The sequence below is a fragment of the Pseudomonas sp. GD04158 genome, from assembly GCF_029834875.1.
Classification (GTDB): Bacteria; Pseudomonadota; Gammaproteobacteria; order Pseudomonadales; family Pseudomonadaceae; genus Aquipseudomonas; species Aquipseudomonas hydrolytica.
Genome location: NZ_JAODYT010000038.1, coordinates 1 through 45,199 on the forward strand (window position 1 = coordinate 1; position 45,199 = coordinate 45,199).

Sequence of the window (45,199 nt, forward strand, 5' to 3'; positions counted from 1 at the left end):
GGTTAGATGAATGTGCGATCAACGCACTTGCAGAGAAAGCGCATAACAAAGCAATGCACCCGACAAGCGGGTGATTGCGGCGTTAGGTTATCCGAGCAAAAGTGACCCGCCCCTCATTCCTCAGTCACTGTGAATGTCCGCTTCTGGCCGGTTGTTGCCTACCACGACCGATAGCCGTGGTTCGACTTCAGTCTGTCGCGACCGGCAGCAGCTGACTTAATGGTAGTGGATCTTTCACACCCCCCTTTATCTTTGGAGCGCCTGGTAGGTCGCTGTCAGCAACGGCAGCTCTCTCACCTGTTCATGATCTAACGTACCCTTGGCAGCTCGTCCCAGCGGCAGGTGTACCCCGGAGAACGCAGCTCCTGCTTCATCGACCAGCCGCCCAGGGCCGGCACGCGCGCCAGGCGCACGGTGCCGCGGCCCATGTTGGTGTTGATCCTGTCCACGGTTGCCATCAGCGCCGCGCTGCGCGGCCGCGGCGCCGGGGTGAACAGGTCGGCCTGTACCTGCCCGGGGCTGGCCAGGTTCATCAGCATCACCCCGGCTTTCTGGTACCGGTAGCCGGGCCGGTAGATACCCTCCAGCCCGGCCAGCGCCGCCTGCACCAGGTCGCGCGAGTCGTTGCTCGGCGTGTGCAGCGGCACGCTGGCGGTGCGCGCGTAGCGCGGCTCGTCCGGGTTGAACACCCCGGTGCGGATATACACCTGCAGCAGCTGGCACACATCGCCTTGCGCGCGCAGCTTCTCCGCTGCGCGGCAGGCGTAGCTGGCCACCGCCTCGCGCAGCGGCGCCAGCTCCGTCACCCGGCGCGAGAAGCTGCGGCTGCAGGTGATCATCTGCTTCGGCTCCGGTCCCTCGTCCAGGGCGAAGCACGGCTCGCCACGTAGCTCACGAATGGTCTTCTCCAGCACCACCGAGAACTGCTTGCGCATCGTCCAGGCGTCCTGCTGCGCCAGATCCCAGGCGGTTTTAACACCCAGCGCGCCCAGGTGCGCCTGCAGCTTGCGCCCCACGCCCCACACCTCGCCCAGCGGCGCGTCCTTGAGCAACGCCGCCTGCTGCTCGGGCCGGGTGGCCACCACCACCCCGCTCTGGCTACGCCGCTTGGCGGCCCAGTTGGCCAACTTGGCCAGGGTCTTCGTGGTGCTGATGCCCACCCCCACCGGCATGCCCGTCAGCCGTTGCACTTCCGCGCGAATGTGCCGACCGTAACCAGCCAGCGGCCGGCCCAGCCCGGCCAGGTCAAGGAAGCTCTCGTCGATCGAATACACCTCCAGCCGCGGCGCCAGCTCGCGCAGCACCCGCACCACCCGGGCGGAAACGTCACCGTACAGCGCATAGTTGCTGCTGAACGCCAGCACGCCGTGCGCCTGCACCAAGTCGCGGATCTTGAAGAACGGCTCGCCCATGCCAATGCCCAGCGCCTTGGCCTCGTTGCTGCGGCTCACCACACAGCCGTCGTTGTTGCTCAGCACCACCATCGGCAACGCGCGCAGATCGGGGCGGAACAGCCGCTCGCAACTCACGTAGAAGTTGTTGCAGTCCACCAGGGCATAGGTCGGCATCAGATCCCCGGCAGCTTGTGAATGCAGCGCGTCACCACGCCGAACACCTCCAGGTCCTCGCCGTCGCGCAGGCGAATGTCCGGGTAGGCCTTGTTCGCCGCGCGCAGCACCGGCGCGCCGTGCTCATAGGCCAACTGCTTGCAGGTGAACTCCCCGTTCACCACCGCCACCACCACCATGCCCGCGCGCGGCGTGATCGAGCGGTCTACCACCAGGATGTCGCCGTCGAAAATCCCCAGGCCAGTCATACTGTCCCCCACCACCCGCAGAAAGAAGGTGGCCGCCGGGTGCAGTACGCACAGCTCGTCCAGCGAGAGGCTGGCCTCGATATGGTCCTCAGCGGGGGAAGGAAAGCCGGCGGCAACGCGGCTCAGGAACAACGGTAGCCGCAGACCTGGCCGCAACGGGCGGCCGATCACTGTCAGGGCCATGGATAACCTCACTAATACTGTATATGAATACAGTATTATCAAACCCCAACCTTGGCAACGACAATAGACGGGAGGCACCTCATGTGCGGCGGCGTCGAAGTGGCTGGGCGCTACACCCAAACCGGCCAGCAACTGCGAATCTACTTCCCTAACCCACGCGCCGCCCTGCCCGTGCGTCAGGCCGATGGCGCCGTGGCCTGGGTCCCCTGGGGCCGCCGCAAAGAGCAACCCGGCCACCTGCCCGCCACCGGTTGGGCCCGAACCGACTCCATCACCGCCGGCAAATGGGCGCGCTACCACCCGCAGCCAGTGCAGGTGCTGGCCGAACGCTTTATGGAGAAGAATGCAGCCGGTGCCTCGCACTGGTTTGACCTGGAGCCAGGCCAAACCATTGAGGCGCTGCTCATTGAGCACGGGGAAGAACGGCGGGTCTACGTGGTCACCACCACACCGCCGCAGGGTGGGCCAACGGTGCACGACCGCTGGCCGAGCCTGGTAACGGCCTAGAGCGGGTCACCCTCCAGCATCGCAGCGCTGACCTCGAACTCGCAGTCATCGCCCTGCGGCACCAGCTCCAGCGAGGCGGAGCCGGCCGGCAGTGCGACCACCAGGCTGCGTGTCACGCACTCGGCCTCGGGCATGGTCGCCGTGGCATGCAGCATCTGCTCCGTCCACTCCACCACTTCGTAGTCGAACACCTGGGCTTCCAGGTCTTCGCCCTCGTCGTGATGGTGGATCGAGGCAAAAGCCTCCTGGCAGGTGCCGCGGCCGCGGTTGCAGCGAATCTCCACTGCATTCACCCCGGGCGGCTCGTAACCGGCCACCGTATTCCAGCCACCCCACAACAACAGATCGTCCCCCTGCTGCTGAATGATCAGCGGCGGGCGAACAACCGCATGGGGCTGTTCCAGGGGCGCGGGGTAGGCCAACCACAGGGCCGTATAAGCGGCCACCAGGGCGGAAGCAAGGGAGACGGAAAGGTAGCGGAGGATCGTAGGCATAGTCGAATTCCTTTCGAGGGGGGCTGCTGTCCTAGCCGGTTATATATCTTGAATGCGACATCTGACTTTAGGCTAGGCTCAGCATGATTTCACGCAGGTAATTCATATCGTGATCATGGCCGTCAGGGCCCGCCACGGAACGGGCAGCAGGAACCGGTAATAAACGTCCAGATACACTTTTGTGTAGTGAGTTCAGTCAGAACAGAGTGCTGGTTTGAGAAAGCTACGAGCGGCGACAGTCGCCCCAAACCAGCCAAGCGTGACAGGCAACAAGCGGCCCAGGCTGTGTAAAAACTTCAGCTGAAATTCAACGTGCGCGTTACTAGGCGAAATCCCTGACGCTTGGCCGGGCTGGAGTGCTCAGAATTCGTTAGGAAACGCCGATGTTGATCATCAAATGATCAGTGCTCGGTGCTCGGTGCTCGGTGCTCGGTGCTCAAAATATCTGTCGCCAGCCGCTTATGATCATTGGTTCTTACAGCCCCTACCCTGCAGTTCGCAATGCAGCGATTTCGCTATTGCGCTTCCAATGCCGTTCGCATCCATTTCGGCAGTTTGCAGGCCAGCAATTTGACTAAGTCTTCAGGTCGGAGCCCTTTCTTGATCGCCGCAATACATTCAGGAGTTGAGCCGCCTTTACCGAGATAAAACAATGCACTGATAGCGGCACCCATCTCAGTCCCTGCATGCTGCATGACCATAGGGGCCGCATGTATCAGCCTGATTTCAGCGTTCCCAATGAATACTGAACGGCTGGCTCCGTTGGTGTAATAGATTGGAATGAGTGGCATCTGGGTGCTGAGCCCAAACCTTCTGACGGCATTGGCGCCGTGGATCTGCAGAGACAAGCGTTTCTGCTTGGTAATCAGGCTAATCAATTTCCAGGGATTGGGGCGAGCCCTTGCAACGTAGCGTCCGGGTTTCGGGCGCATATAAATTCCGCGATACACCCGTTCGAGCTCGCCTCGGTTGACCAGTCGAGCTATTGCTTTGGATACGGCGTTTTTCGTTCCAACCCCTGTAAAACGGCTAATGCTGAACGGCTGCCCTTTAGGTAGGCGCTTGACTCGTTGCGCAATCCGGGCGGATACCGACTGGGCTTGATCAGTGCTGAGCATCGTGGCGTTCACGCCTATAGCGTGAAGTTTAACGACGAACTGAAAAGCGGCTGATGGAACGCAATCACCCTTCGCCGATATTCATCATCTTGAGCGTCGTTTACCAGGCACTCTTCGAGGCGCCCCAACGAGAAAACTTGATCGGCGGACGGGTAGTGTCTGAGCAGGCTTTTCGCATAGCTGCGAATGTCATCAGGTAGTTCGGTGTTACGAGAGAGGTCGCGGAGAAAAGCTTCGGTCTTGACGACACTCCGGGTTCTTTCATGCGGAAGGGTCAAAGTGGCTACCTCCTTATTCAGTTATTCCAATCTACGAGGCCAGAACGGGCAAGCCGCGCGCTTACCCCTCATTTGCACGCGATTCGACGTGGTGCGGCTGATGGATTTTCAATCCTACGATCAGCTCTTTCCCCAGTAGTTGTCTTTGCTGACCAGACCAAAATCTTCGGAAGCAAATGGCTGATCATCATCGAACATACCATTGACCATGCGCTCCCGACGCAACCCACTCAGCACCCTGAAAAAGCAGGGCTCACAGAGATCCACCCGGTAGTGCTCCCCATCATGCTGGGAGCCATATCCCCATTGGGCTTCAAGCTTGCCGTATTGGGGATCATAGCCGGGAATACGCGTGCCAGAGCGGCACACGTCGCAGATCACATCTTCAACGACATCGACCAATGCCTGCGACTTAATCTCCATGCACACCTCACGATTACGTTCCACACGACGCCGGCCAGTTATGGATTCATGAACACCAACATCATTGGATCAGCCTCGACTGGCTGAGCATTAAAAACAAGCCAGTAGCTGCTGCCGATAATGCTGGGAAAAGCTGACCTGGTAAACGGGCTCAATTGCATAGCCACCCAGCGAAATGATGTTCGTAGGCTGCGATCCAATACCCGGTTCTGCACCACCTAACCCCGCACCGTCGAAACCTTCGACATGACCCAAAGTGCCCATCGGCTCAGGCCTGGAGCCTGGAGTAAAACCAGGCATCTGCACATCGCTCAAAACTGCCAGGTCATCAGGCAAGTCATCCGAAATTCGCTCCGCAAAGCCCTGAAGCGTTGGCTCCGCCAACATGAATAGCCATGCCTGGTCGTCGGACTCACCTGTGCGCCGCAGCACTCGCCCCAGCACTTGCCGGTAATGCAGTTCGGTGCGGATACGGCTGAGGTAGCAGCACACTTGTAGGCGCGGGATGTCGGTACCTTCGCTGATCATTCCGACGGCCACAATCCAGCGGCAGGCGCTGCTCCGGAATGCATTGATCACCTGCTGCGCATCCGGGGTTTTGTTCGTCACGATGCGGCACTCTTCACCCATGGCTTCCAGTGCGAGTGCAACTTGCTGGGCGTGTTCGATGTCTGTGGCCACCACCAAACCAGCAGCATCAGGTTTGATCTGGCGTAGCTCGCTCAGTTTGCTGCAGCCAAGGTCTAGGATTGGATTGATCACCTCATCATGGCGCAGCAGTTCCTCATAGGTGACAGGTGACTCCCCTAAAAGCTTGGCGATGCTGGGAAACAGCCTAACGGAGCTATCCGCACCCAATTCTTCCGTGAGTTTCACCTTCTGATTGTCGAGCAGAACAATGCGAGGGGATCGGCACACGCCGTCGGCAATGGCGTCTTTCAAGCCATAACGGTAGTCACAGATCAAATGCCCCTCGGGCGAAGAGTAACGAGCCAATGCGATGGCCTTATCGTCCGAACGCCAGGGCGTGCCAGACAGGGCCAACGTGAAGGCAGCCCGATCCTGTATCCGATGCAGTATCTGCTGCCCCCAGGCATTGCTGAGCAGCGGATCGTGGCCGGCGCAATGATGGATCTCGTCGAAAACCACCAGCACACGGTAGTCATCAAGAAGCTGCCAGAATCCCTCATCACGGTATTCCATAGCCTGATAGGTATAAGCCGCGCCCACGGCACCTATCTGGCCGTCGAGACGCCTGCCTAGCACAGCCGCAAAGGTCGAACGAAAACCCTCCACGACCTGGCAGGACGGCGCAAAGCACAGCACCAAATCGATTCTGTCCTGCTCAAGCAGTCGGCTGGCCAGTTCTGCAGCCATGCGCGTCTTTCCGGCTCCCGGCGTTGCCTGGCAGAAGAAGTGCGGCGTGACGGTAAAGTGCTCCAACGCCCGAGTGATGCAGCTGTTCTGCCAGCTCCGTAGCGAGCGGCTCATCGTGGCGCAGCTAGCGTTTTGAGGGTCTTTTCGATGGCGCGCAGATGCCCCAAGAGGCGAGAACTGCGATCCCTGGCTTCCAGGTAATCGCCTTCAAGCTTGTCCCGTAAATGCGGCATTTCTTCCAGAAGCAGTTTGAATCGCTCTGCCTCGCCCATTGAAGTGAGAAAGTCCAAGCGGATTTCCTTGTGGAGCGCTTCCAACTGCAAATCCGTATTGGCTGACGACTCAAGCGGCAAAGCTTCCGCATCGCGTACCGCTGTGCCTGGCTCGGGCATTCCGGCGGCCATCAGGCTGTTCTCAAAACCGTTGTCTATCAGTTCGAGTTGCAGATGTGTCGGAATCGGCTGCAGGTGGTAAACCTGCCCTCGAACACGGCGGTCCTCGTCCGGTGAAACCCAGCCCGCGCGCACTAATCGGCGAATCTGCTCATACACATAGCGGCGCACATCGGCGATACGGAATTGTGTGCCACTCAAGCGAGCGGCATAGGCATCGCGCAGTTCGCGGGTCGTAAACGATGTACGCCCTGGCTCCTGAAGCAGCTCATACAGACGCCTGTCGAAGATAAACGAGGCCGATTTCATTGAGGGCACCAGAAGAAATAGCGCGAAAATGCGGATTATAATCCGTGGCCTATACGTCCGCAAACGCACGATATTGCCGCCTCAAGTTGAATTGAGACGGTCATGGATAAGTTGGCGAAGGCGTTAGGGGAACGCATCCGAATGCAGAGGAAGACCTGCCGGATTTCCCAGGATGCACTGGCGCTGGCGTGCAGTCTCGACCGCAGCTATGTAGGTCGCATCGAGCGTGGCGAGGTCAACATCACCGTCGAGAAGCTCTACCGCATCGCAGGCGAACTCGCCTGCGAACCTTCAAGCCTTCTGCCAAAGCCATCTGAAATCTAACTAGAGCAAGTAATACCAGGCTCAAGAAGGTCAGACAGCAGCGCCGCTGTTACCTTGCCCCAAACCTCCAGCCCCCGTCAGCATCTTCAAGATCACCAACGCAAATGCCCGGCTCTTGGTGTCGTTATCCAGCACTTCCAGCGACATTTTTTCGTTATCGGTCATGGCGTCCAGCACGGTGTCCAGCACCCTCTTGGGGAACAGGCCATGCATCACCTGTTCGACCGAGTGGTTGTTGACCTGGGCCATCACATCCTCCTGACGACTGATGCGATTGGCGATGCCGGTGAGGAACTGCAGCTGATCCTCATCGCTTACTTCAGCACCGAAGATATCGTTGAGCGCCTCGATGATTTCCGATAGCCGTTTCTTCTCCGGGTCGAGGGGCTTGCCGCTGCCCAGTCCCGTGGCCGGTTCGAGGCCATAGTCGCCTTGCTCCTCGCTCAGGCGCAGCTGGTGCTCGGCGCGCTTGGTCAGGCGGTAGTGGGTCAGTTGCAGCTCGCCCACGTCCACGTCTTCCTGATCGAGGCGATCCACGCGCAGCAGCGGGTGCAGATGCTTGGCGTACACGCACAGCTGCTCCAGCTCGCGATCCTCATAGGGGATGATCTGCGAAAGGAACTCGTACAGGCGCACAAAGCTCTGCAGGTTCTTCTTGAACAGGTCGAGCTGATCTACCTGTTCGCCCGCTTCCTTGAGCGCCGCCTCGGCCTTTTTCAGGCCGGCGCTGTCGCCGTTCTTCTCAGCGGTACGTTTGAAGTCCAGCGCGTGCTGGCGTGATTCCTGGGCCAGCTTGTAGCGCTTGGAGAAGCGCTCCTTGGCCGGCGCGCAGTAGTAACTGAGCTTGCTGGCGGCCGCCTTGGGGTCGAAGAAGGCCAGCGCGAACGCCGCCACTTCCTCCCAGTGGTAAATGCCCTCGGCATCCAGCTTTTTCTGCAGGTCATAGATGAGCTGCGGGTCGGTCACGTCAGTCAGCTCGGCCTTGGTGTAGTACGGCAGAAAGGCGTCGAGAATGTCCTGGGCGTCGTTAAAGAAGTCGAGGATGAAGGTCGGCTTGCTGTCGCCGAAGGTGCGGTTCAGGCGTGACAGGGTTTGCACGCAGTCCACGCCCTGCAGCTTCTTGTCCACGTACATCGCGCACAGCTTGGGCTGATCGAAGCCGGTCTGGTACTTGTTGGCGGCGATCATCACGTTGAAGTCCTGGGTATCGAAGGCTTCCGCCAGGTCGCGCCCGTTCAGGCCGGGGTTGAGCAGGCTGCTGCTTTCCGTCACCTCTTCGGGGATCACCCCATCCGGCAGCACGCTGCCGGAAAAGGCCACCAGCGGGTGCACATCGCCGTAGCCCATCTGCTGCACATAGGCCTGCACCGCCAGCTGGTAGCGCACCGCCTCCTGCCGGCTGCTGGTGACCACCATGGCCTTGGCCTGGCCGCCCAGCAGGTGGCGGATATTCGCGCGGAAGTGCTCGACGATCACCTCCACCTTCTGGCTGATGTTGTACGGGTGCAGGCGCACCCAGCGCGCCAGCTTCATGCGCGCCTTCTTCGAGTCCACTTCCTCGTCGTCGCCGTCCGGGTGGGCGATCTTCCAGGCGGTGCTGTAGGTGGTGTAGTTCTGCAGCACGTCGAGGATGAAGCCCTCCTCGATGGCCTGGCGCATGGAGTACAGGTGGAACGCCTCGGGCTTGTTGTCGGCGCTCGCCGGCAATGCCGGATTGGCCGGCCGACCGAACAGCTCCAGGGTCTTGGCCTTGGGCGTGGCGGTAAAGGCGTAGTAGCTGATGCGCTCGTTGGGCGCGCGGGCGGCCACGGCGGCGTCCAGCAGCTCTTCGGCGCTGATCTCTTCAGCATCCGGAGCATCGCTGCCGAGAATCTGCTTGAGCTTGCTGGCCGAGGAGCCGGTCTGCGAGGAATGCGCTTCGTCGGCGATCACCGCATAGCGGCCGCTAGCCAGCTTTGGGTACTTGTCCAGGGCATCGAACAGCGCCGGGAAGGTCTGGATGGTGACGATGATGATGCGCGTCTGCTCGGCCAGCGCCTCGGCCAGTTGCTCGGACTTACTCTGGCTGCCGATATCGCGAGTGATGCACTTGACCACGCCCTGAGCGTGCTCGAACTGGTAGATGGTGTCCTGCAGCTGCTTGTCCAGCACGGTGCGGTCGGTAATCACGATCACCGAGTTGAACAGGCGCTGGCCCTCGGCATCGTAGAGCGAGGCCAGCTGATGCGCCGTCCAGGCAATCGAGTTGGACTTGCCGGAGCCGGCGCTGTGCTGGATCAGGTAACGCTTGCCCGGCCCTTCGGCGCGGGTGGTGTCGATCAGTTTGTTCACGACTTCCCACTGGTGGTAGCGCGGGAAGATCAGGGTTTCTTTGGTCACGCGCTTGCCGTCGGCATCCTCTTTCACGCTCTTCTGCAGGTGCAGGAAGCGGCCCAGCACCTTGAGCCAGGCATCCGGCTGGAACAGGCGCTGCCACAGGTAGCCGGTGGCGTATTGGCTGTCGTCCGGCGCGGGCGGGTTGCCGGCACCGCCATCGAGGCTGCCGAGGTTGAACGGCAAGAAGAAGGTCTCCTTGCCAGCCAGTTTGGTGGTCATCGCCACTTCATCCTGGCTCACGGCAAAGTGCACCAGCGCACCACGCTTGAAGGTCAGCAGCGGCTCGGGCTTGCGCGTCAGCGGGTCTTTAACCGGGCGATCAACGCGGTACTGGCGCTTGGCGTTTTCCACGCTCTGCTTGAACTCGCTTTTCAGCTCCAGCGTGGCGACGGGAATGCCGTTCACGAACAGCACCAGGTCCAGCCGTGGGTTGTATTCGCCTTCACGGTAGTGGGGCGAATAGGACACCTCCGGCACCACGCGCAGGCGGTTGCACTGGTAGCGCTTGAGGGTGTCTGGGTTCATGCCGTGGTCGGGCTTGAAGCTGCACAGCTCAATCTTCACCCCCGGCAGCTTGAAGCCGTGGCGCAGCACATCCAGGGTGCCGTCCTGCTCCAGCTCGCGCACCAGCTTCTGCACCAGCACGGCTTCCGGGTTGTTGGGGTTGGCCTTGGCGAACTTGTCCCAGCGCTCCGGCCAGGCCGCCTTGAAGTAACCGAGAAAGTCCTCGGTATACAAAGCCGTGCGCCGGTCATAGCCGCTGGCCGGGCCGGTGAGCCAGCCCTGCGCGATCATGGCGGTGATGATGTCCTGCTGGAATTGAGCTTCCTTGCTGTCCGCCATTTAGTGGGCCTCTGCTACGGCTGATTCGGGGGTTTGGGTGCTGACCGGGGGCCGCCAGTCGCGCACGTCGATTTTGCCGGTGACGGCGGCGGAGATTAGGGCGGAGCGGCGTTCTTGAAGGAGGGTTATCGTGCGCTCAGCGTAGGAGATAGTCTCATTTGAGCGTTCGAGTATTTCTCCCATCACCGCAGCAATTTTTTGCTGCTCTTCGAGAGGCGGAAAAGCAAATCTGTACTGCCTAAATTTTTCGGCAGGCAAATGCGATATTGTTGCTTTCGTATCGGACTCTTCAAAGACCCCCAACGACTTTGCCGCCATCAAAGTATAAAAAAAGAACTCGGCAGTATCGCTCTTCGGCGACTCCGGGCGCAGTCGATGCAACGCTTTCTGGTAGCCGATAATGCTATCAATATGCCTCCAAATTGCAGCTCGTCCCACATCCCCACCTTCACAAACAAGGAGATCGCCGAGCCTAACCGTATAACGTCTATACTCAGCAGGCTCAATATCCATTAACGGTAATTCATCGATATTGACTGCGCCCCATTGAACATCCTGATTTCTCAGATAGGGCACAGGATTGGCCCCTGTATTTCTCTTCTCATCGAGCATTTTTCCAAGCTCGACCGAGTAGCGAAAACTGAGCTTGCACACCTGCCAATGCGCCGGCACCTCGCCCAGCCACTCCACGCCGGAGTCTTTCATCGGCACCGTAGGGTCGAGGCCTTTGGTGACGGCGTGGGAGATCACGGCCTGGCGCTTTTCCTTGAGCAGTTCGATCAGGCGCTGCTGCTCTTCGATCAGCGCGTCGATTCGGGCGGTTTCGTGATCGAGGAAGCGGGCGATTTGGGTTTGTTCTGCCAAGGTTGGAAAGCAGAATCGCTCTTGCAGGTAGGACTCAGAGTCAAGGTTCTGAATGCCGGTGGTCTGTTTAATCGCCGGAAAATTAACTTTCCCCTGATAAAGGCTATCGAACGAGTAGCAGAGAAATCCGCTATCGAACCCATGCAAAGGGCGCATTCGGGCAACAAAGTTCGAGGTTATGGCCTCGAATTCATGCTCGAACAGAACAACGCATCCGACCAATGTCTTCTCACCACCACCAGACTTCTCGATCAGCAAGTCTCCAGACTGAAGAAGACGTGAAGCACGCTCCTTCTGCGTAATGCTTCGATACGTAAGCTTGTCGAGCCCGACACTGCAGGTGGCGCGATCAAAGTCCGCCACACGAATCACTGCCAGGTCATTTTCCCCATCTGGCTCGTCACCCCATAGACCGTTGGTACAGCCATCAACCGAGCGCTTCAGGGAAAAGATTGCCCAATGCTCGGGGACCTCGCCCAACCACTCAACCCCGGAATCCTTGTACACCGGATACGTCGGAAAACTCATGCCGACAGCCCCTCAATCATCTGCTTGATGCGGTCGGTGCAGGCTTTCAGGTCGCGGTCGATCTCGGCCAGCGGACGCGGTGGCTGGAACACGTAGAAGTGGCGGTTGAAGGGAATCTCGAAGCCGACCACACCGACTTCGCCATCCTGCGCGTCCGTCTTGCTTTCGTCGATCCAGGCATCCGGCACATGGGGTTTTACTTCGCGTTCGAAGTAGTCGTACACCGACTCGCCCAGCGGCACGTTCTCGTTGTCGCGCAGGCCGACATCGGCTTCCGGCTGGCCTTTGACCATGCAGATATCCGCTTCGGAGTCGCGCTCGCTTAAGCCGCTGAGGATTGCCTTCAGCTCGGGCGTGCTGGGCGATACATCGCGGGCAGCGAGAGACTTCTTCAGCAGCTTGCTGAACTGCTCGCGGTTGCGGTGCAGCTGGCTTTCGTCCATTGCCTGCAGGGCTTCGATCAGGCGCTGGCGGGCTGGGGCTTCCAGCTTCTCGATGGCTTTTTCTTCCAGCACCTTGGCGATGCGCTCGGCACTGGTCTGGAAGTTCAGGCGCAGCGGGCGCTCGACGGTGATGCGTCGGTAGCCGAAGGCTTCGACGGGGAAGATCTTGCTCTGCGCGGTTTCCTCGAAACGACCATACAGGCGCACCAACTCGTCGATCTGTTCCTCGGTGAGGTACTGGCGCTTGCTGCCCAGGGATTTGCGCATCTTGGCGAAGTGCTGGCTGCCATCGATCAGCTGCACCTTGCCCTGGCGCACGGCGGCCTTGTGGTTGCTCAGCACCCACACATAGGTGGCGATGCCGGTGTTGTAGAACATGTCGGTGGGCAGGGCGACGATGGCTTCGACCAGATCGTTCTGCAGTAGGTAGCGGCGAATCTCCGACTCGCCCGAACCGGCGCCGCCGGTAAACAGCGGCGAGCCATTGAGGATGATGCCGATGCGCGAACCGCCTTCACGCGGGTCACGCATCTTGCTGACCAAGTGCAGCAGGAACAGCAGCGAGCCATCGGACACGCGCGGCAGGCCGGGGCCGAAGCGGCCGTTGAAGCCCTTGTCGGTGTGCTCGTCGGTGATCTGCTTCTGTACCTTCTTCCACTCCACGCCGAATGGCGGGTTGCTGAGCATGAAGTCGAAGCGGCTGTCGGCCAGTTGGTCGTCGGACAGGGTGTTGCCCAGCTTGATGCTGGTGACGTCCTGACCTTTGATCAGCATGTCCGCCTTGCAGATGGCGTAGGACTCGGGGTTGAGCTCCTGGCCGTGCAACGACACGGTGACCTGCTGGCTGATGGATTGGATGTACTCGTCTCCCTCGGAGAGGAAGCCGCCGGTGCCGGCAGTCGGGTCATAGATGGTGACGATGCTGTTGGGCTTGAGCTTGTCGTCCTGCCCGGTGATCACCAGCGAGGTGGTCAGGTGCACGATATCGCGCGGGGTGAAGTGCTCCCCGGCGGTTTCGTTGGAGCTTTCCGCGAACTTGCGGATCAGCTCTTCGAAGATGATGCCCATGCCGAAGTTGCTGATGCGCTCGGGGCTCAGGTCGGTGGCGGCGAAGCGCTGCACTACCTGATACAGCAGGTTGGCGGCGGCGAGTTGCTGCACGAAGTCTTCGAAGTGGAAGTGCTCGAAAATCTCGCGGGCATCCTTGCTGAAGGACTGTACATAGCTCATCAGATCGGCAGCGGTCTGGGTGTCGGACAGCGTGCCCAGGGTCAACTTGGAAGCATTGAAGAACTGCTGCCCGGCGGCGCGCAGCAACAGCCGCTCGCGCACCAGATCAGGCCGACCTTCCTGGGCGTAGGATTCACGAATCACCGCTTCCTTGGTCGGCTCCAGCACACATTCCATACGCCGCAGCAGGGTGAACGGCAGGATGATGCGGCCGTACTGAGATTGCTTGAAGTCACCGCGCAACAGATCGGCAATGGACCAAAGAAACGCGGCCGTCTGGGAATGGTTTTGCGTGTTCACGCTACTACTCCTTGGAATACGCGTAAAAACGCGAGTCTAACCTAGACGCCCGTCATCACCTCACCCGCACTGTTTGAGTTTTCTCGACAGCATCGCGGAAGCCCGACTTGTGGATGCCCTGAGAAGTAATGAGCCTTTTATATAAGAGGAACTTTATCTGCTGTTCTCACGAGAGGAAATCTGCTGGCGAAACCTGGCCGGAGCGATCACAGGAGCACTTCGAAAAAAGTTAGGTTTTGGAGCCTAAATTTGACCCAGAATCAGCGAAAGCTAACTAAAAGCTCTGCCACAACACAAGATCGAGAGGAAAAACCGTGCTGAATAGGCTGGAAAGCCAACGATCGCAAGGGATCGACTGAAGATCGCAAAACGTGACTAAAAGCTAATAGCGCAGATAGGAGAACTGAGCCATGGAGAACCTGACTGATGGGGATGGAAACTGAAAGTGGCGCGCCTTGCAGAGCACGTGAAAACGCGGCGCAGCGTGGGCCATGCATGACGCTACCAGCGAAGTGCGCAGTCTACCGCGTGCAGATCAGCAACTTGCGCCGGTTTTCGCTGCCGCATGGCCGCATGCAGCGGTTTTTCACCCAGCCTGCCCGGAGGCGATGTGCAGAGACCTTAGCCCCTGCCGCAGCGAACGCCAAGTACCGCGCGGGCAGATCACGCGCGGGGCAAAGCTACCGGAATGCGCGAAGCAGGGCAAACCTACGCTCGTCGGACAAGCTGGCACTTGGCCATTTTTGCAGGCATGCTACCCGGCTGGCGCGAGCGCAGGCCTGCTTGCGCGCCAATGCCCACCTAGCTCCGTGGTAGCTGCAGGTTTTGAACGTGTCGACTCCCTCCTCCCAGCCGTCGAGCCCCTCGGGCGAGTCGCGCGCGCCACGGCGCGAAGCGCTGCGGCGCGTGCTGATGGCACTGGTGCTGGCGATGCTGGGACTGCTGGCCTGGCAGCTGACGCAGGAATACCGCCAGCTGCTGGACAGCCAGAAGCAACTGAGCCGCGGCTACAGCGAACAGCTGGCCAAACACCTGAGCCTGAACATGCGCCTCAAGGCCCAGGCCGGCCAGGCCATGCTACAAGCGGCCGAAACGCGCGGTGATGTGACCGCGCCGATCGCCCCCCTGCGCAGCATCTTCCCGACACTGCAGAGCATCGTCTGGCTGGATGCTCAAGGTCAGCGGTTGGCCGACAGCGCCGGCGAATCGCCGGACCTGCCTTTCATCCGCGCGCTGCAGCAGCGCATTGGCGCAGCGGACTATCACTTCGCCTTCAGCCCCCAGGACGAGGGTGCCCTCTATCTCCTTCTGCGCCAGGACGACGAGAGCCAGCGTGTGTTGCGCCTGCGCATGACCGCCCTGCGCGACTGGCTTCGCGAGCAGCACCACAGCGAGCACGACTGGCTGCTCGAAGACCTGCAGAGCCGGCGGGTGATGGCCCGCGCCGACGATCTGCGCCAGCCCGGCCAGGTCATCGCACCGGTTACCGCGGCCGAACAGGCGCAGAGCCTGGAACTGATTGCCCTGCCCGGCAGCGACTGGCAGTTGCGTGCGCTGTTCGACGCCGATCGCGCCGGCAACGAACTGATGCCGACCCTGGCCGGCAAGTTCCTGCTGTTCACCCTGTGCAGCCTGCTGACCCTGCTTGCCCTCTACGGTCTGCAGCGGGAACAGCGCCGCCTGCAGCGGCTCAATACCGAGTCGCGACGCTCGCTGCGCCAGGCCGCCAGTGCGCTGGCCGCGGTCGAGGAGCGCATCCTGGTGACCCAGGCCGACGGCAAGCTGCGCTACCTCAACCCTCAGGCCGAGGCCCTGTTCGGCCTGAGCAGCGAAGCGGCCTGGGACCGCCATCTGCTGGATCTCCTGCCCGACCTCGACCCGCTGCTGCTCAACAGTCCGCAAGCGCCCAGCGACCTGGGCCCGGAGCTGGTACGAGTCGAGCAGCAAGGCCGCGGCCGCCTGTTCGCGGTGACCCGCAGCGACATCAGCGAACTCGGTCGGCAGGCCGGCTACGTCTGGGTGCTGCGAGATGTGACCGACGAGCAGCAGGCGATGCGCGTGCTGCAGGAGACGCGCCGGCGCTATCAGGACATTTTCGAGGGCACCGGGGTCGCCCTGTGCGTGCTCGACCTGGCGGGACTGCGCAGCTTCCTGCTGCAGCAGAAACTGCGCGACGCCGCCGGTCTGAACCGCTGGCTGCAGGCCGATGCCCGCCATCACCAGGCGCTTCTGGACCAGCTGCACATCACCGAAGCCAACCAGGTGGCGCTCAATCTGCTGGGCGTGAAATCCACCGAACAGGCCTGGCAGCAACTGTTCGACAACGGCCCGCTGCAGCCGGATGACCTGCGCTACCGGCTCGCCGTGGCGGTGCTGGAAGGCCCCAACCTGGTCGAGCTGGAAACCCAGCTGGTCACCGCCCAGGGCCTGCAGCGCCACGTCTGGCTGGTGCTGCGCCTGCCGGAGATGATCCAGGACTACCAGGCGGTGACCCTCAGCATCAGCGACATCACCAGCCGCAAGCGCATCGAGCTGTCGCTGATCGAGCGCGAGCGCTTCTGGTCCGAGGTGGTGCGCTCGGTGCCCGATCTGCTCTACGTGCACGACATGCAGAACAAGCGGGTGCTGTTCAGCAACCACAGCCTCGGCCTGCAGCTGGGTTACAGCAAGACCGAACTCAAGGCCATGGAGGGGGACTTCTGGGAGCGCGTGCTGCACCCGGACGACAGCGACTACTACTGGCGCATCCGCAACCTGCAGAAGGTGGTCGGCGACGGCCTGCTGCTCGAATCGGTCCTGCGCTGGCGCCATCGCGACGGCCAGTGGCGCTGGTTCAGCATCCGCGAGCAGGCCCTGGCGCGGGACGAGCGAGGCCGGGTCAGCCGCCTGATCGGCGTGGCCAAGGACATCACCGAGCAGATCGAACGCAACCAGTCGCTGCGCGACAGCGAGCAGCGCTACCGCCTGCTGGCCGAGAGCATCAGCGACGTGATCTTCTCCACCGACAGCGCGCTTCATCTCAACTACGTCAGCCCCTCGGTGGAACCGGTGCTGGGCTACTCCGTGGACTGGGTCATGGCCAACAGCTTCTACAGCCTGGCGGCCAATCCGCAGCAACTGAACGGCCTCAACCTGCTGCTCGAACGCATTCGCGACTCGCTCGGCGAACGTGACCGCCTCGAGCGTCTGCGCGAGGAGCTGCCGGATCAGCTGTTCGTCTTCGATTGCCTGCGCGCCGACGGCCACAAGATTCCGGTGGAGCTGCGCCTGGTGCTGATGTGGGACGAGAACGGACGCTTCGAGGGCATCCTCGGTGTCGGCCGCGACATCAGCCAGCAGCGCCGCGCGGAGAAGGACCTGCGCATGGCCGCGACGGTGTTCGAACACTCCACCGCGGCCATTCTGGTCACCGACCCGGCCGGCTACATCGTCCAGGTCAACAAGGCCTTCAGCCGGGTCAGCGGCTACTCGGCCGGCCAGGTGCTCGACCAGTTGCCCGGCATGCTCACCGCCGACCGTCAGCAGGCGGCGCATCTGCAGTACATCCTCAGCCAGCTCAACCAGCGCGGCAGCTGGGAGGGCGAGGTGTGGCTCAAGCGCAAGGGCGGCGAGAACTTCCCGGCCTGGGTCGGCATCACCGCGGTGCACGACGAGGAAGGCGACCTGGTCAGCTACGTGTGCTTCTTCAGCGACATCAGCGAACGCAAGGCCAGCGAGCAGCGCATCCATCGCCTGGCCTACTACGACGCCCTGACCCACCTGCCCAACCGCACCCTGTTCCAGGACCGTCTGCACAGCGCCCTGCAGCACGCCGAGCGGCACAACGAGTGGGTGGTGCTGATGTTCCTCGATCTCGACCGCTTCAAGCCGATCAACGATTCGCTCGGCCATGCCGCCGGCGATCGCATGCTCAAGGACGTGGCCGTGCGCCTGTCGGCCTGCGTCGATGGCGACGATACCGTGGCGCGCATGGGCGGCGATGAATTCACCCTGCTGCTGCAGCCGCGCGCCACCCGCGAGGGTGCGCTGAACCGGGCGATCCACGTCGCCGAGCAGATTCTCGACAGCCTGGCCCGGCCCTTCGTGCTCGAAGGGCGCGAGTTCTTCGTCACCGCCAGCATCGGCATCGCCCTCGCCCCGCAGGACGGCGACGAGCTCAGCCAGCTGATGAAGAACGCCGATACCGCCATGTATCACGCCAAGGAACGCGGCAAGAACAACTTCCAGTTCTACCAGGCTGACATGAACGCCAGCGCGCTGGAGCGCCTGGAGCTGGAAAGCGACCTGCGCCACGCCCAGGAACAGGGCCAGTTCGTACTGCATTACCAGCCGCAGTTCTCCGGCGATGGACGCCGCCTCACCGGGGTCGAGGCGCTGCTGCGCTGGAATCACCCGGGCCGCGGCCTGGTACCGCCCACCGATTTCATCCCGGTGCTGGAAGAGCTCGGACTGGTGGTACAGGTCGGCGAGTGGGTGCTGGAGGAAGCCTGCCGCCAGCTCAAGACCTGGCACGACGAGAAGATTCGCATTCCCAAGATCTCGGTCAACCTGTCCGCCCGCCAGTTCGCCGAAGGCGACCTGAGCGCGCGCATCGCGGCCATTCTGGAGCGAACCGGGGTGGCCCCGGCCTGCCTCGAGGTGGAACTGACCGAGAGCATTCTGATGCGCGATGTGGCCAGCGCCATGCAGACCCTGGGCGAGCTCAAACGCCTGGGCCTGTGCATCGCGGTGGACGATTTCGGCACCGGTTACTCCTCGCTGAACTACCTCAAGCAATTCCCCATCGACGTGTTGAAGATCGACCGCAGCTTCGTCGACGGCCTGCCGGACGGCGAGCAGGACGCGCAGATCGCCCGCGCCATCATCGCCATGGCGCACAGCCTGAACATGATGGTGATCGCCGAAGGCGTGGAGAGCCATGCCCAGCTGGAGTTCCTGCGCGAGCACGGCTGCGACGAGGTGCAGGGCTACCTACTCGGCCGGCCGATGCAGCCGCGCCAGTTCAGCGCCCAGTTCGGCGGCGCGGCGCTGTTCATGTTCAGCTGAAGCTCCCGGCGAATCAGGTGACGAGCCGACAGCGCAACGGGAGCACCTGGCACCTCTCTTTGCAGCCTGCGGCTTGCAACGGTTCTTGAAGGCCACTTGTCTGCCTCATGACCGACCTTCATATGCCTGAATGCGACCTTTGCGGTAGAATCCGCCCCCTCTTTCTACCGCCCAGCTGATTCCCAGGGGACCGCCATGTTCAGCCGTGATTTGAACCTCGCTCGTTTTGACGCCGAACTCTTTGCCGCAATGGAGCAGGAAGCCCAGCGCCAGGAAGAACACATCGAGCTGATCGCCTCGGAAAACTACACCAGCCCGGCGGTGATGGAAGCCCAGGGCAGCGTACTGACCAACAAGTACGCCGAAGGCTACCCGGGCAAGCGCTACTACGGCGGCTGCGAATACGTCGACGTGGTCGAACAGCTGGCCATCGATCGCGCCAAGGAGCTGTTCGGCGCCGACTACGCCAACGTCCAGCCGCACTCCGGCTCGCAGGCCAACAGCGCCGTGTACATGGCTCTGCTCAACGCCGGCGACACCGTCTTGGGCATGAGCCTGGCCCACGGCGGCCACCTGACTCACGGCGCCAGCGTCAGCTTCTCCGGCAAGATCTACAACGCCGTGCAGTACGGCATCAATGACCAGGGCCTGATCGACTACGACGAAGTCGAGCGTCTGGCCGTGGAGCACAAGCCGAAGATGATCATCGCCGGCTTCAGCGCCTATTCGCAGGTGCTGGATTTCCCGCGTTTCCGCGCCATCGCCGACAAGGTCGGTGCCTACCTGTTCGTCGACATGGCCCACGTTGCCGGTCTGGTCGCCGCCGGCCTGTACCCGAACCCGGTGCCGTTCGCCGACGTGGTCACCACCACCACGCACAAGACCCTGCGCGGCCCGCGTGGCGGCCTGATCCTGGCGCGCAAGAACGAAGAGCTGGAGAAGAAGTTCAACTCCGCGGTATTCCCGGGCGGCCAGGGCGGCCCGCTGGAGCACGTCATCGCCGCCAAGGCGGTTTGCTTCAAGGAAGCGCTGCAGCCCGAGTTCAAGGCCTACCAGGCCCAGGTGATCAAGAACGCCCAGACCATGGCCCAGGTGTTCATCGACAACGGCTACGACGTGGTTTCCGGCGGCACCCAGAACCACCTGTTCCTGCTCTCGCTGATCAAGCAGGACATCACCGGTAAGGACGCCGACGCCGCCCTGGGTCGCGCCTACATCACCGTGAACAAGAACAGCGTACCGAACGACCCGCGCTCGCCGTTCGTCACCTCCGGCCTGCGTATCGGCACCCCTGCCGTGACCACTCGCGGCTTCAAGGAAGACGAGTGCCGTCAGCTGGCCGGCTGGATCTGCGAAGTGCTGGCCAACATCGGCAACGATGAAGTCGAAGGCCGCGTACGCGAGCAGGTCAAGGCTCTGTGCGCCAAGTTCCCGGTGTACGGCAACTAAGCCCAACCGAGAAATGAAGAAGCCCGCCAACTCGGCGGGCTTCTTTTTGCCTTGTAGATTTCCTTGTCGTGTACGGAATACAGCCGGTGCACACGGCGCACCCTACTGAACGCTGCGGGCCGTAGGGTGCGCCATGCGCACCGACAACGAAGCGGGCGTTAGCGCCTACGCCGGCTGTTTCACGTAGCGCGCCAGCTGGGCATCGCGGCTCATCACATCCAGAGTCGCGGCCAGCACCTGCTCGCTGGTGACATCGGCACCGGAGAAGATCGAATTGAAGTTCTCATGGGTGACCTTGGCGAAGTGCGCACGGTCCTGCACTTCGATGCCCAGCAGGGTGGCGTAGGCATCCAGCGCCTCGCCCTGCCCCATGGCCATGTCCTCGGCGATGGAGTCGAGCATGCCATTCATTGCCAGCCAGGAACGGCCACCGTAGCCCATCGCCACGCTGGTGTCGCAGCCGTTGGTACCGGAGGTCATACCGAAGGTGGCATTACCCGACGTACCGTTGGTGGTGGTGGCCAGCAGGTGCGGGGCGAGCCCACGTTGCCCTTCGAACACCATGTTGCCCCAGCCACAACCATTACCGCCGGCAGCATTGGCGAAAGCCCCTGCGCTGGCCATGCTCAGCAAACCGAAGATCAACCCCTTGCCCAGCAGTCGCTTGCTCATAGTCTGTTGCTCCGCAATATTCAGTAATAGAAACCGCATAAGGAGCTTTGGCGACACTCGAGCAACTGTCAAATTACTGTCCGACAGGCGCCGAGGGTGGAACAGGTCGCGGTACATTGCCATCAGCCTTGGCTATAGTGAGGGAAACCATCCAGGAGCATGGGCATGAGTGAAACAGCCAACGAGCGTCGACGCTTTCAGCGCATCGCCTTCGACGCCCCCACCGTGATCGCCCAGGGCGAGCGGCAATGGCAGGCGGCGTTGCACGACATCTCGCTCAAGGGCTTGCTGGTCAAGACGCCGCGCGACTGGAGCGGAGACCCGGATCAACCCTTCGAAGCGCTGGTGGAACTGGGTGACGAGGCCAAGGTGAAGATGGAGGTGGTGCTCACACGCACCCAGCAGAATTACCTCGGCTTCGTCTGCCGCCATATCGACCTGGAATCCATCAGCCATCTGCGCCGCCTGGTGGAACTCAACCTGGGTGACGAGCACCTGCTCGAGCGCGAGCTGGCGGCGCTCGGCGAGGACGACTGAGCCGCCTCAATGGCGCGTCTTCGCCGCCTCGGCCTTGCGCTGCTGGCGACGCTGGCGAAGCGCCTGAACACGCAGCACTTCACCATGCGCTTCACGCGACTGCCCGGCCTTGGCATCGAAGTTGAACGCGCGGGAAAAGAAATCGAAGAACAGGAACATGATGGCGTCTCCTTGCTGTGAATACGCCTCGATGCTGCTCGTCGAAAGCTTGCTCCCTATTGATCCGGATCAAGCTGCACCAGGCCGCCTTCGCGACAGAACGCCGCATCTCACAGCCTGAACGAGCGCCGGGGTCAACGAGCCTCCCGAATTTCATCCGGGCTACACCGGATTCGTAAGGACTTACTCGAACAACGCATCCAGCGCCTGCTCCAGGCGTGTCACGGCAATGATCGATAGCCCCGCCGGCGCCTCCTTGGGCGCATTGCCCTTGGGCACGATGGCGCGCTTGAAGCCATGCTTGGCGGCCTCCTTCAGACGCTCCTGACCGCTCGGTACCGGGCGGATCTCGCCGGACAGCCCCACCTCGCCAAACACCAGCAGATCGTGCGGCAACGGACGGTTGCGCAGACTCGAGATCACCGCCGCCATCAGGGCCAGGTCCGAGGCGGTCTCCAGCACCTTGACCCCGCCGACCACGTTGAGGAACACGTCCTGATCGTAGGTGGGAATACCACCGTGACGATGCAGCACGGCCAGCAGCATGGCCAGGCGGTTCTGATCCAGGCCCAGGGTGACGCGCCGCGGGTTGGCCAGGTGGCTGGTGTCGACCAGTGCCTGCACCTCCACCAGCATCGGCCGGGTGCCTTCCCAGGTGGCCATCACCACGCTGCCCGGCACCTCCTCCTGGGCGCGGGTGAGGAAGATCGCCGAGGGGTTGGTAACCTCTTTCAGGCCCTTGTCGGTCATGCCGAACACGCCCAGCTCGTTGATCGCGCCGAAGCGGTTTTTCACTGCCCGCAGCAGGCGCAGGCGACCGTCGGATTCGCCCTCGAAATACAGCACGGTGTCGACCATGTGCTCCAGCACGCGCGGGCCGGCCAGCGCGCCTTCCTTGGTCACGTGGCCGACCAGAAAGACCGCGGTACCGCTCTGCTTGGCGAAGCGCACCAGCAGGGCGGCGCTTTCGCGCACTTGGGCCACGCCGCCGGGCGCCGACTGCAGCTGCTCGGTGAAGATGGTCTGGATCGAGTCGATCACCATGACCTTGGGCTTTTCCAGGCGCGCGGTGGCGATGATCGACTCGATGCAGGTCTCGGTCATCACCTTCAGCTTGTCCTCGGGCAGGCCCAGACGACGGGCGCGCATGGCCACCTGCTGCTGCGACTCCTCGCCGGTGACGTACAGCGCCGGAAAGCGCGTGGCGATATTGCACAGGGTCTGCAGCAGAATGGTCGACTTGCCGATGCCGGGGTCGCCGCCGATCAGCACCACCGAGCCGTCCACCAAGCCGCCGCCGAGCACGCGGTCCAGCTCGCCGGAGGCGGTGGAAAAGCGCGGCACTTCCTCGACGCTGACCTCGGCCAGGGTCTTCAGCGCCGCCTGCTGGCCAGCCCAGCCGGTACGCCCGCTCGGCGACGAAGCGCCTTCCAGCACGGTTTCCACCAGGGTGTTCCAGGCCCCGCACTCGCCACACTGCCCTGCCCATTTGGGAAAGGTGGCGCCGCACTCGGTGCAGCCGTACATGCGTTTTGCCTTGGCCATTGCCGATCAATCCTGCCGGGGTGAAGAAGGCTGGAACGATACCGAACAACTGGATAAATTTACAGACCCGCCAAGTCGTCGCCAGGAACCGTCCATGCAGATCGAACTGCTGCCCACCACCGCCGAGCAGTTGCCGCTGATCGTCAACCTCTACCAGTTCTACGCCTACGAGAGTTCCGACTGGGAGCAGGAAGACGTCGAGACGGACGGCCGTTTCTATATCCATCAGCCGCACCTGCAGCGCTACTGGCAGGAGCCCGGCTGGAGCGCGCAGCTGATTCTCGCCGACGGCTTCATCGCCGGTTTCCTGTTGCTCGAGCGCAGCGAATTGCCCGGCATCGAGGCACCGGAATTCGCCGACCTGTTCATCCTGAAAAAGTACCGTCGCCGCGGCATCGGCCGCGCGCTGGTGCAGCAACTGATGGGCGATGGCAGCCCTTGGCTACTGCGCTACTACCGGCAGGACGCGGTGGCTCTGGCGTTCTGGCAGCAATTGTTCAGCGAGCTGCCCAGGCCGCCGCGTGCGGTGTGGACGGAGGAAGAGGCGGACGGGTTGCTCACCTATCTGATCAACCCGCCGGTGCATTGAGGCCGTAGGCCGGATCACATCCGCAACGGTGGGTACCTGTCAGCCCCGGCAACCATTGCCGCAGCCGCAACAGTGCCCGGCAGCGCGCTTGAGCTGTTTCGCCAGATCGTCCTTGAGCACAACGCGGCTGAGCTTGAGCCCTTGCAGCGCGACATCGTCGAGCAGCTCGATGCCGTCCTCGATGCGACAGATGCGCTTGTCCAGCGCCTCGTATTCCTCGGCCTGACGTGCGAACTGTGCATCGTCCTGACGCAGACGCTGCAGCTCGGCGCGGTGTTCAGGGAAATCATGGATCAGCGGGTGATGATCGACGTGCATGGGTAGCTCCTGAGCAAAATGTCGCTCGCAGCCTAGCCCGCCGTCATCGCCCCGCCCTTGATCCGGGTCAAGCGTGGATCAGGTAGCGTTCTGCAGCATGCCGGCGATCTCGTCCTTCAATCCCACACGCTGCAGCTTGAGCCCCTGCAGGGTCAGATCATCCGTGGCTGAGCGGCCGTCCTCTATCTCGTAGATGCGCTTATCCAGCGCTTCGTATTCCTCCGCCAGACGGGCAAAGCGCGCATCGCTCTGCATCAGTTTGCGCAGGGCGCCGTGCTGTTGAGGAAACTCGCGGTTGAGCGGGTGATGTTCGAGCGGCATGGAAAACCCTCCCAGAAGTGGCCCTAGTTAGCCTAGTTGAAGCTGGGCAAGCTGCAGTTCGCAGACCAGCGCCTATTGTGAAAGTCGGGCACGGATCGCCAGTCTGGTGCGCTACCAGTAGTTCTCCACCGCAACCTGCCCGGGCCGTCTGCTCAGGCTCAGATTCAGGCCGCGTGCCTTCAGGCGCTGGCGCAGGTCGTCGATCATCTGCGGGTTGCCGCAGATCATCACCCGCGAGTGCTCGGGCGTCAGCGGCAGGCCGGCAGCGCGCTCCAGCTCGCCGCTGTCGAGCAGTTCGGTGATGCGTGCGCCCAGGCAGCCCGGCACCTGCTCGCGGGTCACCACCGGCAGGTAGGTGAGTTTGTGAGCGAACTCGGCCAGGTGCTCCAGCGCGCTCAAGCCCTCGATCATCGCCTGGTAGGCCAGCTCGGCGCGGCTGCGCGCGCTGTAGACCAGGTTGATGCGCTCGAAGCGCTGCCACACCTCGAAATCCTGCAGGATCGAGAGGAACGGCGCGATACCGGTGCCACTGCCCAGCAGCCAAAGGTCGCGGCCATCGATGAAGCGGTCGAGGGTCAGGTAGCCCAGGGCAGTCTTGTCCACCAGCAGTTCGTCGCCCACCTGCAAACGGCTCAGCTCGCTGGTGAACTCACCGCCCGGTACCACGATGGAGAAGAACTCGAGAAACTCGTCGTGCGGCGCCGAGACCATCGAATAGGCGCGCCAGACCACCGAGCCGTCCGCCTTGCGCACGCCGAGTCGGGCAAACTGGCCGGCGCGAAAGCGAAAGCCGGGATCGCGCGTACAGCGCAGGCTGAACAGACTGGGCGACCAGACCTGGATAGCGGTCAGCGTCTGACGGGTGAACTTGTCTTCGCTGGCAGTCATAATCGTCCCCTTGTCCGAATCAGCTGTCAGTGTCGCCCATTGCGCGACCGGCAAACACCGATGGTTTCCATGCCTATTTTCACCACGCCCTTTGCCAGCCTCGAGCTGCTGCGCCAGCCGCACCAGCCGAACGAGCCCCTACAGGCCTTCGACGCCGCGGACGAGTACCTGCTCAATCATTTGCACGAGCAGGGTCTGCGCGCGGAGGATTCGCTACTGCTGCTCAACGACAGCTTCGGCGCCCTCGCCTGTTCGCTGGCCGGACGCTGCCAGGTGACCAGCAGCAGCGATTCGCACCTGGGCTTCATCGCCCTAGAGAACAACCTCGCCGGCAATGGCCTGGATCGCGACGCGGTGCGCTTCCTGCCGAGCAGCGAGACGCCGCAGGGACCGTTCGACTGGGTGCTGATCCGCGTGCCGAAGACCCTGGCCCTGCTGGAAGAGCAGCTGATCCGTCTGCACGGCCAGTTGGCGCCGGGAGCGCGGGTGGTGGCGGCCGCCATGGTCAAGCACCTGCCGCGCGCCGCCGGTGACCTGCTGGAGCAATACATCGGCCCGGTGCAGGCCTCGCTGGCGGTGAAGAAGGCCCGGCTGCTGCTGGCCACGCCGGAAGCGAAAGCCGCGCCGCACTCGCCCTACCCCACGCGCTACCGGCTGGACAAGCCGGCGCTGGAGCTGATCAACCACGCCAACGTGTTCTGCCGCGACGGTCTGGATATCGGCACCCGCGCGTTTCTGCCACACCTGCCGCGGCACCTCGACGCGCGCCGCGTCGCCGACCTGGGGTGCGGCAACGGCGTGCTCGGCATCGTCTACGCCCTGGGCAGCCCACAGGCGCAGCTGACCCTGGTGGACGAGTCATACATGGCCGTGCAGTCGGCGCGGGAAAACTGGGCAGCGGCGCTGGGCGAGCGACCGGCGACCATCCGTGCCGGCGACGGTCTGGCCGAGCAACCGGCCGGCTCGCTGGACCTGGTGCTGTGCAATCCGCCGTTTCACCAGCAGCAGGTGGTCGGTGATTTTCTCGCCTGGCGCATGTTCCAGCAGGCCCGCGCGGCGCTGGTGACCGGCGGCGAACTGTGGATAGTCGGCAACCGCCACCTGGGCTATCACGCCAAGCTGGCGCGCTTGTTTCGCGGTGTCGAGCAGGTGGCGGCCAACCCCAAGTTCGTGGTGCTCAAGGCGAGCAAGTAGGCCGCCTACAAGGTCAGGGTAAAGCGCGACAGCAATGCCCCCGGCAGCGCCATCGAGCCGGTCTGCCGGGCGCCGTAGGTGCCGCCGGGCAGCAGCAGTTCGGGCTCGCGGGTCAGGGCTTCGAGCTGCGCGCCGAGCACATCGAACAGCGAGTCGTCGAAGCGCATGGTGTTGACCGGCGCCTGGATCTGCCCATCCTCGATCCAGAAGGTGGCGAAGCGGGTCATGCCGGTCAGGCGGGCGGCCGGCAGATCGGAGAAGTTGCCGTACCATAGGTTGCCGATATACAGACCACTGCCCAACCGCTGCAGAACGTCCTGCTCGTCCAGCTCGCCACCGTGCATGCGCAGGGACAGCGGATACTCGCCGCTGCAGGCGCCATTGGCGATCAGGCCGTATTCGGCGGCGCTACGCGAACTGACCAGGCGCTCGCCGGGCCGGCCCTGGCTGACCAGGCGCAGCGCCTGGCGCGGTCCTTCGGCAGTAAACGCCGGCGCCAGGCCGCCTTCGATACGCTCTTCAATGACCACCTGTGAGCTGAGCTCGGCCTTGCCGCTGAACAGACGCTGCAGGGGGCTGCCACCCGAGGCCAGCGCCTGCGCGCCGAAACCCCAGCAACACAGGCTGATCAGCTCCTCCAGCGCAGCCGGCGCCAGGTAGGCCCGATAAGCCCCGGGCTGCAAGGCCTTGGCCGGGCGGCCGAGATAGGCCAGCTGCTGCCGCGCGTCCTCGAGCTTGCGGGCGAACGCCTGGACGTCCCACTGCTCGCCGGCATAGGCGCTTTTCACCGCCTGGCCGTTGTCATGGAACAGGCTGAATTCGAGGTTGAAACTGCTGGCGGCATACCAGCCGAACGCGCCCCAGGAACTGGCGAAGCCCTGGTACTGCGGCCCGACGGCAAGAAAGCCGACCAGATCCAGACCGCTGGCGGCGCTGACGATCTGCTGCGCCATGGCCGCGCTGTCGGGCAGCGAGGCCTCGACCGCCAGCTCGCTGCGCCAGGCTTCGCGGTTCAGGCGCAGATAGGGGTCGTCGTTCAACGTCGGCAGCACGGCGCGCAGCTGTTGCAGGGCCTGCTGTAGGCGCGGCAGGTCTTCCTCGAGCGTGCCGCCGAGCGCCAGCCGGCTCTCGGCGTGGCGCTGGCTCTGGTACAGCGCCAGGGTCACGTACGACTGCTGCACCTGCCCGGCCTGGCGCACCCGCCCGTGGTTGAAGCGGACAAAGCCGGACTGCTCGGCGCTGTAGGCCAGGGTGAAGCCCTCCTCGCCGGCGACCTGCGCCTGCAGATGAGCCAGCAACTCGCAGAAATGCTGACGTGCGTTCATCAGGCGGCCCCTCCGAAAACGTCGATATCGGCGAATACGCAGGCTGGCGAGGCATGCCCGACACGAATCACCTGATTCGGCTCGCCCTTGCCGCAGTAGGGCGTGCCCAGTATCTCGAAGGTGCTGGCATCGCCCACCGCCTTGAGGCCCCGCCAGAACTGCGCGCTGATGCCGCGGTAGTTGGGGTTCTTCACCACGCCCTTCAGTTCGCCGTTCTCGATCAGTTGGCCCCACTCGCAGCCGAACTGGAATTTGTTACGCGCATCGTCGATCGACCAGGAGCGGTTGTTGCTCATCAGGATGCCGCGCTCGATGCCGCCGATCAGCTCGGCCAGGCTCTTGTCGTCCGGCTCCAGATTGAGATTGGCCATGCGGTCGATGGGCGGCCGGTTCCAGCTGCAGGCGCGGCTGTTGGCCACGCCCGGCAGGCCGCTGCGCCATTGCGACAGCGCGCCGCCGAGCGGGCGCTGGAGAATGCCATCGCGGATCAGGTATTCGCGCTGCGCCGGGCTGCCGTCATCGTCATGGCTGTAGCTGGCCAGCTCGCCGGGCAGTGTCGGGTCGAAGGTCACGTTGAGCAGCGGCGAGCCGTATGGGTAATGACCGAAATCTTCCTGACGGATGAAGCTGGTGCCGGCGAAATTGCGCTCGTCACCGAGGATGCGGTCCAGCTCCAGCGGATGGCCGATGGACTCGTGAATCTGCAGGATCATCTGATCGGGCATCACCAGCAGATCGCGCGGGCCACTCGGGGTATTGGGCGCCAGCAGCAGTTGCAGCGCCTCGTCGGCGATACGGCTGGCGCTGCCGATCACGCCCAGCTGATCGAGCACCTCGGCACCGCCCTGGCGCGCCAGATGAGTGCCGCCGAAGCTGCGGCTCTGACTGTCATGCCCGTCGCTGGCGGTCACGCCGACCTGCGGGAAGACGTAGCGCTGGGCACGGCGCAGGCAGGCACCGGCGCTGTTGAGGTAGATCTGCTCGTGAGCGGTAAAGGTCAGGCCGATGTGGCTGTCCACCAGCCGCGTGTCGCCGGGAAGGCGCGCCGACTCGGCCATCAGCAGCTCGAACCAGTGCGCGGCGCTGGCCTGCGGCTGCTGGTAGCCGGGCATCACGTCATCGGCCCGCTCGGCAGGCTGCGGCAGATCGCCGAAATCCAGCAGGTTGTGTCCGGCCAGCGCACGGGCCAGCTGCTCGGCGCGTTCCAGAGCCGCCTGCAGGCCGGCCTGGCTGGTATCGCTGGTGGCCGCATAGGCCTCGACGCCAGCGATGCGCACGCTGAGCATGGCGCCGGCATCGACGACGAAGGACGGCGCCTGCGCGACCCGCCGGCGCACCCAGTAGGACTCCCGGCGCTCCTGCACATGACGCAGCGAGTGGAAGTCGGCAGCGGTTTTCAGCGCGGCGAAGCGCCGCTCCAGGGTGTCGCTAAGGGCGAACATCGCGCCTCCTCGGCATACGGCAGAGCAGGCAGTATGGAAACAATCGGCCGGGCGGATCAACCGCCGGCCTCAGCCCGGCGTGCCCAGCCCCGCCGCACTCATGAACTGGCGCAGCAGCCAGGCCACCGCGCCCAGGGTCAGCACGCTGGCCGCCCAGATCAGTGCCAGCCAGCCCAGGCGCTGCCACAGGGGTTTCTTCTCTTGCTCGACCTTGGTCATCAGTCGCACCTCAGTGATAGCCATCGTCCTGGGTCACCTTGCCGCGGAACACGTAGTAGCTCCAGGCGGTGTACATCAGGATGAAGGGGATGATCAGCAGCGCGCCCACCAGCATGAAGCCCTGGCTCTGCGGCGGCGCGGCGGCTTCCCAGATGCTGATCGACGGCGGGATCACGTTCGGCCACAGGCTGATGCCGAGGCCGCTGTAGCCGAGGAAGATCAGCACCAGGGTCAGCAGGAAGGGCGAATAGTTGGCGTTGTCGGCCACCGCCTTGAGCAGCTTCCAGGTGCACAGCAGCACCAGCACCGGTACCGGCATGAACCAGAACAGGTTGGGCAGGCTGAACCAGCGCTCGGCAATGGCCGAGTGAGCGAAGGGCGTCCACAGGCTGACGATACCGGTCACGCCGAGCACTACCAGCACCAGCGGCCGCGCCATGTCGTGCATCTGCTGCTGCAGGCGGCCCTCGGTCTTCATGATCAGCCAGGTGCAGCCGAGCAGCGCATAGGCGGCGATCAGCGCCAGACCGCAGAACACCGAGAAGGGTGTCAGCCAGTCGAACGGGCCGCCGGCATAGGTGCGATTCACCACTTCGAAACCATTGATATAGGCACCCAGCGCCACCCCCTGAAAGAAGGTGGCGGTGAGCGAGCCGCCTATGAAGGCCTTGTCCCACAGGTGGCGCCTGTCGGCCTTGGCCTTGAAGCGAAACTCGAAGGCCACGCCGCGGAAGATCAGCCCCAGCAGCATCAGGATCAGTGGCAGGTAGAGGGCGCTCAGCACCACCGAATAGGCCAGCGGGAAGGCGCCGAACAGCCCGGCGCCGCCGAGCACCAGCCAGGTTTCGTTGCCGTCCCAGACCGGCGCCACGGTGTTCATCATCACGTCGCGCTCGCCCTCGTCACGCACGAAGGGAAAGAGGATGCCGATACCCAGATCGAAGCCATCCATCACCACGTACATCATCACGCCGAAGGCGATGATCACCGCCCAGATCAGCGAAAGATCGATACCCATGCTCAGTTCCTCTCCGGCAAGCTGTCGGTTTCGCCCTCTTCCATCCCCTCGTCCGCCGCCGACAGCGGCCGCGCCGGGGTTCGCGACTTGCCCGGCCCGCCCTGGGACATCTCGTCGCCTTCCTCGAGCTGCGGGCCCTTGCGCACCAGGCGCATCACGTAGCTGATGCCAGCACCGAACAGGGCGAAATAAACCACCACGAACAGCGCCAGGGTGACGCCCAGCTGGGTCGCGCTATGCCCGGACGAAGCGTCGGCGGTGCGCATCAGGCCATGAACGACCCAGGGCTGACGGCCGATCTCGGTGGTGTACCAGCCGGCGAGAATGGCAATCACGCCGCTCGGCCCCATCCACACCGCCAGGTGCAGGAACGGCCGCGACTGGAACAGCCGGTCGCCACGGCGCAGCCAGGTGCCCCAGAGGCCGGTGAGGATCATCATCAGGCCCATGGCGACCATGACGCGGAAGGTCCAGAACACGATGGTGGAATTGGCCCGGTCCTCGGGCGGGAAGTCCTTCAGCGCCGGCACCTGCTTGTCCAGGCTGTGGGTCAGGATCAGGCTGCCGAGGGCGGGAATCTCCACCTTGAAGCGGGTTTCCTCGCGCTGCATGTCCGGCCAGCCGAACAGGATCAGCGGCGTCGGCTCGTCACCGACGTTTTCCCAATGCCCTTCGATGGCAGCGATCTTCGCCGGCTGATACTTCAGGGTATTGAGGCCGTGCAGGTCACCGATGAAGGCCTGCACCGGCGCCACCAGCAGCGCCATCCACACGGCCATCGACAGCATCTTGCGGATCGCCGGGTTGTCGCGGCCACGCAGCAGGTGCCAGGCCGCCGAGGCGCCGACGAAGAAGGCGGTGGCGAGGAAGGCTGCCGTGGCCATGTGCGCCAGGCGATAGGGGAACGACGGATTGAAGATCACCGCGAACCAGTCCACCGGGATCACCCGACCGTCGACGATCTCGAAGCCCTGCGGGGTGTGCATCCAGCTGTTGGAGGCGAGAATCCAGAAGGTGGAGATCAGCGTGCCGACTGCCACCATCACCGTGGAGAAGAAGTGCAGGCCCGGCCCGACGCGGTTCCAGCCAAACAGCATGACGCCGAGGAAGCCCGCCTCGAGGAAGAACGCGGTGAGCACCTCGTAAGTCAGCAGCGGCCCGGTGACGGCGCCGGCAAAGTCGGAGAAGGCGCTCCAGTTGGTGCCGAACTGATAGGCCATGACCAGGCCGGAGACCACGCCCATGCCGAAGTTCACGGCGAAGATCTTCACCCAGAAATGGTAGAGATCGCGGTACACCGTATTGCCGGTCTTCAACCACAGCCCTTCGAGCACCGCCAGATAGCTGGCCAGACCGATGGTGATGGCGGGAAAGACGATGTGGAAGGAAATGGTGAAGGCAAACTGGATCCGGGCGAGATCTAGGGCCTCTAAGCCGAACATGGCACGTCCTCGTACAGGTTATCTCGGGCCCGGCACGGTTAGCCGGGCCATGAACTCCAAGGCTTTGGAGCACAGCACGCCAGAATTGTTCTTATCGAATGAGGCACAACGAAGGTGGGGGGCGGCAGCGCACGGGCACATCTACCCCAAATTGCATTGATCTGGATCAACGCTCAGGGAAAAGACTAGCCGGTTCGTCGGCAAACAACGCTGTGGTCATTTGCCGCGCGGCAGGCCACCGCAGGGTGCGCGCGGCACGCAGCGGGTGCGCATGCTTGGCGGGGCGCAGAGTCCGGGCAAAAAAATAGGCGGCCGCGCATCGCGCAGGCCGCCTCAATTCACGGAGTTGCTTACATCGTGTGACCGCGATGACTTGCGATCACCCGTATTGGATTACCGCTCGAGGATTGCGGTCACACCCTGACCGCCCGCGGCGCAGATGGAGATGAGCCCGCGCCCCTGACCGGCCACCGCCAGCAGCTTGGCCAGGTTGGCGACGATGCGCCCTCCGGTGGCGGCGAAGGGGTGGCCGGCGGCCAGCGAGCTACCCTTGACGTTCATCTTGCTGCGATCGATGGCGCCCAGCGGCGCGGCCAGGCCCAGGCGTTCCCGGCAGTAGTCGGCGTCTTCCCAGGCCTTGAGGGTGCACAGCACCTGGGCGGCAAAGGCTTCGTGAATCTCGTAGTAGTCGAAGTCCTGCAGGCTCAGGTCGTTGCGCGCCAGCAGACGCGGCACGGCGTAGACCGGCGCCATCAGCAGGCCCTCCTTGCCCTGGACGAAATCCACCGCCGCCGCCTCGCCGTCGCGCAGGTAGGCCAGCACCGGCAGGCCGCGGGCCTGGGCCCACTCCTCGCTGGCCAGCAGCACCACCGAGGCGCCATCGGTCAGCGGCGTGGAGTTGGCCGGAGTCAGGGTGCCGCGCGGGCCGCGCTCGAAGCAGGGCTTGAGGGTGGCGAGCTTCTCCGCGCTGATGTCCGGGCGCAGGTTCTGGTCGCGGGTCAGGCCGAGAAACGGCGTCATCAGATCGTCCTGCCAGCCGTCGGCATAGGCCGCCGCCAGCTTCTGATGGCTGGCCAGCGCCAGCTGATCCTGCTCGTCGCGGGGGATGGCCCAGCGCTGCGCCATCAGCTCGCAATGCTCGCCCATCGACAGCCCGGTACGCGGCTCGCCATTGCGCGGAATGTGCGGCGCCAGGTGGCGCGGACGAATCTTCAGCAGGCTCTTGATCTTGTCGCCGGTGCTCTTGCCGCGGTTGGCTTCCAGCAGGATCTGGCGCAGCCCCTCGTTGACGCCGATGGGCGCATCGGAGGTGGTGTCGACGCCGCCGGCTATGCCGCAGTCGATCTGCCCGAGGGCGATCTTGTTGGCCACCAGAATCGCGGCTTCCAGGCCGGTGCCGCAGGCCTGCTGCAGGTCGTAGGCCGGGGTTTCCGGTGCCAGACGCGAGCCCAGCACGCACTCGCGGGTCAGGTTGAAGTCACGCGAATGCTTGAGCACCGCACCGGCCACCACCTCACCGAGGCGCTCGCCATGCAGGTTGAAGCGCTCCACCAGCCCCTCAAGGGCGCTGGTGAGCATCTCCTGGTTGCTCGCCCTGGCGTAGACGGTGTTGGAACGGGCGAACGGAATACGGTTGCCGCCTACGATGGCGACCCGGCGCAACTGGGCCATGAGAACTCCTTGCTGGTCGAATGAGCAGAATCGAACGACGAACTATTGCTCGTCAGCCGGTTCCCAGAAACATGAGACTGACACTGTAGCCTGATCGCACAGGCTAAACCTCGGACAGGTGCGAACATTGGCCGCCTTGCCGGCGCGTGGGGCAACAGAGTCAATTGCGCTTTGCCTGTCGCCGCGTACAGTGACACGACTTTCGATTCGCCCGCAGGAGCCCTTCATGTCCGACCGTTACCTCGCCTTCGCCAACTCCCCCACTGGCCGCCGCCTGGTCGGTGCCCTCGGCCTGCCGGCACCGGTGCGCCTGGAGCGCTGGATGGCCGGACGCGTGCGACCGGTGGATGGCGCCCTGTTGCTGGGCGGTGAAGGCGACCTGCTCAAGGCCGTGCTGCCCTTCGCCAACAAGCTCACCGATCAGCTGTTCGCCGCACGCGACGGCCAGCTGGAGCTGCCGCGCTGGACCGCCGAGCACGGCCCGAAACTCAAGGCGCTGGTATTCGACGCCAGCCACCTGACCCGCTTCGAGCAACTGATCGAGCTGCGCGACTTCTTCCAGCCCACCTTCAAGGGCCTGGCCAACAGCCCGCGCGTGGTGGTGCTGGGCCGCGCCCCCGAGTCGCTCAAGGACCCCGTCGCCGCCAGCGTGCAGCGTTCCCTGGAAGGCTTCACCCGCTCGCTGGGCAAGGAAATTCGTCGCGGCGGCAGCGTGCAGCTGCTGTATGTCGGCAAGGGTGGCGATCAGCAGCTGGAAGGTGCGCTGCGCTTCTTCCTCTCGCCCAAGAGCGCCTATGTCTCCGGCCAGGTGCTGCGCCTTGGCGCCTGCGCCGAACAGGTCAGGGACTGGACGCGCCCGCTGGCCGGCAAGAAGGCCCTGGTCACCGGCGCCTCGCGCGGCATCGGCGCCTCCATCGCCGAGGTGCTCGCCCGTGACGGCGCCGAGGTGGTGCTGCTCGACGTGCCACAGGCGGCCGATGCGCTGCAGGCGTTGGCCGCGCGCCTGGGTGGGCGGGCGGTGACCCTGGACATCTGCGCCGAGGACGCGCCGCAGCGCTTGGTCGAGGCGCTGCCCGAGGGCCTGGATATCGTCGTACACAACGCCGGCATCACCCGCGACAAGACCCTGGCGAAGATGAGCGATGCCTTCTGGAACTCGGTGATCGACGTCAACCTCAAGGCGCCGCAGGTGCTGACCCAGGCGCTGCTGGACGCCGACAAGCTGCACGACAACGGCCGCGTGGTGCTGATCGCCTCGATCAGCGGCATCGCCGGCAACATGGGCCAGACCAACTACGCGGTGAGCAAGGCCGGCGTGATCGGCCTGGCCCAGGCCTGGGCGCCGGCGCTGGGCAAGAAGGGCATCAGCATCAATGCCGTGGCACCGGGGTTCATCGAAACGCAGATGACCGCGGCCATTCCGCTGGGCATCCGCGAAGCCGGACGACGGATGAACTCCATGAGCCAGGGCGGCCTGCCGCAGGACGTCGCCGAGGCCGTGGCCTGGTTCGCCCAACCGGGCTCGGGCGCGGTGACCGCGCAGGTGCTGCGCGTGTGTGGGCAGAGTTTGTTGGGGGCTTGATAACGTTACGGTGGTGGGCTGAAGCGGATCGCCGCCCGGCCCACCCTAGGGGCGCATGAGGTAGGGTGCGCCGCGCGCACCGCGGTCATCAGCTGAAGCCGGCAGGGGCGTGGGTGCACATGGCGCACCCTGCCCGGGATCACGCCTTGCCGCGCTTGCGAAACTCCACCGGCGTTTCGCCGACCCAGCGCTTGAACGCGCGGTAGAAGGTGCTCGGCTCGGAAAAGCCGGTGCGCTCGACTATCACTTCGATACGCTCGTCGGTCTTGAGCAGCAGCTCCTTGGCCAGGCGGCAGCGGTAATCGGTGATCAGGTCGTTGAAGCGCACGCCGGCCATGGCCAGGCGCTCACGCAGACGCCGCGCCGGCATGTTCAGGCGGCCGGCTACCTGCTCCAGCGTCGCGCCGCCGTCGACCAGCAGCTCGGCGATCAGCTCGCGCACCTGACGCACCAGATCCAGCCGCTCCACCTCCGCCAGTTGCCGCCGCGCCAGCGACTCATGCATGCGCAGCAGTTCCGGGGCGGCGTGGCGCGAGGCCTTGTTCAGCACAGCGGCATCGAAGACCAGCGCGCAGTCCTCGGCGCCCAGGCGGGCCGGACAGCCATAGGTGGCCTGGTAGCGCTCGGCGGGCGCGCCTTCGGCATGCATGAAGCGCACTTCGCGCGGGCGAAAATCGTTCTCGGTCAGCGCGGCGAACAGACGGATCACCGCGCCGGCCAGCATTTCCGGAAAATGCCGCGGCGTTTCCGCGTCCATGCCCAGGGTCAGCACGGCCACTTCGCCACTCACGTCCAGGCGCGCATTGAGGGTGTCGGAAAGCAGGCGCACATAGCGCAGGGCATGGCGCAGGCCGGCGCCGAAGGTTTCGCTGGAGAGAAACAGATATTCCAGCAGCAGGCCATGGAAAGCCGGCAGGTGCTGGGCCAGGTACAGGCCTACATGCTCCTCGCCACATTCTTCGCTGGCGGCCTTCCAGAACGCCGCCTGCGCCGCATGGGGGAAACGGCCGGCCGGCAGCCCGCCGGGCGGCAGGCCAACGCGCACCAGCACGCGGTCAGGATCGGTTCCGCTGGCACGCAGGGCATCGATTACCGGGCGCATCAGCGCCACATCGTCGGTCAGATCACGCATGATTCCTGCTGTTCTTCTTATTCGTGAGCATTATTCGTGAACCGCGCCATCTTAGGGGCAGCGAGCCGCCGCGCGCAAACCGCGCAGCAGACCGATTGACTGCCCTGCGCACACGCTGGGCAGAACAGCCAATGCCAGCACGGGTCTGAGGGTTAAGCTGCTGCCATCCCTTCGCCAAGGAGTTCGCCAATGGCCATCGACTGGCTCGATCTCGACACCCCACCTGCCCTGCCCGGCCTGTTCCTGCGCGCCGCGCTGCGGCGCAAGGTCACCGGCCGTCAGCTGCCCGACCTGGGCCTGCGCTGCCGCGTGGACATCGATCCGCAGCACCTGGCGCGCTATCGCCAGGTCTGCGGCCTTGCCGAGAGCGCCTATCTGCCGCCGGTGTATCCGCACATCCTCGCCTTCCCATTGCAAATGCAGCTGCTCACCGACCGCCGCTTCCCCTTTCCGCTGCTGGGCCTGGTGCACCTGGAGAACCGCATCCGCGTGCTGCGTCCGCTGGGCGGGCTGGGGCCGTTCCAGGTCAGCGTGCAGGTGAGCGATCTGCAGCCGCACGACAAGGGCGCCACCTTCAGCCTGATCACCCGACTGGAGGACCAGCTCGGCCTGCTCTGGGAAGGCGACAGCCGCATCCTCTGTCGCGCCCTGCGTCTCGAGGGACAGCCGCAACCCCGAGCCGAACAGGAGCCTCTGCCGCTGGCACCACTGGCCGACTGGGCCGTGCCTGCCGATACCGGCCGGCGTTACGCCCGCGTGGCCGGTGACTACAACCCGATCCACCTGTATGCCGTGACGGCAAAGCTGTTCGGTTTCCCCCGCGCCATCGCCCATGGCCTGTGGAACAAGGCCGGCAGCCTGGGCGCGCTGCAGGCGCACCTGCCACTGGCCGGGTACGAGGTGGAGGTGCGCTTCCAGAAACCGGTGCTGCTGCCGACCCATGTCGCCCTGCAGGCCAGCGAGCCGGCCGCAAGCGGGCAGTTCCGCCTGATCGGCGAAAACGATACGCCGCATATGGCCGGGAGCTGGCAGCCGCTGCCTGCCTGACGTAGCCCGGATGCAATCCGGGCTACGGGCCATGCGCTCCCAGCAACGACTTGCGGTCGCCCCCGTTCGGGCCGAAGCTATGCGGCTCGACAGGAGCCGCACCATGAACATCGCTGCACTCACCGCGCGCATGCACGCCATTCGCGATCACAACGACTGGCGTCGTTACCAGAGCCCGAAGAACCTGGCCATGGCCGCCAGCGTGGAAATGGCCGAGCTGGTGGAAATCTTCCAGTGGCTGAGCGAGGAGCAGTCCCGCCAGCTGTCCCCCGAACAGCTCGCCCACGCCGGGCAGGAAGTGGCCGACGTGGTGCTCTACCTCCTGCAGCTGTGCAGCGAGCTGGGCCTCGACATGAACCAGGCCGTGCTCGACAAGCTCGCCGACAACGAACGGCGCTTCCTCAAATGAGCGACCGCCACTTCGACGAACTCGCCACCCGCTTCGCCGAGAAGATCTACGGTGGCGCCAAGGGTGCCATCCGCCTGGCCGTGTTGCAGGCCGACCTGGCCGAAGCGCTGCCGGACCGTCCGCTGCGGGTGCTGGATGTCGGTGCCGGTCTCGGTCACATGAGTCTGTGGCTGGCCGGGCGCGGCCATGACGTCACCCTGGCCGAACCCGCCGAGCCCATGCTCGAAGGGGCGCGCCAGCGCTTCGCCGAGGCCGGGCAGCGCGCCACCTTCATCCAGGCGCCCTGGCAGGAGTTGCTCGGCCGACTCGATCAGCCCTATGACCTGGTGCTGTGCCACGCCGTGCTGGAGTGGCTGGCCGAACCGGGCGCCATCCTGCCGGTGCTGCACCAGCTGACGGCCAAGGGCGGCTGGCTGTCGCTGGCCTTCTACAACAAGGACGCACTGATCTACCGCAACCTGCTCAAGGGGCATTTTCGCAAGCTGCGCAAGGAACGCTTCGCCGGCGAGGGCCAGAGCCTGACCCCGCAACGCCCGCTCGACCCGCGCGAGCTGGCCACGCAACTCGGCGAGCACTGGCAGGTCGAAAGCCGTAGCGGCGTGCGCGTGTTTCACGACTACATGCCGCAGGAATTTCAGGCCAAGGCCGAGCTCATCGACCTGCTGGAAATGGAGCTGGCGCACCGCCGCCACCCCACCTTCGCCGGCCTCGGCCGCTACCTGCACTGGGTCTGCCGGCCCCTTTGAGCGCATTGGACGAAGCCGGCAGCCCGGCGTAGCCTGAAGCCATCGGGGAAGTCGCGCGCGACCACGGAGACGACCATGCGCACCGCCATAACCTTGTTCATCCTGCCGCTGCTGGTGGCCTGCCAGAGCCAGAACCCCTACCAGGCCGAATCGCTGCCGATGCCGCCGGCGCCGCCTGGCGCTGCCAGCACCTTCGACCGCAGCGCCTACCCCGCGCCACCGCGAGACTACGGCCGCTACCGCAGCTGGAGCTGGCTGGACGGCCGCGCCCCCGGCGGCGAGCAGTTGGCAGACAGCGTCAGCGCCGGTCTCGATCAATACGGCCTGCGTCCGGCGCTCAACGGCCCCGGCGACCTGCTGGTCCGCGCCTACATCAGCCAGGAAACCCGTCTGCGTCAGTACCAGGACAACGTCGGCGGCTACTATGGCACCGGCAGCCACTGGGATCGCCGTTACGGCGCCTACGGCAGCGTGCCCATCGTCCGCACCTACGAGCAGAGAGTGGCGGTGGTGCGCATCGAGCTGATCGACCCACGCGACCATCAGGTGGTCTGGTCAGGCAGCGGCGAAGCCGTCGCCGGCAAGGACCAGGCGGCGCAGGCCGATGCCATGCGCGCGGCCATCCGCGCCGCCCTCGACGGCTACCCTCCCTATTGATCGACTGCTTCCGGAGAGCATCATGCGTACCCTGCCCTACCTGCTCCTCGCCCTGCTGCTGAGCGGCTGCGCCAGCGTCAGCCTGGAGCGCGACTTCGACCCCAGCCGCGACTTCGCCGCCTACCGCAGCTGGAGCTGGATGGAGCAGCGGCTGGCCTATCAACCCGACGATGCCCGCCTGAAAAGCGACATCACCGAGGCCCGCATCAGCCAGGCCGTGGCCGAACAGCTCGACCAGCGCGGTCTGCGCCAGGCGGCCGATGGCCAGGGCGACCTGAAGGTGCAGAGCGTGCTGATCGTCGACGAGCGCCAGGACCAGATCACCACCCAGTACGGCGGTGGCTGGGGCGGCTACTGGGGAGGGTATTGGGGCGGCCCGGCCTTCACCGAAACGCGCCGCGTGGACTACAAGGTCGCCACCCTGCAGATCGATCTGTACGACGCCCGCGACGGCAAGCTGGTCTGGCGTGGCAGCGGTGAGCAGGTGATGCGCAGCCAGCCGCCCAGCCCGGCGGAACGCGAACGGGCGATCCGCGAAACCGTCACTCAGGTGCTCTCGCAATATCCACCGCGCTGAACAAGGATCATCCCGCTTGAACGCAAACCTGCAGCACCGCCCGGCCACGGCCGCCGACCTTGGCGAAGTGGTCGGCTTCCCGCAAAACGCCGAGGAACTGTTCTTCTGCTACCCCAAGGCCGTCTGGCCGCTGAACGTCGGCCAGCTCGCCGCCGCCATCGCCGAGCGCCGCGACAGCACCGTGGTCGAACTCGGCGGCAGGATCGCCGGCTTCGCCAACTTCTACCAATGGCAGCATGGCGAATTCTGCGCCCTGGGCAACCTGATGGTGGCGCCCTGGGCACGCGGCCAGGGCGTGGCGCAGTACCTGGTGGAGGTGATGGAAAATCTCGCACGCGAGCGCTACAAGGTGCCGCTGATGAAGGTTTCCTGCTTCAACGCCAATGCCGGCGGCCTGCTGCTCTACAGCCGCCTGGGCTACAACGCCGTCGGCATCGTCGAGCGCCGCGCGCCCGATGGCAGCCGCGTCGCCTTGGTGCAACTGGAAAAGCCTCTGCCGTAACGCCCTTCATCTCGCTTGTCCTTTCTGGAGTTGCCCATGAATCATGTCAGCGGCTGGCTGCTCGCCCTGCCATTCATCGCCGGCGCCGTGCTGCCGCTGCAGGCCGGCATCAACGGCCAGCTTGCCCGCCATCTCGCCAGCGTGCTGGCCGCGGCGTTGATCTCCTTCAGCGTGGGCGGCCTGGCGCTGCTGCTGATGACCCTCAGCCAGCGCGAAATGCCCGGCCTGGGCGCACTGAGGGAACTGAGCTGGTGGCACTGGAGCGGCGGTCTGCTCGGCGCCTTCTTCATCGCCACCGCCGCCTTCGCCGGGCCGCGGGTCGGTGCGCTGCTGTTCATGGTGCTGGTGATCGCCGGCCAGCTGGCCATGGCCATCACCCTCGACCATTTCGGCTGGGCCGGCTTTCGCGAATCGCCGGTGACCCTCGGCAAGGTGGCCGGGCTGCTGCTGATCGTGGCCGGTATCTGGCTGATCCGCCGCGGCTGACGAATGGCGAACAGCTACTGGCAATTAGACATCCTGCGTCTGCGCAAAAGGCGTTATGCTCGAGCAAGCAGTTCCTGTGATCACAAAATATTTTCGGGAGAAGGTGCTGCCCTCGCCTGCGCCGCACCGGAGGCGGCCGTCAGGCAAGGCGGGCCACGACCATGACCGACGCCGAAGTACCGCGCCAGCCCAACACCTTCGCCCTGTGGCGCGAAGTGGACGACACGCGCATCCGCACTCGCCTGGGCGGCTTCTTCTACCTGCTCGCCTGGCTGCTCACCTGGGGTTTCAGCGCCTCGCCCGGCAGCCTGCTGGCCAGCGGTCTGCTCGGCTCCATCCTGTTCGCCGCGCTGCTCACGGCGCGCCTGCTGCATCGTCCGCACGGCCTCGACAGCCCGGTGCAACTGCAGCGCTGGCTGGATCACCACTGGGGGCTGATCCTGCTCACCGCCCTGTGCTGGGGCCAGGCCCACGCCTGGGTGCTGTACCGCAGCGAGTACGACGACTCGGAGCTGATCGCCACCCTGGCCACGGTGGCCTTCAGCACCGCAATGACCTTCAACTTCGCCATGCGCCGCGGCCGTGCACTGTTGGCGCTGGCCCTGCTCTACCTGCCCGGCCTGGCGGTCATGGCGCTGAACTGGCAGAGCATGCACGCCATGCTGATCACCCTGACCTGCTACCTCGGCTATCTGATTCTGGTGCTCGGCCGCAATCACCGGGAATACCGCGCCACCCTGGAGCTGGAGTTGAAACTGCTGGAGCAGCAGAGCCAGCTCGATCTGCTCAGCCGCACCGACAGCCTGACCCAGCTGGGCAACCGCTATCAGTTCAACAACCTGTTCCCCAGCCTGGTGGCCAATGCCCTGCGTCAGGGCGAGCCGCTGTCGCTGGTGCTGCTGGACATCGACTTCTTCAAGAAGGTCAACGATGAGCACGGTCACGCCGGTGGCGACGCCTGTCTGAGTGCCTTCGCCGAACGCATGCGCCAGGTGTTTCGCCGTGACGGCGACGCGCTGTTGCGCCTGGGCGGCGAGGAATTCGGCGTGCTGCTGCCCGGCACCACCCTGGCCCAGGCCCGGGAAATGGCCGAGCGCTTTCGCCAGGAGCTGGAAAGCGAAGGACTGCAACTGGCCGACCAGCGCCTGAAACTGACCACCAGCCTCGGCGTCGGCAGTTTCGACAAACGCCAGGACAGCGATGCCGACGCCTTTTTCAAGCGCGTCGACAGCGCCCTCTACCGAGCCAAGCGCGAAGGCCGCAACCGTCTGGTTGCGGCTGATCACTGAGACCCGCTGATTGCGGATCGCGCGGCACGCCTACCCGGCCGCCGCCGTTCAAAGCCTGAACTTGCCCATCTGTCCGGCCAGGTCATCGGCCAGGCGACGCAGGGTCTGGCAATCCTCGCGGCAGGCTCGCACTTCGCCTGTAGTGGCATGCGCCAGGTCGGCGATGCCCTGCACGTTGCGGTTGATTTCCTCGGTCACCGAGCTCTGCTCCTCGGTCGCCGCCGCTACCTGGGTGTTCATGTCGCTGATGCGCTCGACCTGCTCGGTGATCGCGCCGAGCGACTGCCCGGTACGCTGGCTGGCCTCGACCCCGGTACCGGTCGCCGCCTGCCCCGCGTGCATGGAGCTCACCGCGGTGTCGGCGCCCTGCTTGAGGCGCTGGATCATCTGCTGGATCTCGTCGGTGGAAGCCTGGGTACGGCTGGCCAGGGTGCGCACCTCGTCGGCGACCACGGCGAAACCGCGGCCCATCTCGCCGGCCCGCGCCGCTTCGATGGCGGCGTTGAGCGCCAGCAGATTGGTCTGCTCGGAGATGCCGCGGATCACCGCCAGCACCTGGTCGATGGAGGCGACCTGCTCGGCCAGCTCGGCCACCGCCTCGGCGGCGCTGCCGATATCGGCGGACATCCGCTCGATATGGGCGATGGATTGCCCCACCACCTGGCGGGCGGTCTTCGCCTCGTCACGCGCCGTGTGCGAGGACTGCGCGGCATTGCTGGCGTTGCGCGCGATCTCCTGCACGGTCAGGCCCATCTCGTGCACGGCCGTGGCCACCATATCGGTCATTTCCTGCTGCTGCCCGGCGCGCCCGGCGGTGTTCTCCACCACCTGCGCCACCTGCGCGACCGCCGTGCGCAGGCGTTCGCTGGTGGCCAGCACGTCGCCGATCAGCTCGCGCTGGCTGCCCAGGAAACGATTGAAGCCGCGGGCCAGGTCACCCAGCTCGTCGGCGCGCGACTCATCCAGCCGACGGGTCAGGTCGCCGCCACCGCCGCCGATTTCCACCAGCGCCTGGGTGACCTGGCGAATCGGCCGCACCAGCCCGCGCGCCAGCAATACCACCAGGCCGAGGAACAGCAGCGCCACGGCGACGCCGATCAGGCTGGTCAGCAGCAGCGCCTGACGCGCCTCGGCATAGATCTCCGCCTCCGGCACCTCGCTGACCAGCAGCCAGTCCAGGCTGGCGAACTTCTGCGCCACGGCGAGAAAGGTTTCGCCGTCGCGCTCGAAGCGCACCGCACGGCTGTCGCCAGCCAGCACCTGGCGGCCGGCGTCGGCGCCGAACAGCTCAACGAGCCTGCCGCTGCCGCTCAGCTCCGTGCGCGGGTGCACCTTGACGTTGCCCTGGCTGTCGATCAGAAACACCTGGCCGCGCGTGCCGAAACGGAACTCGCTGATCATCTTCGACATGTCCGCCAGGTTGTAGCCCAGCCCGGACACACCGAGCGTCTTGCCGCCCTGCCTGATGCGCTGATTGATGAACAGCGTGGGCAGGCGCGTGGTCTTGTCGATATCGATCTCCAGCACGCGGTCGCGGTCGCTGTCGACCAGGCGATAGAACCACTGGTTCTCTGCCTGACTGCGGTCGAGGGTGCGCATCAGCCCTTCACCGGTGGTGTAGTTGCCGCTGGCCAGGGCGACGATGGAGGTGGTCATGGCGTTCTGCTGGGCACGCACGCCTTCCAGGTAGCGAGCGAACTCGTCGCGTCGCGCAGCGTCTTCACCGGCGGCCAGCCAGTCCTGCACCAGGCTGTTCTCGGCAATCGAGGCGTTGGCGGTGATCGGTGCGGTGAGCACGCGTTCCAGATCGTTGCGGATCGCCAGCACCCGCGCCGGTAACGCCTCTTCGATCAGGTAGCGCTCGGTCAGACGATTGACCACCGCCGAGTAGATGCCCACGACGATCAGAATACTGGCCAGCAGGGCAGCGCCCATGCTGAGTATCAACTGCCACTGAATACTGCGTTGCCATAGAAGCATAGGGCACTCCAGAAGTTCGCCAGACACATTGGATACAATTGTGTCCACAATATTACAGACAAGACCACGCGCAAACCGTATCGGCGCTCAGGGGCAAGAAATAAGGGGCAATCCGTCGTTTTCAGACGTGCGGTCGGCCCCGGTCATTCACGGCAGCAGGTCCTGATCGGCCAGCAATCCCGCGGGCGGCTCATCGGGAAACCAGCGCAGATGGATGCGCGCGAAGCTGCCGTCGTGCTTCATCGCGTCGAGTTCCGCCTGCCAGCGCTGCACCAGCACCGGGTCGGTGCCGAGGGAGAAGGCGATATAGCTGCTGGTGCGCATGAAGGTATGCACATGTTGCAGGGCATCCGGCGCCGCGCCCACCTCCTGCAGCAGGCCCGGCAGCAACTGGTCCTCGTAGACCATCAGAGGCACCCGCCCCAGCAGGGTCATGCGCACCATTTCGTGGGGTTTCGGCACCAGCTCCAGGTTGCTGAACCCCAGCCGCACCAGCACCTGATGCGAATACCAGTCACGCGGCACGGCGATGCGCCCCAGTTGCCGGGCCTCTTCCAGACTGGTGACCGGCAGCGCCTCGCCACTGCGGGCGTACAGACTGGTGCGGGTACTGATGATCGGCCCGACCCAGCGGAACAGCGTCTCGCGCTCGGGGGTGCGCACCGTCACGAACAGGCCGACGTCGGGCTGGGTGGTCGCCATCCGGTAGCCGCGCGCCCAGGGCACGCTGAGAATCTGCGCGCGGCTGTCGGTGCGCTGCAGCAGCTCCCGGACCACCTCGACGGCCATGCCGTCAGGCTCACCGGCCTGGCTGAAGTTGATGGGCGGATTCTCTTCCGTATAGAGCACCAGCTCCGTCGCCGAGAGTTCGGCACAAAGCAGCGACAACAGCAGCAGGCGCAACAACCCAGTCATCGCTCGTATCACCCGTGCGAACTCTGCCTGCTGAGTTTAGCCAGCAAAACGCCATCTGGGGTGGCCGCTCAACGCGTCACCTCGAACTGCACACGGGCGGTCTGACCCGCCTCGTCGAGCACGCTGAGCTGATGCTGCCCGGGTTCGAAGGCATGACTGAAAGGTGCATCCATCGCGCTGTCGCCCAGCGGCCGACCGTCGACGAACCACCAGCGCCGGCCGCTGCCGCCCAGGGCG

Annotated in this window: 43 protein-coding genes; 16 read left to right on the top strand and 27 right to left on the bottom strand. The window is 64.3% G+C overall.

Translation table 11 applies throughout. From position 1 onward, the window contains the following. Nucleotides 1-308: 308 nt before the first annotated feature. Entirely contained in the window at nucleotides 309-1,568 is a 1,260-nt protein-coding gene (gene umuC, locus N7333_RS14970) for a translesion error-prone DNA polymerase V subunit UmuC (protein WP_278326097.1), read from the bottom strand. Then, a complete protein-coding gene (gene umuD / locus N7333_RS14975) occupies nucleotides 1,568-1,999 on the bottom strand; it encodes a translesion error-prone DNA polymerase V autoproteolytic subunit (protein ID WP_036987084.1) in 432 nt (143 codons plus the stop codon). Before umuD ends, umuC begins: the two co-directional genes overlap by 1 nt. An 81-nt stretch (nucleotides 2,000-2,080) precedes the next feature. Here umuD and N7333_RS14980 point away from each other — a divergent pair, with 81 nt between their 5' ends. Further along, nucleotides 2,081-2,506, top strand: a complete 426-nt coding sequence (locus tag N7333_RS14980) for a hypothetical protein (RefSeq protein ID WP_021441675.1) — start codon at nucleotides 2,081-2,083, stop codon at nucleotides 2,504-2,506. Here N7333_RS14980 and N7333_RS14985 read toward each other — a convergent pair. From N7333_RS14985 to N7333_RS15005, 6 genes are all read right to left on the bottom strand, one after another. After that, complete coding sequence (locus tag N7333_RS14985) at nucleotides 2,503-3,000, bottom strand: hypothetical protein (protein WP_021441674.1); 498 nt, start codon at nucleotides 2,998-3,000, stop codon at nucleotides 2,503-2,505. The two genes, N7333_RS14980 and N7333_RS14985, sit on opposite strands and share 4 nt — an antisense overlap. Nucleotides 3,001-3,515: 515 nt before the next feature. Then, nucleotides 3,516-4,118 (bottom strand): DUF6088 family protein, encoded by a 603-nt coding sequence (locus N7333_RS14990; protein ID WP_279836688.1) that lies wholly within the window; start codon nucleotides 4,116-4,118, stop codon nucleotides 3,516-3,518. Between the two features lie 14 nt (nucleotides 4,119-4,132). Further along, on the bottom strand, nucleotides 4,133-4,396 hold the full coding sequence (locus N7333_RS24255; protein WP_079393012.1) for a BPSL0761 family protein: 264 nt from the start codon (nucleotides 4,394-4,396) through the stop codon (nucleotides 4,133-4,135). A gap of 120 nt (nucleotides 4,397-4,516) precedes the next feature. Then, entirely contained in the window at nucleotides 4,517-4,819 is a 303-nt protein-coding gene (locus tag N7333_RS14995) for a hypothetical protein (protein ID WP_279859044.1), read from the bottom strand. A 90-nt stretch (nucleotides 4,820-4,909) separates the two neighbouring features. Beyond that, the gene (locus N7333_RS15000) at nucleotides 4,910-6,310 is read right to left on the bottom strand and encodes a DEAD/DEAH box helicase family protein (protein WP_279859046.1); all 1,401 of its coding nucleotides are present in this window, start codon (nucleotides 6,308-6,310) and stop codon (nucleotides 4,910-4,912) included. After that, entirely contained in the window at nucleotides 6,307-6,897 is a 591-nt protein-coding gene (locus N7333_RS15005; protein ID WP_055985793.1) for a hypothetical protein, read from the bottom strand. Before N7333_RS15005 ends, N7333_RS15000 begins: the two co-directional genes overlap by 4 nt. Nucleotides 6,898-6,999: 102 nt before the next feature. On the opposite strand from N7333_RS15005, the gene N7333_RS15010 reads away from it, so the two are divergent. Continuing rightward, entirely contained in the window at nucleotides 7,000-7,221 is a 222-nt protein-coding gene (locus N7333_RS15010; RefSeq protein WP_021263503.1) for a helix-turn-helix transcriptional regulator, read from the top strand. A 30-nt stretch (nucleotides 7,222-7,251) separates the two neighbouring features. Here the strand turns inward: N7333_RS15010 and N7333_RS15015 are convergent, their stop codons facing one another. From N7333_RS15015 to N7333_RS15025, 3 genes are read right to left on the bottom strand one after another with little or no spacing between them, the layout of a single operon-like run. After that, complete coding sequence (locus N7333_RS15015; RefSeq protein ID WP_279859047.1) at nucleotides 7,252-10,440, bottom strand: DEAD/DEAH box helicase family protein; 3,189 nt, start codon at nucleotides 10,438-10,440, stop codon at nucleotides 7,252-7,254. Beyond that, nucleotides 10,441-11,832, bottom strand: a complete 1,392-nt coding sequence (locus N7333_RS15020) for a restriction endonuclease subunit S (protein WP_061196819.1) — start codon at nucleotides 11,830-11,832, stop codon at nucleotides 10,441-10,443. It lies immediately after the preceding gene. Further along, nucleotides 11,829-13,805: a class I SAM-dependent DNA methyltransferase gene (locus tag N7333_RS15025; protein ID WP_061362516.1), complete on the bottom strand. Its 1,977-nt coding sequence runs from the start codon at nucleotides 13,803-13,805 to the stop codon at nucleotides 11,829-11,831. Before N7333_RS15025 ends, N7333_RS15020 begins: the two co-directional genes overlap by 4 nt. 831 nt (nucleotides 13,806-14,636) lie before the next feature. On the opposite strand from N7333_RS15025, the gene N7333_RS15030 reads away from it, so the two are divergent. Next, on the top strand, nucleotides 14,637-18,851 hold the full coding sequence (locus tag N7333_RS15030) for an EAL domain-containing protein (protein ID WP_279859049.1): 4,215 nt from the start codon (nucleotides 14,637-14,639) through the stop codon (nucleotides 18,849-18,851). A 195-nt stretch (nucleotides 18,852-19,046) separates the two neighbouring features. Then, on the top strand, nucleotides 19,047-20,300 hold the full coding sequence (gene glyA / locus N7333_RS15035; protein WP_003242705.1) for a serine hydroxymethyltransferase: 1,254 nt from the start codon (nucleotides 19,047-19,049) through the stop codon (nucleotides 20,298-20,300). A 165-nt stretch (nucleotides 20,301-20,465) separates the two neighbouring features. On the opposite strand, the gene N7333_RS15040 is transcribed toward glyA, so the two are convergent. Continuing rightward, the gene (locus N7333_RS15040) at nucleotides 20,466-20,972 is read right to left on the bottom strand and encodes a DUF3015 domain-containing protein (RefSeq protein ID WP_003242703.1); all 507 of its coding nucleotides are present in this window, start codon (nucleotides 20,970-20,972) and stop codon (nucleotides 20,466-20,468) included. 165 nt (nucleotides 20,973-21,137) lie between these two features. Between N7333_RS15040 and N7333_RS15045 the strand changes: the two genes are divergently transcribed. Then, nucleotides 21,138-21,509 carry a PilZ domain-containing protein gene (locus N7333_RS15045; protein WP_003242702.1) on the top strand — a complete coding sequence of 124 codons (372 nt, stop codon included), beginning with the start codon at nucleotides 21,138-21,140 and terminating at the stop codon, nucleotides 21,507-21,509. Nucleotides 21,510-21,515: 6 nt separating this feature from the next. Here N7333_RS15045 and N7333_RS15050 read toward each other — a convergent pair whose 3' ends face one another. Together N7333_RS15050 and radA are read right to left on the bottom strand one after the other, a co-directional pair. Beyond that, nucleotides 21,516-21,668, bottom strand: a complete 153-nt coding sequence (locus tag N7333_RS15050) for a hypothetical protein (protein WP_177491148.1) — start codon at nucleotides 21,666-21,668, stop codon at nucleotides 21,516-21,518. A 183-nt stretch (nucleotides 21,669-21,851) separates the two neighbouring features. Beyond that, nucleotides 21,852-23,213, bottom strand: a complete 1,362-nt coding sequence (gene radA / locus N7333_RS15055; RefSeq protein WP_129482845.1) for a DNA repair protein RadA — start codon at nucleotides 23,211-23,213, stop codon at nucleotides 21,852-21,854. A 94-nt stretch (nucleotides 23,214-23,307) separates the two neighbouring features. Between radA and N7333_RS15060 the strand changes: the two genes are divergently transcribed. Then, entirely contained in the window at nucleotides 23,308-23,802 is a 495-nt protein-coding gene (locus tag N7333_RS15060) for a GNAT family N-acetyltransferase (RefSeq protein WP_129482844.1), read from the top strand. A 39-nt stretch (nucleotides 23,803-23,841) separates the two neighbouring features. Here N7333_RS15060 and N7333_RS15065 read toward each other — a convergent pair whose 3' ends face one another. The 3 genes from N7333_RS15065 to N7333_RS15075 all read right to left on the bottom strand — a co-directional run bounded on the left by N7333_RS15065 (nucleotide 23,842) and on the right by N7333_RS15075 (nucleotide 25,329). Beyond that, a complete protein-coding gene (locus tag N7333_RS15065; RefSeq protein WP_129482843.1) occupies nucleotides 23,842-24,120 on the bottom strand; it encodes a DUF465 domain-containing protein in 279 nt (92 codons plus the stop codon). A 78-nt stretch (nucleotides 24,121-24,198) separates the two neighbouring features. Beyond that, a complete protein-coding gene (locus N7333_RS15070) occupies nucleotides 24,199-24,441 on the bottom strand; it encodes a YdcH family protein (protein ID WP_003242693.1) in 243 nt (80 codons plus the stop codon). A gap of 111 nt (nucleotides 24,442-24,552) precedes the next feature. After that, nucleotides 24,553-25,329, bottom strand: coding sequence for a ferredoxin--NADP reductase (locus N7333_RS15075; RefSeq protein WP_129482842.1), 777 nt, complete (start codon nucleotides 25,327-25,329; stop codon nucleotides 24,553-24,555). Nucleotides 25,330-25,398: 69 nt separating this feature from the next. Here N7333_RS15075 and N7333_RS15080 point away from each other — a divergent pair, with 69 nt between their 5' ends. Beyond that, nucleotides 25,399-26,523: a class I SAM-dependent methyltransferase gene (locus tag N7333_RS15080; RefSeq protein WP_129482841.1), complete on the top strand. Its 1,125-nt coding sequence runs from the start codon at nucleotides 25,399-25,401 to the stop codon at nucleotides 26,521-26,523. A 5-nt stretch (nucleotides 26,524-26,528) separates the two neighbouring features. Here the strand turns inward: N7333_RS15080 and N7333_RS15085 are convergent, their stop codons facing one another. The 6 genes from N7333_RS15085 to N7333_RS15110 all read right to left on the bottom strand — a co-directional run bounded on the left by N7333_RS15085 (nucleotide 26,529) and on the right by N7333_RS15110 (nucleotide 33,640). After that, nucleotides 26,529-27,848 carry a metallopeptidase TldD-related protein gene (locus N7333_RS15085; RefSeq protein WP_129482840.1) on the bottom strand — a complete coding sequence of 440 codons (1,320 nt, stop codon included), beginning with the start codon at nucleotides 27,846-27,848 and terminating at the stop codon, nucleotides 26,529-26,531. Next, a complete protein-coding gene (locus tag N7333_RS15090; RefSeq protein ID WP_129482839.1) occupies nucleotides 27,848-29,290 on the bottom strand; it encodes a TldD/PmbA family protein in 1,443 nt (480 codons plus the stop codon). Before N7333_RS15090 ends, N7333_RS15085 begins: the two co-directional genes overlap by 1 nt. A 69-nt stretch (nucleotides 29,291-29,359) precedes the next feature. Beyond that, the gene (locus N7333_RS15095; RefSeq protein WP_011920920.1) at nucleotides 29,360-29,509 is read right to left on the bottom strand and encodes a DUF2474 domain-containing protein; all 150 of its coding nucleotides are present in this window, start codon (nucleotides 29,507-29,509) and stop codon (nucleotides 29,360-29,362) included. Nucleotides 29,510-29,519: 10 nt separating this feature from the next. Continuing rightward, nucleotides 29,520-30,527: a cytochrome d ubiquinol oxidase subunit II gene (gene cydB, locus N7333_RS15100; RefSeq protein WP_129482838.1), complete on the bottom strand. Its 1,008-nt coding sequence runs from the start codon at nucleotides 30,525-30,527 to the stop codon at nucleotides 29,520-29,522. A 2-nt stretch (nucleotides 30,528-30,529) separates the two neighbouring features. Then, nucleotides 30,530-31,969 (bottom strand): cytochrome ubiquinol oxidase subunit I, encoded by a 1,440-nt coding sequence (locus tag N7333_RS15105; protein WP_003242675.1) that lies wholly within the window; start codon nucleotides 31,967-31,969, stop codon nucleotides 30,530-30,532. A gap of 393 nt (nucleotides 31,970-32,362) precedes the next feature. Next, the gene (locus tag N7333_RS15110) at nucleotides 32,363-33,640 is read right to left on the bottom strand and encodes an acetyl-CoA C-acetyltransferase (protein ID WP_129482837.1); all 1,278 of its coding nucleotides are present in this window, start codon (nucleotides 33,638-33,640) and stop codon (nucleotides 32,363-32,365) included. Nucleotides 33,641-33,866: 226 nt separating this feature from the next. On the opposite strand from N7333_RS15110, the gene N7333_RS15115 reads away from it, so the two are divergent. After that, entirely contained in the window at nucleotides 33,867-35,222 is a 1,356-nt protein-coding gene (locus N7333_RS15115) for a 3-oxoacyl-ACP reductase (RefSeq protein WP_129482836.1), read from the top strand. Nucleotides 35,223-35,361: 139 nt separating this feature from the next. Here the strand turns inward: N7333_RS15115 and N7333_RS15120 are convergent, their stop codons facing one another. After that, entirely contained in the window at nucleotides 35,362-36,354 is a 993-nt protein-coding gene (locus N7333_RS15120; protein ID WP_003242668.1) for an AraC family transcriptional regulator, read from the bottom strand. A 189-nt stretch (nucleotides 36,355-36,543) separates the two neighbouring features. Between N7333_RS15120 and N7333_RS15125 the strand changes: the two genes are divergently transcribed. From N7333_RS15125 to N7333_RS15160, 8 genes are all read left to right on the top strand, one after another. Continuing rightward, a complete protein-coding gene (locus N7333_RS15125; RefSeq protein ID WP_003242666.1) occupies nucleotides 36,544-37,401 on the top strand; it encodes a MaoC/PaaZ C-terminal domain-containing protein in 858 nt (285 codons plus the stop codon). 103 nt (nucleotides 37,402-37,504) lie between these two features. After that, nucleotides 37,505-37,810 carry a nucleotide pyrophosphohydrolase gene (locus N7333_RS15130; RefSeq protein WP_003242664.1) on the top strand — a complete coding sequence of 102 codons (306 nt, stop codon included), beginning with the start codon at nucleotides 37,505-37,507 and terminating at the stop codon, nucleotides 37,808-37,810. Continuing rightward, the gene (locus tag N7333_RS15135) at nucleotides 37,807-38,556 is read left to right on the top strand and encodes a methyltransferase domain-containing protein (protein WP_129482835.1); all 750 of its coding nucleotides are present in this window, start codon (nucleotides 37,807-37,809) and stop codon (nucleotides 38,554-38,556) included. Before N7333_RS15130 ends, N7333_RS15135 begins: the two co-directional genes overlap by 4 nt. Nucleotides 38,557-38,631: 75 nt before the next feature. Further along, nucleotides 38,632-39,213 (top strand): DUF4136 domain-containing protein, encoded by a 582-nt coding sequence (locus tag N7333_RS15140; RefSeq protein ID WP_129482834.1) that lies wholly within the window; start codon nucleotides 38,632-38,634, stop codon nucleotides 39,211-39,213. Nucleotides 39,214-39,232: 19 nt separating this feature from the next. Beyond that, nucleotides 39,233-39,790 carry a DUF4136 domain-containing protein gene (locus N7333_RS15145; RefSeq protein ID WP_232460463.1) on the top strand — a complete coding sequence of 186 codons (558 nt, stop codon included), beginning with the start codon at nucleotides 39,233-39,235 and terminating at the stop codon, nucleotides 39,788-39,790. Between the two features lie 16 nt (nucleotides 39,791-39,806). Then, nucleotides 39,807-40,292 (top strand): GNAT family N-acetyltransferase, encoded by a 486-nt coding sequence (locus tag N7333_RS15150; RefSeq protein ID WP_129482832.1) that lies wholly within the window; start codon nucleotides 39,807-39,809, stop codon nucleotides 40,290-40,292. A gap of 36 nt (nucleotides 40,293-40,328) precedes the next feature. After that, on the top strand, nucleotides 40,329-40,778 hold the full coding sequence (locus tag N7333_RS15155) for a DMT family transporter (protein ID WP_011920912.1): 450 nt from the start codon (nucleotides 40,329-40,331) through the stop codon (nucleotides 40,776-40,778). 161 nt (nucleotides 40,779-40,939) lie between these two features. Continuing rightward, complete coding sequence (locus N7333_RS15160; protein WP_129482831.1) at nucleotides 40,940-42,067, top strand: GGDEF domain-containing protein; 1,128 nt, start codon at nucleotides 40,940-40,942, stop codon at nucleotides 42,065-42,067. A gap of 48 nt (nucleotides 42,068-42,115) precedes the next feature. Here N7333_RS15160 and N7333_RS15165 read toward each other — a convergent pair whose 3' ends face one another. The 3 genes from N7333_RS15165 to N7333_RS15175 form a co-directional block, all read right to left on the bottom strand. Next, on the bottom strand, nucleotides 42,116-44,047 hold the full coding sequence (locus N7333_RS15165) for a methyl-accepting chemotaxis protein (protein ID WP_003242652.1): 1,932 nt from the start codon (nucleotides 44,045-44,047) through the stop codon (nucleotides 42,116-42,118). A gap of 147 nt (nucleotides 44,048-44,194) precedes the next feature. After that, a complete protein-coding gene (locus N7333_RS15170; RefSeq protein ID WP_011920909.1) occupies nucleotides 44,195-44,962 on the bottom strand; it encodes a transporter substrate-binding domain-containing protein in 768 nt (255 codons plus the stop codon). A 68-nt stretch (nucleotides 44,963-45,030) separates the two neighbouring features. After that, nucleotides 45,031-45,199, bottom strand: a 169-nt coding sequence (locus tag N7333_RS15175) for a hypothetical protein (RefSeq protein WP_279859051.1), incomplete at its 5' end; no start/stop codon positions are given.

Coding starts and splice junctions, on each gene's coding strand:
- N7333_RS15005 (WP_055985793.1), bottom strand. CDS start 6,897: ATGAAATCGGCCTCGTTTATCTTCGACAGGCGTCTGTATGAGCTGCTT.
- N7333_RS14995 (WP_279859044.1), bottom strand. CDS start 4,819: ATGGAGATTAAGTCGCAGGCATTGGTCGATGTCGTTGAAGATGTGATC.
- glyA (WP_003242705.1), top strand. CDS start 19,047: ATGTTCAGCCGTGATTTGAACCTCGCTCGTTTTGACGCCGAACTCTTT.
- N7333_RS15115 (WP_129482836.1), top strand. CDS start 33,867: ATGTCCGACCGTTACCTCGCCTTCGCCAACTCCCCCACTGGCCGCCGC.
- N7333_RS14990 (WP_279836688.1), bottom strand. CDS start 4,118: ATGCTCAGCACTGATCAAGCCCAGTCGGTATCCGCCCGGATTGCGCAA.
- N7333_RS15120 (WP_003242668.1), bottom strand. CDS start 36,354: ATGCGTGATCTGACCGACGATGTGGCGCTGATGCGCCCGGTAATCGAT.
- N7333_RS15045 (WP_003242702.1), top strand. CDS start 21,138: ATGAGTGAAACAGCCAACGAGCGTCGACGCTTTCAGCGCATCGCCTTC.
- N7333_RS15170 (WP_011920909.1), bottom strand. CDS start 44,962: ATGACTGGGTTGTTGCGCCTGCTGCTGTTGTCGCTGCTTTGTGCCGAA.
- N7333_RS15040 (WP_003242703.1), bottom strand. CDS start 20,972: ATGAGCAAGCGACTGCTGGGCAAGGGGTTGATCTTCGGTTTGCTGAGC.
- radA (WP_129482845.1), bottom strand. CDS start 23,213: ATGGCCAAGGCAAAACGCATGTACGGCTGCACCGAGTGCGGCGCCACC.
- umuC (WP_278326097.1), bottom strand. CDS start 1,568: ATGCCGACCTATGCCCTGGTGGACTGCAACAACTTCTACGTGAGTTGC.
- N7333_RS15000 (WP_279859046.1), bottom strand. CDS start 6,310: ATGAGCCGCTCGCTACGGAGCTGGCAGAACAGCTGCATCACTCGGGCG.
- N7333_RS15135 (WP_129482835.1), top strand. CDS start 37,807: ATGAGCGACCGCCACTTCGACGAACTCGCCACCCGCTTCGCCGAGAAG.
- N7333_RS14985 (WP_021441674.1), bottom strand. CDS start 3,000: ATGCCTACGATCCTCCGCTACCTTTCCGTCTCCCTTGCTTCCGCCCTG.
- N7333_RS15065 (WP_129482843.1), bottom strand. CDS start 24,120: ATGCACGTCGATCATCACCCGCTGATCCATGATTTCCCTGAACACCGC.
- N7333_RS15125 (WP_003242666.1), top strand. CDS start 36,544: ATGGCCATCGACTGGCTCGATCTCGACACCCCACCTGCCCTGCCCGGC.
- N7333_RS15010 (WP_021263503.1), top strand. CDS start 7,000: ATGGATAAGTTGGCGAAGGCGTTAGGGGAACGCATCCGAATGCAGAGG.
- N7333_RS15140 (WP_129482834.1), top strand. CDS start 38,632: ATGCGCACCGCCATAACCTTGTTCATCCTGCCGCTGCTGGTGGCCTGC.
- N7333_RS15160 (WP_129482831.1), top strand. CDS start 40,940: ATGACCGACGCCGAAGTACCGCGCCAGCCCAACACCTTCGCCCTGTGG.
- N7333_RS15155 (WP_011920912.1), top strand. CDS start 40,329: ATGAATCATGTCAGCGGCTGGCTGCTCGCCCTGCCATTCATCGCCGGC.
- N7333_RS15095 (WP_011920920.1), bottom strand. CDS start 29,509: ATGACCAAGGTCGAGCAAGAGAAGAAACCCCTGTGGCAGCGCCTGGGC.
- N7333_RS15110 (WP_129482837.1), bottom strand. CDS start 33,640: ATGGCCCAGTTGCGCCGGGTCGCCATCGTAGGCGGCAACCGTATTCCG.
- N7333_RS15090 (WP_129482839.1), bottom strand. CDS start 29,290: ATGTTCGCCCTTAGCGACACCCTGGAGCGGCGCTTCGCCGCGCTGAAA.
- cydB (WP_129482838.1), bottom strand. CDS start 30,527: ATGGGTATCGATCTTTCGCTGATCTGGGCGGTGATCATCGCCTTCGGC.
- N7333_RS15080 (WP_129482841.1), top strand. CDS start 25,399: ATGCCTATTTTCACCACGCCCTTTGCCAGCCTCGAGCTGCTGCGCCAG.
- N7333_RS15165 (WP_003242652.1), bottom strand. CDS start 44,047: ATGCTTCTATGGCAACGCAGTATTCAGTGGCAGTTGATACTCAGCATG.
- N7333_RS15130 (WP_003242664.1), top strand. CDS start 37,505: ATGAACATCGCTGCACTCACCGCGCGCATGCACGCCATTCGCGATCAC.
- N7333_RS15070 (WP_003242693.1), bottom strand. CDS start 24,441: ATGCCGCTCGAACATCACCCGCTCAACCGCGAGTTTCCTCAACAGCAC.
- N7333_RS15060 (WP_129482844.1), top strand. CDS start 23,308: ATGCAGATCGAACTGCTGCCCACCACCGCCGAGCAGTTGCCGCTGATC.
- umuD (WP_036987084.1), bottom strand. CDS start 1,999: ATGGCCCTGACAGTGATCGGCCGCCCGTTGCGGCCAGGTCTGCGGCTA.
- N7333_RS14980 (WP_021441675.1), top strand. CDS start 2,081: ATGTGCGGCGGCGTCGAAGTGGCTGGGCGCTACACCCAAACCGGCCAG.
- N7333_RS15075 (WP_129482842.1), bottom strand. CDS start 25,329: ATGACTGCCAGCGAAGACAAGTTCACCCGTCAGACGCTGACCGCTATC.
- N7333_RS15015 (WP_279859047.1), bottom strand. CDS start 10,440: ATGGCGGACAGCAAGGAAGCTCAATTCCAGCAGGACATCATCACCGCC.
- N7333_RS15085 (WP_129482840.1), bottom strand. CDS start 27,848: ATGAACGCACGTCAGCATTTCTGCGAGTTGCTGGCTCATCTGCAGGCG.
- N7333_RS15105 (WP_003242675.1), bottom strand. CDS start 31,969: ATGTTCGGCTTAGAGGCCCTAGATCTCGCCCGGATCCAGTTTGCCTTC.
- N7333_RS15020 (WP_061196819.1), bottom strand. CDS start 11,832: ATGAGTTTTCCGACGTATCCGGTGTACAAGGATTCCGGGGTTGAGTGG.
- N7333_RS15050 (WP_177491148.1), bottom strand. CDS start 21,668: ATGTTCCTGTTCTTCGATTTCTTTTCCCGCGCGTTCAACTTCGATGCC.